This is a genomic window from Streptococcus sp. HMSC10E12, assembly GCF_001807855.1.
In the GTDB taxonomy this organism is placed as follows: Bacteria; Bacillota; Bacilli; order Lactobacillales; family Streptococcaceae; genus Streptococcus; species Streptococcus salivarius.
In genome coordinates this window covers 57,672-115,342 of record NZ_KV791075.1, presented here as the reverse complement: position 1 = coordinate 115,342, position 57,671 = coordinate 57,672, and the positions used below count along the sequence as shown (strand labels likewise).

General features: G+C 40.5%; 59 protein-coding genes and 1 other RNA gene (1 of these 60 only partly in view). 12 read left to right on the top strand and 48 right to left on the bottom strand.

The window, feature by feature from the left end; translation table 11 throughout:
• The 10 genes from yidD to HMPREF3112_RS00495 form a co-directional block, all read right to left on the bottom strand.
• On the bottom strand, positions 1-70 hold the beginning of the coding sequence (yidD, locus tag HMPREF3112_RS00540; RefSeq protein WP_013990033.1) for a membrane protein insertion efficiency factor YidD. It extends 179 nt beyond the left edge of the window; only the first 70 of its 249 coding nucleotides appear in the window; it begins with the start codon at positions 68-70; its stop codon lies off the left edge, out of view.
• The gene (locus HMPREF3112_RS00535) at positions 70-795 is read right to left on the bottom strand and encodes a pseudouridine synthase (RefSeq protein WP_002883686.1); all 726 of its coding nucleotides are present in this window, start codon (positions 793-795) and stop codon (positions 70-72) included. The genes yidD and HMPREF3112_RS00535 overlap by 1 nt, the downstream gene beginning before the upstream one ends.
• 91 nt (positions 796-886) lie before the next feature.
• The gene (scpB, locus tag HMPREF3112_RS00530; protein ID WP_002886533.1) at positions 887-1,468 is read right to left on the bottom strand and encodes an SMC-Scp complex subunit ScpB; all 582 of its coding nucleotides are present in this window, start codon (positions 1,466-1,468) and stop codon (positions 887-889) included.
• Complete coding sequence (locus tag HMPREF3112_RS00525; protein WP_003092139.1) at positions 1,461-2,174, bottom strand: segregation/condensation protein A; 714 nt, start codon at positions 2,172-2,174, stop codon at positions 1,461-1,463. The genes scpB and HMPREF3112_RS00525 overlap by 8 nt, the downstream gene beginning before the upstream one ends.
• On the bottom strand, positions 2,174-2,935 hold the full coding sequence (gene xerD, locus HMPREF3112_RS00520; protein WP_048673896.1) for a site-specific tyrosine recombinase XerD: 762 nt from the start codon (positions 2,933-2,935) through the stop codon (positions 2,174-2,176). Before xerD ends, HMPREF3112_RS00525 begins: the two co-directional genes overlap by 1 nt.
• Positions 2,889-3,371 (bottom strand): cyclic-di-AMP-binding protein CbpB, encoded by a 483-nt coding sequence (gene cbpB, locus HMPREF3112_RS00515; RefSeq protein ID WP_002883680.1) that lies wholly within the window; start codon positions 3,369-3,371, stop codon positions 2,889-2,891. Before cbpB ends, xerD begins: the two co-directional genes overlap by 47 nt.
• Entirely contained in the window at positions 3,368-3,889 is a 522-nt protein-coding gene (locus tag HMPREF3112_RS00510; RefSeq protein WP_002883595.1) for a metallophosphoesterase, read from the bottom strand. Before HMPREF3112_RS00510 ends, cbpB begins: the two co-directional genes overlap by 4 nt.
• Entirely contained in the window at positions 3,871-4,845 is a 975-nt protein-coding gene (locus HMPREF3112_RS00505) for a nucleoside-triphosphate diphosphatase (protein ID WP_014633870.1), read from the bottom strand. The genes HMPREF3112_RS00510 and HMPREF3112_RS00505 overlap by 19 nt, the downstream gene beginning before the upstream one ends.
• Complete coding sequence (gene racE / locus HMPREF3112_RS00500) at positions 4,838-5,653, bottom strand: glutamate racemase (RefSeq protein ID WP_002883619.1); 816 nt, start codon at positions 5,651-5,653, stop codon at positions 4,838-4,840. The genes HMPREF3112_RS00505 and racE overlap by 8 nt, the downstream gene beginning before the upstream one ends.
• Positions 5,654-5,716: 63 nt before the next feature.
• Positions 5,717-5,968 (bottom strand): YneF family protein, encoded by a 252-nt coding sequence (locus tag HMPREF3112_RS00495; protein WP_002883695.1) that lies wholly within the window; start codon positions 5,966-5,968, stop codon positions 5,717-5,719.
• Between the two features lie 245 nt (positions 5,969-6,213).
• Between HMPREF3112_RS00495 and HMPREF3112_RS00490 the strand changes: the two genes are divergently transcribed.
• Positions 6,214-6,756 (top strand): TetR/AcrR family transcriptional regulator, encoded by a 543-nt coding sequence (locus HMPREF3112_RS00490; protein ID WP_048673898.1) that lies wholly within the window; start codon positions 6,214-6,216, stop codon positions 6,754-6,756.
• Between the two features lie 32 nt (positions 6,757-6,788).
• Here the strand turns inward: HMPREF3112_RS00490 and HMPREF3112_RS00485 are convergent, their stop codons facing one another.
• Positions 6,789-8,042: a diaminopimelate decarboxylase gene (locus HMPREF3112_RS00485; protein ID WP_037610660.1), complete on the bottom strand. Its 1,254-nt coding sequence runs from the start codon at positions 8,040-8,042 to the stop codon at positions 6,789-6,791.
• A gap of 136 nt (positions 8,043-8,178) precedes the next feature.
• Here HMPREF3112_RS00485 and HMPREF3112_RS00480 point away from each other — a divergent pair, with 136 nt between their 5' ends.
• The gene (locus tag HMPREF3112_RS00480) at positions 8,179-9,315 is read left to right on the top strand and encodes a DUF5105 domain-containing protein (RefSeq protein ID WP_048673901.1); all 1,137 of its coding nucleotides are present in this window, start codon (positions 8,179-8,181) and stop codon (positions 9,313-9,315) included.
• A 36-nt stretch (positions 9,316-9,351) separates the two neighbouring features.
• On the opposite strand, the gene HMPREF3112_RS00475 is transcribed toward HMPREF3112_RS00480, so the two are convergent.
• From HMPREF3112_RS00475 to HMPREF3112_RS00465, 3 genes are all read right to left on the bottom strand, one after another.
• On the bottom strand, positions 9,352-10,041 hold the full coding sequence (locus HMPREF3112_RS00475) for a Bax inhibitor-1/YccA family protein (protein ID WP_038675272.1): 690 nt from the start codon (positions 10,039-10,041) through the stop codon (positions 9,352-9,354).
• 23 nt (positions 10,042-10,064) lie between these two features.
• Positions 10,065-10,568, bottom strand: coding sequence for an HD domain-containing protein (locus HMPREF3112_RS00470; RefSeq protein ID WP_002883682.1), 504 nt, complete (start codon positions 10,566-10,568; stop codon positions 10,065-10,067).
• Between the two features lie 101 nt (positions 10,569-10,669).
• Positions 10,670-11,407, bottom strand: a complete 738-nt coding sequence (locus HMPREF3112_RS00465; RefSeq protein ID WP_038675270.1) for a TrmH family RNA methyltransferase — start codon at positions 11,405-11,407, stop codon at positions 10,670-10,672.
• Between the two features lie 102 nt (positions 11,408-11,509).
• Here HMPREF3112_RS00465 and HMPREF3112_RS00460 point away from each other — a divergent pair, with 102 nt between their 5' ends.
• Together HMPREF3112_RS00460 and yidC are read left to right on the top strand one after the other, a co-directional pair.
• Entirely contained in the window at positions 11,510-11,788 is a 279-nt protein-coding gene (locus HMPREF3112_RS00460; RefSeq protein WP_002886522.1) for an acylphosphatase, read from the top strand.
• An 86-nt stretch (positions 11,789-11,874) separates the two neighbouring features.
• On the top strand, positions 11,875-12,792 hold the full coding sequence (gene yidC, locus HMPREF3112_RS00455; RefSeq protein ID WP_002886520.1) for a membrane protein insertase YidC: 918 nt from the start codon (positions 11,875-11,877) through the stop codon (positions 12,790-12,792).
• 167 nt (positions 12,793-12,959) lie between these two features.
• Here the strand turns inward: yidC and greA are convergent, their stop codons facing one another.
• From greA to HMPREF3112_RS00400, 11 genes are all read right to left on the bottom strand, one after another.
• Entirely contained in the window at positions 12,960-13,442 is a 483-nt protein-coding gene (gene greA / locus HMPREF3112_RS00450) for a transcription elongation factor GreA (protein ID WP_002883697.1), read from the bottom strand.
• A gap of 84 nt (positions 13,443-13,526) precedes the next feature.
• The gene (mltG, locus tag HMPREF3112_RS00445; RefSeq protein WP_048673903.1) at positions 13,527-15,503 is read right to left on the bottom strand and encodes an endolytic transglycosylase MltG; all 1,977 of its coding nucleotides are present in this window, start codon (positions 15,501-15,503) and stop codon (positions 13,527-13,529) included.
• A 96-nt stretch (positions 15,504-15,599) separates the two neighbouring features.
• The gene (locus HMPREF3112_RS00440; protein ID WP_048673905.1) at positions 15,600-16,094 is read right to left on the bottom strand and encodes a GNAT family N-acetyltransferase; all 495 of its coding nucleotides are present in this window, start codon (positions 16,092-16,094) and stop codon (positions 15,600-15,602) included.
• A 59-nt stretch (positions 16,095-16,153) separates the two neighbouring features.
• On the bottom strand, positions 16,154-17,482 hold the full coding sequence (murC, locus tag HMPREF3112_RS00435; protein ID WP_048673907.1) for a UDP-N-acetylmuramate--L-alanine ligase: 1,329 nt from the start codon (positions 17,480-17,482) through the stop codon (positions 16,154-16,156).
• Positions 17,483-17,508: 26 nt separating this feature from the next.
• Positions 17,509-18,225 carry a divisome accessory protein ZapJ gene (locus HMPREF3112_RS00430; RefSeq protein WP_070437446.1) on the bottom strand — a complete coding sequence of 239 codons (717 nt, stop codon included), beginning with the start codon at positions 18,223-18,225 and terminating at the stop codon, positions 17,509-17,511.
• Positions 18,226-18,380: 155 nt separating this feature from the next.
• On the bottom strand, positions 18,381-21,476 hold the full coding sequence (locus HMPREF3112_RS00425; protein WP_070437443.1) for a pilus expression-regulating Snf2 family helicase: 3,096 nt from the start codon (positions 21,474-21,476) through the stop codon (positions 18,381-18,383).
• Between the two features lie 115 nt (positions 21,477-21,591).
• On the bottom strand, positions 21,592-23,598 hold the full coding sequence (locus tag HMPREF3112_RS00420; protein ID WP_048673910.1) for a cell division site-positioning protein MapZ family protein: 2,007 nt from the start codon (positions 23,596-23,598) through the stop codon (positions 21,592-21,594).
• 2 nt (positions 23,599-23,600) lie between these two features.
• The gene (locus HMPREF3112_RS00415; protein ID WP_048673998.1) at positions 23,601-24,767 is read right to left on the bottom strand and encodes a THUMP domain-containing class I SAM-dependent RNA methyltransferase; all 1,167 of its coding nucleotides are present in this window, start codon (positions 24,765-24,767) and stop codon (positions 23,601-23,603) included.
• Between the two features lie 152 nt (positions 24,768-24,919).
• Positions 24,920-25,287, bottom strand: an RNA gene (gene rnpB, locus HMPREF3112_RS00410) — RNase P RNA component class B.
• Between the two features lie 14 nt (positions 25,288-25,301).
• Entirely contained in the window at positions 25,302-25,634 is a 333-nt protein-coding gene (gene gpsB / locus HMPREF3112_RS00405; RefSeq protein ID WP_037600233.1) for a cell division regulator GpsB, read from the bottom strand.
• A 108-nt stretch (positions 25,635-25,742) separates the two neighbouring features.
• Complete coding sequence (locus HMPREF3112_RS00400) at positions 25,743-26,258, bottom strand: SLOG family protein (RefSeq protein WP_048673912.1); 516 nt, start codon at positions 26,256-26,258, stop codon at positions 25,743-25,745.
• Positions 26,259-26,334: 76 nt separating this feature from the next.
• Here HMPREF3112_RS00400 and recU point away from each other — a divergent pair, with 76 nt between their 5' ends.
• Together recU and pbp1a are read left to right on the top strand one after the other, a co-directional pair.
• On the top strand, positions 26,335-26,931 hold the full coding sequence (gene recU / locus HMPREF3112_RS00395; RefSeq protein WP_048673914.1) for a Holliday junction resolvase RecU: 597 nt from the start codon (positions 26,335-26,337) through the stop codon (positions 26,929-26,931).
• Positions 26,931-29,225, top strand: coding sequence for a penicillin-binding protein PBP1A (pbp1a, locus tag HMPREF3112_RS00390; protein WP_048673916.1), 2,295 nt, complete (start codon positions 26,931-26,933; stop codon positions 29,223-29,225). Before recU ends, pbp1a begins: the two co-directional genes overlap by 1 nt.
• A gap of 103 nt (positions 29,226-29,328) precedes the next feature.
• Here the strand turns inward: pbp1a and pepC are convergent, their stop codons facing one another.
• The 14 genes from pepC to leuS form a co-directional block, all read right to left on the bottom strand.
• Complete coding sequence (gene pepC / locus HMPREF3112_RS00385; protein ID WP_048673918.1) at positions 29,329-30,666, bottom strand: aminopeptidase C; 1,338 nt, start codon at positions 30,664-30,666, stop codon at positions 29,329-29,331.
• A gap of 101 nt (positions 30,667-30,767) precedes the next feature.
• Positions 30,768-31,211: a DUF805 domain-containing protein gene (locus HMPREF3112_RS00380; protein WP_070437440.1), complete on the bottom strand. Its 444-nt coding sequence runs from the start codon at positions 31,209-31,211 to the stop codon at positions 30,768-30,770.
• A 15-nt stretch (positions 31,212-31,226) separates the two neighbouring features.
• Positions 31,227-32,048: an ammonia-dependent NAD(+) synthetase gene (nadE, locus tag HMPREF3112_RS00375; protein ID WP_048673922.1), complete on the bottom strand. Its 822-nt coding sequence runs from the start codon at positions 32,046-32,048 to the stop codon at positions 31,227-31,229.
• Between the two features lie 11 nt (positions 32,049-32,059).
• Positions 32,060-33,514: a nicotinate phosphoribosyltransferase gene (locus HMPREF3112_RS00370; RefSeq protein WP_048673924.1), complete on the bottom strand. Its 1,455-nt coding sequence runs from the start codon at positions 33,512-33,514 to the stop codon at positions 32,060-32,062.
• 184 nt (positions 33,515-33,698) lie between these two features.
• The gene (locus tag HMPREF3112_RS00365) at positions 33,699-35,000 is read right to left on the bottom strand and encodes an ABC transporter permease (RefSeq protein ID WP_082160343.1); all 1,302 of its coding nucleotides are present in this window, start codon (positions 34,998-35,000) and stop codon (positions 33,699-33,701) included.
• Entirely contained in the window at positions 34,969-35,652 is a 684-nt protein-coding gene (locus tag HMPREF3112_RS00360) for an ABC transporter ATP-binding protein (RefSeq protein ID WP_048673926.1), read from the bottom strand. The genes HMPREF3112_RS00365 and HMPREF3112_RS00360 overlap by 32 nt, the downstream gene beginning before the upstream one ends.
• A gap of 211 nt (positions 35,653-35,863) precedes the next feature.
• The gene (locus HMPREF3112_RS00355; RefSeq protein WP_048673928.1) at positions 35,864-36,574 is read right to left on the bottom strand and encodes a MerR family transcriptional regulator; all 711 of its coding nucleotides are present in this window, start codon (positions 36,572-36,574) and stop codon (positions 35,864-35,866) included.
• A 90-nt stretch (positions 36,575-36,664) separates the two neighbouring features.
• On the bottom strand, positions 36,665-37,090 hold the full coding sequence (locus HMPREF3112_RS00350) for a DUF3021 domain-containing protein (protein ID WP_048673929.1): 426 nt from the start codon (positions 37,088-37,090) through the stop codon (positions 36,665-36,667).
• 9 nt (positions 37,091-37,099) lie between these two features.
• Complete coding sequence (locus tag HMPREF3112_RS00345; protein WP_002886486.1) at positions 37,100-37,555, bottom strand: LytTR family DNA-binding domain-containing protein; 456 nt, start codon at positions 37,553-37,555, stop codon at positions 37,100-37,102.
• Positions 37,556-37,573: 18 nt separating this feature from the next.
• Entirely contained in the window at positions 37,574-38,416 is an 843-nt protein-coding gene (locus tag HMPREF3112_RS00340; protein ID WP_070437437.1) for an ABC transporter permease, read from the bottom strand.
• The gene (locus tag HMPREF3112_RS00335; protein WP_070437434.1) at positions 38,416-39,282 is read right to left on the bottom strand and encodes an ABC transporter ATP-binding protein; all 867 of its coding nucleotides are present in this window, start codon (positions 39,280-39,282) and stop codon (positions 38,416-38,418) included. Before HMPREF3112_RS00335 ends, HMPREF3112_RS00340 begins: the two co-directional genes overlap by 1 nt.
• 237 nt (positions 39,283-39,519) lie before the next feature.
• Positions 39,520-40,749, bottom strand: a complete 1,230-nt coding sequence (locus tag HMPREF3112_RS11360) for an acyl-CoA thioesterase/BAAT N-terminal domain-containing protein (RefSeq protein ID WP_064525500.1) — start codon at positions 40,747-40,749, stop codon at positions 39,520-39,522.
• Between the two features lie 58 nt (positions 40,750-40,807).
• Entirely contained in the window at positions 40,808-41,263 is a 456-nt protein-coding gene (locus HMPREF3112_RS11495; RefSeq protein WP_064525498.1) for a MarR family transcriptional regulator, read from the bottom strand.
• Positions 41,264-41,361: 98 nt separating this feature from the next.
• A complete protein-coding gene (gene leuS, locus HMPREF3112_RS00320) occupies positions 41,362-43,863 on the bottom strand; it encodes a leucine--tRNA ligase (RefSeq protein WP_049553851.1) in 2,502 nt (833 codons plus the stop codon).
• A gap of 193 nt (positions 43,864-44,056) precedes the next feature.
• Here leuS and HMPREF3112_RS00315 point away from each other — a divergent pair, with 193 nt between their 5' ends.
• Positions 44,057-44,824 (top strand): DeoR/GlpR family DNA-binding transcription regulator, encoded by a 768-nt coding sequence (locus tag HMPREF3112_RS00315; protein WP_070437431.1) that lies wholly within the window; start codon positions 44,057-44,059, stop codon positions 44,822-44,824.
• A complete protein-coding gene (locus HMPREF3112_RS00310; RefSeq protein ID WP_048673939.1) occupies positions 44,817-45,626 on the top strand; it encodes a Cof-type HAD-IIB family hydrolase in 810 nt (269 codons plus the stop codon). The genes HMPREF3112_RS00315 and HMPREF3112_RS00310 overlap by 8 nt, the downstream gene beginning before the upstream one ends.
• Before the next feature lie 131 nt (positions 45,627-45,757).
• Here the strand turns inward: HMPREF3112_RS00310 and HMPREF3112_RS11895 are convergent, their stop codons facing one another.
• From HMPREF3112_RS11895 to pbp2a, 5 genes are all read right to left on the bottom strand, one after another.
• The gene (locus HMPREF3112_RS11895; RefSeq protein ID WP_048673942.1) at positions 45,758-46,246 is read right to left on the bottom strand and encodes a phosphatase PAP2 family protein; all 489 of its coding nucleotides are present in this window, start codon (positions 46,244-46,246) and stop codon (positions 45,758-45,760) included.
• 130 nt (positions 46,247-46,376) lie between these two features.
• Positions 46,377-46,916, bottom strand: coding sequence for a transcription termination/antitermination protein NusG (gene nusG / locus HMPREF3112_RS00300; protein ID WP_002883644.1), 540 nt, complete (start codon positions 46,914-46,916; stop codon positions 46,377-46,379).
• Between the two features lie 200 nt (positions 46,917-47,116).
• Positions 47,117-47,293, bottom strand: coding sequence for a preprotein translocase subunit SecE (secE, locus tag HMPREF3112_RS00295; protein WP_002883656.1), 177 nt, complete (start codon positions 47,291-47,293; stop codon positions 47,117-47,119).
• Positions 47,294-47,301: 8 nt separating this feature from the next.
• Complete coding sequence (gene rpmG, locus HMPREF3112_RS10835) at positions 47,302-47,454, bottom strand: 50S ribosomal protein L33 (protein ID WP_002886472.1); 153 nt, start codon at positions 47,452-47,454, stop codon at positions 47,302-47,304.
• 48 nt (positions 47,455-47,502) lie between these two features.
• The gene (pbp2a, locus tag HMPREF3112_RS00290; RefSeq protein WP_070437428.1) at positions 47,503-49,830 is read right to left on the bottom strand and encodes a penicillin-binding protein PBP2A; all 2,328 of its coding nucleotides are present in this window, start codon (positions 49,828-49,830) and stop codon (positions 47,503-47,505) included.
• Between the two features lie 65 nt (positions 49,831-49,895).
• On the opposite strand from pbp2a, the gene HMPREF3112_RS00285 reads away from it, so the two are divergent.
• From HMPREF3112_RS00285 to HMPREF3112_RS00275, 4 genes are all read left to right on the top strand, one after another.
• Positions 49,896-50,765, top strand: a complete 870-nt coding sequence (locus HMPREF3112_RS00285; protein WP_048673946.1) for an RluA family pseudouridine synthase — start codon at positions 49,896-49,898, stop codon at positions 50,763-50,765.
• Positions 50,766-50,947: 182 nt separating this feature from the next.
• Entirely contained in the window at positions 50,948-51,280 is a 333-nt protein-coding gene (locus tag HMPREF3112_RS00280) for a TM2 domain-containing protein (protein ID WP_021143504.1), read from the top strand.
• On the top strand, positions 51,280-51,585 hold the full coding sequence (locus tag HMPREF3112_RS10830; protein ID WP_081051368.1) for a DUF2752 domain-containing protein: 306 nt from the start codon (positions 51,280-51,282) through the stop codon (positions 51,583-51,585). Before HMPREF3112_RS00280 ends, HMPREF3112_RS10830 begins: the two co-directional genes overlap by 1 nt.
• 101 nt (positions 51,586-51,686) lie before the next feature.
• Positions 51,687-52,391, top strand: a complete 705-nt coding sequence (locus tag HMPREF3112_RS00275; RefSeq protein WP_048673948.1) for a superinfection immunity protein — start codon at positions 51,687-51,689, stop codon at positions 52,389-52,391.
• Positions 52,392-52,475: 84 nt separating this feature from the next.
• Here HMPREF3112_RS00275 and groL read toward each other — a convergent pair whose 3' ends face one another.
• From groL to HMPREF3112_RS00255, 4 genes are all read right to left on the bottom strand, one after another.
• Positions 52,476-54,095, bottom strand: a complete 1,620-nt coding sequence (gene groL / locus HMPREF3112_RS00270; protein WP_002883626.1) for a chaperonin GroEL — start codon at positions 54,093-54,095, stop codon at positions 52,476-52,478.
• A gap of 44 nt (positions 54,096-54,139) precedes the next feature.
• Positions 54,140-54,427 (bottom strand): co-chaperone GroES, encoded by a 288-nt coding sequence (gene groES, locus HMPREF3112_RS00265; RefSeq protein WP_002883604.1) that lies wholly within the window; start codon positions 54,425-54,427, stop codon positions 54,140-54,142.
• Positions 54,428-54,593: 166 nt separating this feature from the next.
• On the bottom strand, positions 54,594-55,397 hold the full coding sequence (locus HMPREF3112_RS00260) for an ABC transporter ATP-binding protein (RefSeq protein WP_002883592.1): 804 nt from the start codon (positions 55,395-55,397) through the stop codon (positions 54,594-54,596).
• Positions 55,397-57,337 carry an ABC transporter substrate binding protein gene (locus tag HMPREF3112_RS00255; protein WP_002883690.1) on the bottom strand — a complete coding sequence of 647 codons (1,941 nt, stop codon included), beginning with the start codon at positions 57,335-57,337 and terminating at the stop codon, positions 55,397-55,399. Before HMPREF3112_RS00255 ends, HMPREF3112_RS00260 begins: the two co-directional genes overlap by 1 nt.
• Positions 57,338-57,671: the final 334 nt, after the last annotated feature.

Here is a 57,671-nt window from a genome sequence, read left to right as displayed (position 1 = left end):
AAGACGGTGGAAATAGGGGAGAAATCCATCTCTGATAAGCCCTGACCAAGGCAATCAGAAATCTTTTCATTATTTGACCTTATTGACAGCAGCGTTATGAAGCTGGCTGATTTCTTTCTTATTTAGACGGCGTGATTCACCTGGACGAAGCCCTGTCAAATCAAGGGTTCCAAAACGGGTACGAGACAACTTATCAACGAGCAAGCCCACTGATTCAAACATTTTCTTAACCTGGTGGTTACGCCCTTCATGAATTGTCAATTCAACAACTGAACGGTTCTTTTCATGGTCTACTTTGATAATATTGTAACGTGCTGGCTTGGTTTTCTTGCCATCAATGACCACACCACGAGTTAATGGACGGAGGTTCTCCTTGGTCGCAATACCCTTGACACGCGCCAAATAAACCTTGTCAATCTCATTACGTGGGTGAATCATTTTATCGGTAAAGTCACCATCATTAGTCAAAATAAGAAGACCAGTCGTATCCCAGTCAAGACGACCAACAGGATAGATACGTTCCTTAACGTGGGGCATGAGGTCAATCACCGTCTTACGATTTTTCTCATCAGATACCGAAGAAATAACCCCTCGTGGTTTATTAAGAAGATAATAGACCTTCTCTTCATTATAAATTGGGCTACCATTTACCTCAACAATGTCACCATTTTTGACAATGGTTGCCAATTCCGTAACGGTCTTACCATTTAGGGTCACACGACCTTCTTTAATCAGTTCCTCAGCCTTACGACGGCTGGCCACACCAGCGTGGGCAATATATTTATTAATTCGCATTCTTTTTCTACAGCTTAAGCTGTATCCTTTCTACCTAGCATCTCTGCTATGTTTCTTTATTTTTAATGATTAGTTTCAACAAGGTTGACTCTTAATTGTCCAAGTCCTCAAGCTCTTCTGAAGCATCTTCCCTAAAGAGACTCGTTTCCTGCTCTTCAAGCTCTAGTTGATCAATGGCCACAAGTTCGTCTAAACTGTTAATCCCCATATAGTCTAGGAAATAATCAGTAGTCGCATATAGGTTAGGACGACCGACAGCATCTTTTTTACCAGCTTCTTGAATGAGATCAAAGGCTTGAAGTTTAGCAATAGCACCACTAGAATTAACACCTCTAATGTCATCGACTTCAGCACGTGTAATAGGCTGTTTATAAGCAACTATAGAGAGAACCTCGAGACTCGCTCGGGATAGACTTTGGTTGATTGGCGTTTTAGAATAATCACGAAGGAGACTTGCAAAATCTGGCTTAGTCACCAGCTTATAGGTATTTGACGATTCCAATAAACAAAGAGCTGAATCCTCATCTGCCTCGTACTTGGCTTGCAATTTCTCCAAAGACTGAGTCAGACCCGTCACTGGCATTTCTAAGAGCTGCGCCATAGTACGTAGACTAAGACCATCTTCACCTGCCACAAAAAGTAAAGCTTCTAATCGTGCTAAGTGACTACTCATTCGTCCATTCCTTTCTTAGTGTGATTGTTCCAAAAATTGTTTCCTGTTGTACTGATATGCGATGTACCTTAATCAATTCAAGAGTTGCCAAAAAGAGGGTGATTACTTGATTCATATCTTTAGCATCGGTGAAAAGTTCATCTAAATGTAGCTCATTTTTTGAGCCGAATGCTTCCTCAATAATCAGCATCATGTCTTCAATCTTATAATCGTCACGCGCAATGGTCGTGTGATTGCGACGAATTTCTTCCTGCTTTTCAGCCATGATTTTTGAAAAAGCCAAGAAAATGTCTTGAATGGTCTTATCCTGATTCAGCGTCACATCTTCATAAACCAATTCAACTTTTGGTTTTGAAAAATACTGAGCTCGTACCTCATGCTGCTTAGCCAACTCTTGACTAGCTGCTTTGAAGCGTGCATATTCTTCCAATTGACTCAAGAGCTCTAGTTCTGGATCATCTGCTTCAGGCTCAGCTTCCACCACTGTGGGCAGAAGCTTACGACTCTTAATCAGCATGAGCTGACTGGCCATAAGCATATATTCCCCAGCAACTTCAAGCTTCATGGCTTGCAAGGTTGCCAAATAAGCCAAGTATTGCTCGATAACCTCAACAATGGGAACATCGTAAATGTCTACCTCATACTTAGAAACCAGATGGAGCAACAAATCCAGTGGCCCCTCAAAATCTTTTAACTTAATATCCATTAGGTTTTATAGTATTTCTCCAAGGTCACTGGACTTTTTAGTCCCAGTAAACGAGCAAGTTCAAAGGCGCCCGTTCCCTTTTCAATCTGTCTAAGAATAAATTGCTGACGCAAGACTTGAGCGGTTACATTCGATAAGCCACAGTCACTAACATAAGTCTGGATTTGCTTATACAGCCATTGTCGAGTATAGACCTTACCCAAAAGCAAGCCCTGGCTGTTCGCATCTTTAATAGCCAACAAATACTGCTTCACATCTGCTTCAAGTCTGAGAACACGCTTAGTGCTTCCCTTGGCCACAGTTACAACACCAAAATCCAAGTCAATATCGGACCAGTCCAACTCCAAAATCTCTGAAGGTAAGAGCCCCAACTCTAGAATCAGCAGACAAGACAGCTTACCAACCCCTTCACGCCCCTCATAAAGCGATGAAAAATCCAGTATTCGCAACTTATCCTCCTGAGAAGGTATTGTAACCGTCTCTGATAATTTGAAAAATTTCTCTAATTCACCCTTTTGATAGAGGTATAGCAAAAATTGATTGACCGCAGAGCGCTTACGCTTTTGTACAGATGGCTTCCATTCCTTCAGTTGGTTTTCATAGAGCTTAAGACTGGTTTGATCAATTTGTCCTGAAATCGACGTTGCAAACTGCTTAAGATCATAAGCATAAGCTTGCTTTGAACTCTCCGAAATGACCTTAGTAGCCAGAAAATCAGTGATCTGAGTTGTCAGTTGTTTTTGGAATGATGATATAGTCATGTGTAAAGTCATGTAAGAGGCTATTAACCGCCTTTAGAATCGATTTTCGTGTGATAATTCCTTTGAAAATGCCTTGGCTGTCAACCACAGGAAGGAAAGGATTATTAACTAGCTTATGCATTACCTCATTTAGATTGGCATTATCTTCCACTGTTTCCACGACATCTGATGTCATCGGTCCGATATCACGGTTAACCATCTCCCACTCTTGCAAGTTATGTTCATCTTGATATCGCTTAATATCCGTCAAAGATATGGTCCCAAGATAATGCTTATCCTTAGTCAAAACGGGAACGCGCGAATAACCATTGCTTGTCAAAAGCAAGACCACATGATCAGCGTTGTGACTATCAATAAAAATAGCAACCTGATCTGATGGAATTAAATAATTATCTAAATGAGCCAACAAAAAATCTTCAAATTCTTTAGCAATCATCGTTCAAATTCCTGTGTAAGTTCTGAATAAAGTTCATGGTCACGTGTGTAATATTCTACACGAATTTTTGCACTGTTTATAATCACCTTAGCGTAAAGTTTCTCATGGATAGGACCTCGTGGCTGTGAAACAGATCCTGGGTTGATAAACACTGTCTTACCATTTCGCCAAGCTGCTGCCGCATGCAAGTGGCCATAGAGACAAATATCTGCATCCTCTTGTTGCGCCCAAAGATCCAACTTGTCCCAGGTAAAATTAATGCCATAAAGATGACCATGTGTTTGTGCAATAATCACATCACCAAGTTTAACGACCAAACGTTCTGGATAACCTGAATCATAATCACAGTTACCACGAACCACATGGATACCTTCCCAAACAGGATCACTTGATTCTAACTCAGAATCTCCATTGTGGAAAATAGCATCTACCTTCCCTTGATAACGATTTTTTATATCTACTACAATATCACGTTCTCCATGGGAGTCGCTCATTACGATTATTGTTTGTTCTGCCATGCTGGGAAGACCTCCATAAGTTTCTTAACAGCTTGTCCACGGTGAGATTGTTCATTTTTCTCTTCTGCAGAAAGCTCTGCTGCCGTTTTCCCCGTATTACCAACTAAAAAGAGTGGATCATAACCAAAACCATTGTCACCTTTAGGTTCTCGGCCAATATAACCCTTCCAGTCGGCATCAACAACCAAACTATCACGTCCAGGGGCCGCAACAACTAGGGTTGTATGGAAGTTCGCAGTACGTTTGCTATCATCAAGCACCATAGCCAGCTCGTGCAATAATTTAGCATTATTTTCAGCATCCGTAGCATCAGGACCTGCAAAGCGTGCAGACCAAACTCCTGGTAAACCTCCAAGAACATCTACCTGCAAACCAGAGTCATCTGAAAGGACCATTTTACCAGTTAATTCAGAAATGGTTTCCGCCTTCAAGCGTGCATTTTCTTCAAAGGTCATACCCGTTTCAGCAACTTCAGGAAGGTCTGGATAATCATTAAGATTCTCTACCTTAATGCCTAGTTTTCCAAATAGTTTACGAAATTCCTTGGTTTTTCCTTCATTGCGTGTCGCAATCAATAGGACATCACCAAAGTCTGATTTGTTATCAGAACCAAAGAAATCACTCAAGGCGACACCCTCTCTAGGCACATGCACATAGACAAGCTTATCTCCTTCACTAACTACCAAAGCCCCTTGATGTTGCGTAACAGCTAGGTCACGACCAGTTTCCTCTTTCAAGCAATCCAAAATAAAGGATACTAAGCGAAGGTCTGAAGAATGTTTAGCAATATGTAACTGAAGGCCACTAACAGCCAAAACGTTAGTCAAGGCTTGGAAAAAGTCAACAAATTGTTCATAGGCCTCATCACCACCAAAACAAGTCAAGTGATTGTAGCTTCCAAAACTAGCCAAATACCAGTCTTGTTCGTCTTTATATTCAAAAATTGATTTAGTCATTTTCTAACTCCTTGTCCAAATCGACATGTTGGACAGCAACTTCTTCACCCAGCCATTGTTCTGCGATTTCTTTAAAACCAAGCACACTAGCCGTGGTGTAATATTCTTCCGTCTTGTCTTCGACTTCACGGCTACGATTAATCTCAAAATAATTGAGCAAAACAGAAACATCACGAACTGTTTCCGCCCCGCTATCAATTAGCTTGACACTTGGCCCCATAACATTTTGGATGATAGGACGTAAAAGTGGGTAATGGGTGCAACCCAAAACCAAGGTATCTACCTTACCGACTAAAGGTGCCATACTTTCATAAACAATCTTTTTAGCCACACTTGAGTTAATTTCATTGGATTCAACAATAGGGGCAAAGCGAGGACAAGATAAACTCAAGACATTCATTTGTGGTGCCAAATGCTTAATTTTTTGTTCATAGATGTTAGAGGCAATCGTCATTGGAGTCCCAATGACACCAATATGACCCGATTGGCTAGACTTAATAGCCGCACTAGAACCAGGCAAAACCACACCTAGCACTGGGATATCCAAGGCTCCTTTGATTTCCTCCCAAACTACTGCTGTTGCCGTATTACAGGCAATAACAATCATCTTTACATCTTTGGTCAGAAGGAATTTAACCAACTGCCAGGTATACTGTCTGATTTGTTCTGCCGGTCTAGGACCATACGGTGCCCTAGCAGAGTCTCCAATATAAACAATAGACTCGTGAGGCAACTGACGTTTAAGTTCACGTACCACTGTCAGTCCTCCGACACCAGAATCTAAAAATCCTATAGGTCGATTATCCATCTTGCCTCCTTATCCCCTAGGTTACATGTAAAAAGCTGAGATTCACGTCCCAGCTCCCCACCATTATTTTTTCTTTTTCTTGCTATCTGCAAGTGCTTGTTTTTGTTGTTTGATAATTTGGTTATATGTTTGACGCACTTTTGCTTCATTTGGTTTTTGACCCGCAGCTGACATCATGGTACGAACAGCGTCCACATTCAAACGAGGATTTTCAGCCAATTCTTTCTCCATTTGTTTGCGGGCAAAGTAAGCGCCTCCATAAAAACCACCCAAAAGGGCTACAAAAACAAGAATAATCCAAAGGACGGTGTTCATAAATTCATTTCTCCTATAACGTTGATTTACCTTATATTATAGCAAAAATGGCCCCTACTGACAAATAAGACGTTGATTCTTAAAAACGTCTAGAAAAATAGTTTTTTCGTTTAAAATACCGATAAAATGAGACTTTCAGTATTTTTCACTTACAACTGTAAAGGACTTGTAAGATTTCTAGAAAAAAAATAGGTTATTATATAAGTTGTGGAATTATTATTATGTTTATATAAAGGGGTTTATTTATGCTCAAGGAAGCAACTATTTCCGAACGAAAAATTGTCAACGCATTTATTGAACTCTTAGAGGAGAGTTCACTCGAACAAATCAGCATCACAGATATCATCAAGAAGGCAAATCTCAGCAGACCGACCTTCTACTACTACTATTCAAATAAGGAAGATTTGGTTGAAACAACCTTCTCAAAGATTTTAGATAAAATCTCAAGTATTCTTCAGGAAGACATGACCTACCAAGAAGGTGTTGTCACTGAAATGCTACGATATCTTAAGGAAAATCAAAAACTCTGTCTCACCTTGATGACACACATTCCAAACATCAATGAGATGATTCGTGAATTCATTATCGAGACTATCCTTAACTCTGATATTGAAAATGTTACAGAACTCATGGAACAAAGCTATCATATCCCTGCCAAATATTCATTGGAAGTTTATGTTAGCACCATTGTTACCATTTTAACACTATGGCTCAAAGAAGACTGTATCGAATCCCCTGAGGAGTTAGCCGATATCATTCTTGAAGCTGTCATCATTAAAGTAAAATAAGCTAGAGCCTTTAAGGCCTAGCTTATTTTTTGTTAAATATCAAAATCAAAACCATCAAGAGTGGCAAAGTAATCATTCATCGTCTCTGCACGACGAATCATACGAGCTGTGCCATCTTCTTGGTAGAGAATTTCTGCAGAACGAAGACGTCCATTATAGTTGTAACCCATTGAGAAACCATGAGCACCTGTGTCGTGGATAACCAATGTATCTCCAATACGAGCTTCTGGCAATTCACGGTTCTTAGCAAACTTATCATTATTTTCACAAAGTGAACCTGTCACATCAACTACTTGAATGTCACCATCTGGATTAGTCATATTCGTTATGTGGTGGTAGGCATCGTACATAGCTGGACGAAGCAAGTTAACCGCAGAAGCATCTACACCAACATAGCGACGATAAGTGTCCTTAATATGAAGAACCTTAGTCACGACAAGGCCATGAGGTGCTGTCATGAAACGCCCAAGTTCAGTGTAAATACTAATGTGTCCAAGACCATTCGGAACAAGGATTTCATCAAATTTAGCATGAACGCCTTCACCGATAACGGCAATATCATTTTGTTTATTGGCTGGTGTGTAGTCCACTCCAACACCACCTGATAAGTTGATAAAGTCAAGACTAACACCAAGTTCATTCTTGATTTCTACCGCCAATTCAAACAGTTGAGCAGCCAAGGTTGGGTAATACTCATTCGTTACTGTATTTGACGCTAAGAAAGCATGCAAACCGAATGATTTCACTCCTTTTTCTTTAAGGTAGGCATAGCCTTTGAAGAGCTGTTCCTTAGTCATCCCAAATTTTGATTCTTCAGGATGATCCATGATATCAGTACCGAGAGAGAAGACGCCCCCTGGGTTAAAGCGCAAAGAAAGGGTTTCAGGAAGTCCTGCAGCCTCTTCCAAGAAAAAGATATCTTCGTAAGCATCAAGGTTAATTGTCGCATTAATATCACGAGCGTAAACAAACTCTTCTGCACGTGTATCATTAGACGTAAAGCTAATGGCACTACTATCAAAACCAATTTTCTTACTCATGACAAGCTCTGTATCGGTCGCACAATCGACACCACACCCTTCTTCCTTCAAGATTTTGAGGATTGCTGGATTAGGTGTAGCTTTTACAGCAAAGAATTCTTTAAAACCTGGATTCCACGAAAAGGCTGCGTTAACTGCACGCGCTGTTTCACGAATACCTTTTTCATCGTAAATATGGAAAGGTGTTGGAAATTCTCCAGTGATTTGTTCAAGTTTATCAGCCGTAATAAAAGGTGTTTTTGTCATTTGATTCTCCATTTTTTACAATAGTAATCCTATTATAGCATAAGAAAAGGCTTGAAACCCAATTTTCTAATAATCTCAAGGCATATTTCATGATACAATAGACCTATAACCTAAATAAAATAATGGGGGATTATTTATGAAAAAATATCTTTACTCTGGGGCTCTTGCTCTAGCAGCCATCTTAACGCTCTCAGCATGTGCCAAACCAAAACTTGATGCCAAGCTTTCTGTTAACGATATTGTCTATATGTCAGGAAGCGACCTCAAGCTCAAGGATGACCAAACCCTAGTCGAAGTTTCATTCAAACTCGAGAATACTTCGGAAGATATGGAAAATGAGCTCAAAACATCTGCTAAACAATTCTACCTCAAAGATAAAGATGGTAAAAAAGTCACAGCAAGCAAGCTCGATAAGGGCGACCTACCTACTCTCTTCAATAAAAATAAGAACGTAGAGGACGCTACAGATGACTTTGGGAAGCTTGAAGCTGACGACTACAAGACTGTCTCCCTCTTTTTCGAAGTTAACAACGACGAAAGCTATAAACTCTATTTTGAATCAAAAGATGAGAAAACAGAGGGACAAACAGTTTCTACTAACCTAAAAGATTTCGATGGTAAAACAACTACCAATGTTAAAAAGGCTATTGACGCTTATTTCAACGCAGTTCTTCTAGGTGGTGAAAGCAAAGACTACAGTAAATTTGTTTCTAACGACTTGGATAAAGCCAAGGGTGAACTTAACCAATATTTCTCAGATAGCCTTCAATACAGCTATGATGATACTGATCATATCAAACCAACCGGTGATGAAATTCCAAAAGTTTTTGGTTGGGTCCAAACTGCTAACCGTGAACGCGGTAGCTACACTGTTGATAACATTATCGTCGCTAAAGATAAAGCAGAGTTTAACGTCAGCATGTCAACTATCAGTATGAAAGCTGCAGACGATGCCTATGGTGCTAATCACCCAAATCTCACAGATGACCTTAAAAACTACCTACAAAGCAATGGTGCTAACGCTGGAAATGTCGACCAACTAACAAGACAATACTACATGGAAACTTACCTACCGAATTCAATCAAAGAAGTAAGCCCATCAGCACCAAAGACAGAAGGAACAAATATTTTTGATAATTACTCAGTCGAGCTTACTAAAAAAGACGACAAGTGGGCCTTCCCAGATAAAGATAGCTATGTCGGAAAATGGGAGTACTATCCACTCTTCTACGCTTACACAGGTCAGCAAGGGACAATTACAAAAAACTATTAGACATTAAAAAAATCAGCCATCTGGCTGATTTTTTTACTAATTACGTCTAGCAAAGAGTCGCAAGATATTCAAGAATAAGTTAATGAAATCCAAGTAAAGACTAAGTGCCATAGAAACTGCCCATCCATCTGTGACTTGACCATTGGCACCGTAGTAAACCTTTTTAATCAACTGGTTATCGTAGGCAATTAAACCAGAGAAAATAAGAATTGATACAATACTAATCACAAAACTCATCATGCTACTTGCAAAGAAAATATTAATCAAGCTAGCCACAATAATCCCAATCAAGGCTGCCATAAGGAACTTAGCCATGCCTGATAGATCTCGCTTAATGCTAACTCCGATAAGGGCCATGATAAAGAAAACAATGGCAGTGCTAAGGAAGGCTTGAAAAACTATGGCTTGCGTGTATTGAACGATGATAAAACTAAGTGTAAATCCATTCAAAGCGGAATAAACCAAAAATAAAGGTAGGGCTGCAGGTGTATTTCTTCGTGCAGCACCGCTAGCCAAAAAGACCAAACCAAACTCTAAAAAGAGGGCTGCCATGTAAACCCAAGAATGATTCATGAGAATATTGACAAAAACATGTGAGAGAGGAAAGAGCATCAGATAAGAAATGACTGCTGAAAGTCCCACTCCTATACCGACAAGGCCATAAATCTTTCCGAAAAAGCGGCTTAAGCCCGCATCACTAGTCGTATAAATTGCATTTGATTCCATAGTTATCTCCTAAAAATAATGAATTATTGGTGGTGGCTTTGTAGGGTCTTACGACGGAAAAACTTACGATTTTTAATTCGGTTTCGTAAGGGTGTCGCCGCTTCTTTAACCGCCCAATACTTATCCACCATCGTAACAATATAAGATTCCTTATACTTCGGCGGTGCAATCGTTGCTCCCCACATATGCTTGAGGATAATATCCTCTTCTTTTTTGTTTAGATTAACAAGCTTTCTGGCATTACGAACAGCAATACGTGGGTGTACCCAAGCATGACTCTTATTAAATTTAGTTACTCGCCAATCATAATAGAAAAAATCATGTAAGAGACCGCCTCGAGCAGTACTCTTGGCATCCCAGCCAAATTTTTTAGCAATCTTATAGCTGGTGTAACTAACATTAACCGAGTGTTCTAAACGTGTCGAATGATGGTGCTGTACAATCCCATCCAATTTTTGAAAACGTGGGTGTGAAATCAAATGTCCCACAACTTCCATGAATTCTTTATCATCTTCTGGTCGTTTCATAATAATACCTCATTAATGTTTCTAATGCTTCTTCATTATACCACTAGTGCTTAAAATTACTTTAAAAGTCAGTTGTTTTCTCCTAAAATCATCCTTGAGACCTAGAGACTAAACATGAGAATTCCTGCTGCAACAGCAACATTCAGACTCTCCGCCTGACCTGGCATGCTAATATGTACGAGTTGATCAGCAGACTCAGCCATATCCTGACTAATTCCCTGACCTTCATTTCCCATCACTAAGGCAAAATTGCCATCTGTCTTAACTGCTTTATAGTCAACAGAAATATCTGAGAGAGTCGTTGCCAAAACAGGTACCCCTTGCTTTTTGCAAGCCTCAACCATGTCAAGAATAGGTCCACGATAGATTGGAAGATGGAAATGACTTCCCTGCATAGAACGCAAGGTCTTCTGATTATAAATATCAGCTGATTTATCTGACAAAAAGACTCCGTCATAACCTGCGGCATCCGCTGTGCGAATCATTGTTCCTACATTGCCAGGATCCTGAACATCCTCCAAGAGAAGATACTTCCCTGAGAGAGATTCTGGCAAGGCTTGAGATTGTTTAGCAACTTCTGCCACAATCCCTTGGGGGGTCTGGGTTTCACAGAGCTCCTTGAGCACCTCTGGACTAACCAACTTCACCTTAACCATATTAGCCACACGATTAGCCATTTCCTCAAGCACGAAAACTTGAAGAATATCGGCACCACTTGCCTTTGCTTCCTCAAAAAGATGCCATCCTTCTAAAAGATAGCTAGTTTTACGGTGCTTGCGCTGCAATAATTTTCTAGCAGATTTAATGCTAGCATTTTGCTTTGATTGAATGATTTCCATACACTCATTATAGCAGAAATTCCTTGATAAATCTTGGACTTGACCGACTTTATAGCAAGGATTATACTAAAGGAAAGAGCTTTCAAAAGGAGGTCGTGGACCATGCAAAAAGTAAGATTATTAGTCTCAGGAAGAGTCCAAGGTGTTGGTTTTCGTTATTCAACCTATGCTCTAGCACTAGATATTGGAGATATATACGGTCGGGTTTGGAATAATGACGACGGAACTGTTGAAATCCTAGCTCAGTCAGAAAATCCTGCTAAGTTAGCTAAATTTATTCAAGAAGTTCGAAAAGGACCTTCAAAATGGTCTAAAGTAACCTATGTCGATGTGACCATGGCAAACTTCTCAAATTACAGCGATTTTCGGATGGCTAATTAAGAGGAAGCCACCGTTTTTAGCTTGTTCTCTTTCTTAAAAAAAGGTAAAATAGACAAGTATAACTAAAAAACAAAAGGAATGATATTGTGAATAAAAATCAAAAACGTCTAGCCCTGATGGGGCTTGCTGCCAGCATGCTACTCTTCCTATCAGGATGTGTGAGCCTTGATAAGTCTGGTAATCCTACTGGTTGGGTCTGGAACCTCCTTGGTCGCCCTATGAGCCACGTCATCACCTACTTCGCAGATAATCTTGGTCTCGGCTTTGGTCTTGGTATTATCTTTGTTACCATCATTGTTCGTTTGATTATCTTGCCACTTGGTCTTCACCAATCTCGTAGCGCAGCCTACCAATCAGCAAAACGTGAATACCTTGCGCCTATCTTGGAACCAATCAACGAACGTTTGCGTAACGCTGAAACTCAAGAAGAAAAAATGGCTGCCCAGTCTGAACTCATGCAAGCTCAGCGTGAAAACGGTCTAAGCTTGATGGGTGGTGTCGGCTGTCTTCCTCTATTAATTCAGTTCCCATTCTTCTCAGCACTCTACTACGCAGCACGTTACACTCCTGGTGTACTTCAAGATAACTTCCTCTGGTTTAACCTTGGTCACCGTGACTTCCCATTGATTATCATCATTGCAGCTCTTTACTACTTCCAATCTTGGTTGTCTATTCAACAAGTTCCTGAAGAGCAACGTAAACAAATGGCAGCGACGATGTACAGTATGCCGATCATGATGATTTTCTTTGGTATTAGCTCACCTGCAGCCGTAATCCTCTACTGGTTCGTTGGTGGTATCTTCTCTATTATCCAACAGTTGATTACCAACTACATCATCAAACCTCGCTTGAAAGAAAAAGTGGCTGAAGAGTTCAAAAAGAACCCTCCAAAAGCACCTCGTACAACACCAATCAAGCGTAAAGATGTAACACCAAAAAATACTCAAGCAATTGCAAGTAAACCAAAGAAAAACCGTAACGCCGGTAAGCAAAATCGTAAATAAGCTACAAAGCACTCTTGGTATTTGCCAAGAGTGCTTTTCTTATAGATTAATTCAGACCAGCCTAACTCCTAATAGCGCCGGTAACCAAAAAGGGAGTGAGACAGAACAACTGTTTTGTCTCACTCCCACTAGTTTCAAATATTGGACACCTTAATGCCAACAGTCACTTAGGCTGTTTTTTCTACACTAAGGATTTCTACAGAGTAGCTACCTGCTGGTGATTCGATAGCGACTTTGTCGCCAACTTTCTTACCAATCAAGGCTTGAGCAATTGGGCTTTCATTTGAAATCTTACCTGAAAAGATGTCAGCACCGGCTGCACCAACGATATGATAAGTATCTTTGTCGTTTGTACCAACTTCTTGAACAACAACAGTTTTACCAATTGCAACCTCGTCATTAGCAACAGCATCACTATCAACGATTTCTGCATAACGAATTTTTGTTTCAAGAATCTGAATTTGTCCTTCAACAAAGGCTTGCTCGTCTTTGGCTGCTTCATACTCAGAGTTTTCTGAAAGGTCACCATAAGAACGTGCAATCTTAATACGTTCTACAACTTCTGGACGACGGACGAGTTTGTACTCCTCCAATTCCGCTTCAAGTTGTTCTTTCTCTGCTTGTGTCATTACATATGTTTTTTCTGCCATTTTTTTCTCTTTTCTATTTTTTGAGCCGTTGGCTGTATCGTTAGAATCACTATTCGTTTGCTTGATTTTAACTAGCCAATCAGACTATTTATCTTTTAGTTTGCTGTTAATGTAAGTTTCAACGTTATGCTGATGCTCTTCATAGCTTTCAGCAAAATAGACATTACCAGTGGTTACATCTGCCACAAAGTACATGTACTTGGTAGATGATGGATTGATAACCGCTTCAATCGCAGACAGACTAGGACTGTCCACAGGACCTGGCATCAACCCCTTATGAACATAATCATTATAAGGGGAGTCAATGTTTGTGTCAATAGTTGCATCTTCTTTCAAGGTCGTTTCCTGACCAAGTTTTCCAAGAGCATAAAGAACTGCGATATTACTTTGTAGAGCCATGTCTGAGTTTAGACGATTATAGAAGACGCTCGCAATATTTTTACGGTCGTCATCTGTAGCCCCTTCTTTTTCAACAAGAGAAGCTAGGGTCAAAATCTCATTAACATTGTGTCCACTAGATGAAATCGTCGCATAGTAAGGTGATAGGTAGGTATCCATCGTTGACAACATTTCCTCTGCCAAAGACTCCACCGTCGTATCATCATGAATGTTATAAGTCGCTGGGAACAGATAACCCTCTAGGACATACTTAGCATCCGTAGAATTCGGAAGGTTTGCCAACAAGGTTGGGTACTTCGCTTTCATCTTAGTAATGAAAGCATCATCCTTCATCAATTTCAAGAAATCTTTCGCCTTAAGTCCAGTTGATGTTTTTTTGCCTTTTTTAGCTGACGAATTAACCTCAACTGCCTTGGCAATTTGATCGATGGTATATCCTTCTTTGACTAAGACCGTACCAAGAGATGGCTCCTGAGGTTTATCACTACCTTTTTTCTGAAGTGCCTCAATAATTTCATCCATGGTCATGCTAGCCTGAAGGTTGTAGTAACCACTTTTCAGATTTGAGATGTTTTTAAACTTGGTATAGTAATTAAAGACCTTACCAGACTTAATAACACCAGCTGATTCCAAGAGTTGGCCGATATAACTGCTACCTGAATTTTCAGGGATTTCAACACTAACAAACTTAGTTGAATTAACATCTTTTGCGCCAACAGCATCACTAACATAGCGATAACCAAAGAATGTAGCTACTGACAAGATAAGTAGCAAGAAGATGATAATGTTTCTTGCAATTTTACCAGCACGACGGTTATTTTTATTGCGTTTGTGATTTCGGTTAGAACGTGAAATCGGCTCTTCGTCGACAATGTCAGCCTGTTTACCATCTTTTGGCGAAGACTTTTTCTTCTTCACTTTCTTACCTTTCTTTTTCTTAGGCTTTCCAGAGGGTTCTAGAGAAATACTCTCATCATCCTCATTACCATCAGCTACTAGCTCTGATTGAACCTTTTCTTGCGACGCTTGGTCACTTGTTGCATGATGTTCCTGCAAGAATGCTTCGTTTTGACGTTCTGAGGTCAATTTGGCCTCCAATTCTTTAGGGTCTGTATAAATAGCTTCGTTAGACTTAGCTTCAATGAGCTCCTTAGCCACATCTGCAGGAATATACTCCTCTTCAGATGCTTCATTAAGGCTAGTTTCCCAAACTGGACGTTTAAAACGGCGTTTCGACGTTTCAGTCTCCTGAGGAATATTTACCTTTGTCTCCTCCTCAATTGGCTCTTTAGGAATAGACGCTAGGTTTGAATGAGCATCAGATACTAAAGACTCCGCTTGAGAATCTGAAAACAAGCCAAGACTATCTTGTTGAGAATCTCGGGCTGTCTCAGAAGTCATAGATTTAGCAAAGGCACTGTGAGAAACAGAATGTGAACTAAAATCTTGGTTACTTACTTTATTAGACGCTGAATAACTACGAGTTGTAGCGCTCTCAGCTGACGTTGAAAGTGGTGTCTCGGGCATAGTTGCACTTTTATTATGCTCCTCCTCACGAAGAGAACGGAGCCGTGTCGCTTCTTGTAAGTCTCGGAGAATCTGATCTTTGAAGCTTAGGCTATCTTCAGAAGCTTCCGAGTGTTCATTAAACTTGTCCGTCAAGGCATACCTCCTCTATAGTAACAAACGCCATTATATCTTAAAAAGTCAGTTAATGCAAATCAATTGGTCCTTTGTTACAGTAACGTAACACTGAAATCAATGGGTTTCTGGGTTCTCCCAGACCATATTATACCAAGAGCTTCCACCATGATTTGATTCAGATTCTCCCTCATCAGTGAAACCATTCATCTCATAGTAAGCAATCAAGTAATCATGACAAGTCAAACTAATACCTTGGCGTTTTTGGGCGATAGCCAGATCCTTAAGCGCTGCAATCAAGGCTGTCCCAATCCCTTGCCCTTTAAAATCTTTGGAGATAGACAAACTAGTAACTGCAATAAAGCCTCCTTGACTAGCATTAGGAACCACCTTATGGAACAAGTCATCTGTAAGATAACGTTCCGCAATCACAGGCCCTTCAATGTAGCCAGCTACAACGCCATCAATTTCAGCAATGAGAAAGGTATCACAAATCGTCTTTAAACGCTCCGCAATAGCCTCTGGAGTTGCAGCCTCTTCAGGTGAAAAATTATCTTGTTCGATACGGACAACATCAGCCCAATCATCCTCTCGGGCATGTCGAATAAGCATATTAAATTCCTTTCTATTAAGAGAAAGAGCTGAGCGAAATCGCTACAGCCCTTAATATATTACATGTGTGTTTGCAAGCTTGCTAGGAGCTCTTCAAACGAGCGTTCGTAAAGTTGGATGTCCCCAGCTCCCATAAAGACATAAACAGCATTGTCATGGTCAAGGAGAGGTGAGACATTTTCAACTGTAACCACTTTGGCCGGTTTATTGATCTTAGCAGAAAGATCTTCAACCTTAACATCACCATGGTCAACTTCACGCGCTGAACCATAAATTTGCGCCAAATAAACAGCATCTGCTTCGTTCAAAGCTTCAGCAAATTCATCAAGAAGAGCAATAGTACGTGTGAAGGTATGTGGTTGGAAAATAGCAACAATCTCTTTAGATGGGTACTTTTGGCGTGCTGCATCAAGCGTTGCAATAATTTCAGTTGGATGGTGAGCAAAGTCATCGATGACAACAGTACCACTGATAATTTTTTCTGTGAAACGACGTTTAACACCTGAGAAAGTTTTAAGGTGTTCTGCAACCAAATCCATGTCGAAACCAGCTACATAGAGGGTCCCAATAACCGCAGTTGCATTCAAGATATTGTGACGACCATAGGCTGGCACATGGAATTCTCCAAGAATTTGTCCATCGTGTTTTACCTTGAAATTAGACCCTGTCGTTGTACGAACAATGTCTGTTGCCATAAAGTCATCATTTTCTTCGAAACCGTAGTAATAGATTGGCGCATTGGCTGTAATCTTACGAAGGTGTGGATCCTCACCGTAAACAAAGAGTCCTTTTTGCACTTGCTTAGCATAATCATCAAAGGCAGAGAACACATCATCGATACTTGTAAAGTAATCAGGATGGTCAAAGTCAATGTTAGTGATGATTGAGTATGCTGGGTGATATGGCATGAAATGACGTTCATATTCATCAGACTCAAAGACAAAGTATTGTGCATTAGCAGAACCTCGACCAGTTCCGTCACCGATAAGGTATGACGTGTCTGTGATATTTTTCATAACATGTGACAAGAGACCTGTTGTAGAAGTCTTACCATGTGCACCTGCCACACCAAAGCTAGTGAATTGATCCATGAAGTGACCCAAGAACTCGTGATAACGCTTAAAGCTGTAGCCATTTTTAATCGCATAAGCAACTTCAACGTTGTTGTCTTCACGAAAGGCATTTCCAGCAATCAATTCAACATCTTCTGTGATGTTTTTTTCATCGAAAGGAAGGATAGGAATACCTGCTTGCTCAAGACCACGTTGTGTGAAGTAATATTTTTCCACATCTGAACCTTGAACCTTGTGTCCCATTTGGTGGAGCATCAAAGCCAAAGCTGACATACCAGATCCTTTAATTCCAATAAAATGATAAGTTTTTGACATAGTTTCTCCTTACAATCGCACTGCGATTAGTTTGCGTCTTCTAAATGCGTCAAATTTAATTCTTGAGCAACTCGGTGTTCACGGTAAGTTTGACGTTCTGGGTAATTATAAACCTGGCTACGTTTCAAGAAGTCATAGCTATTTTTCTTGACCTTCTTACGAGATGGGTTACTAGGCTGTTGATAGGTTGGAGCCACTTCTGCCAAGATGTAAGAATCCTGTTGCAGACGATTTGCCAAGTGATGGATTTTTGAGTGTTTCCCGTTAGGTGCTAAAGTTCGCTTGATAGCACTTACAGGAGCTCCCAAGATAGATGCTGTCACTGGCCCTTTATCCGTTGTTACAGCAGCTGGCTCAACAGTAGCCTCAAAGCTTGGCTTAGCTTCTACCTTAGGCTTAGCAGTTAGTTGACGGCTATTAGTATGTTTGGTTTGTTGAACTTCTTGGCGGAGGAATTTTTGGCGTTTCTCACGGACATCACGCTTAGCCTTTTCACGGGCTTCCTCTGCATAAGTCATGCCAGCTTCTTGAGTCTCCACTCGTTTTGAAGCCTGCTTACGATTGCTAGGCTTAGCTGACAAGAAATCATAGTTCGGTAACAAATCATTGTAGTCCTTATCTTGGTAAGGGCCACGGATATTTGTGATTAAATCTTCATTTTCGTATAGGCGCATAGAGACCGGTTCTTGCAAGCAAGGTTCCCCGTCTGGAATCAGCGGAAATTGTCGTCTTTGGCGATGCATAAAAGACTTCCTTTCATTTTCGAGATGATGCGTATCTTAATATAAATAATCGGGAATGGGGAGATACGTCTTGCAATATCCTATTATAGCCTAATTCAAAAGATTTGCCTAGTAGCATTTTTATATTTTAGTATTCCAATATTAAATATAACAAATTAAGATATTGCAATACCAAGAATTTCTTTAATATCCTCTACTGTCATGCTGGCACGGCTTTCATTGCCATCCAATACTGTTGTGACGAGGTTTTTCTTACCTTCTTGAAGCTCAAGAATTTTCTCTTCAATAGTCCCTCTTGTAATCAAACGGTAAACTTCGACATTTTGTTCCTGACCTATACGGTGAGCACGACTAATAGCCTGCATTTCTACCGCTGGATTCCACCAAAGGTCAATCAGAATTACCGTATCAGCACCAGTTAGATTCAGTCCCACTCCTCCTGCTTTCAGAGAAATCAAAAAGGCATCTCGACTTCCTTGATTGAAGGCTCTGGTCATCTCTTGACGACTATCAGATGGCGTTGACCCTGTTAGCTTATATGAGGAAATCCCTAATTCTTGTAAGAGCCCCTCTGTAATATCTAACATTCCACGAAATTGTGAGAAGATAAGGACACGATGGTCTGATTCCTTAATTTGGCTAAGCAACTCTCTAAGGCTATCTAATTTTCCGCTATCTCCCGCATAGTCCATAAAGAGAGCTGGGGTATCACAGATTTGTCGTAAGCGGGTAATTCCTGACAAGATTTCCACCTTACGACGGTTGATTTCCTGATCACTTGCTGAAATTAATCCTTGTTGCATCTGTTGTAATTGTGCTAAATAGATAGCCTTTTGAGCATCTGACAATTCACTTTGGTGAGTGATTTCAATCAAATCTGGGAGATCAGGAAGGACCTCTTCTTTTTTACGTCTTAGAATAAAGGGAGAAATATACCTAGCCACTTCCTTAGGTGTTAACTTAAGGAAAGTTTTTTTAGCTGGTAAAAGTCCTGGTAGAATAATCTGGAAAATAGACCAAATCTCCAACAAATGATTTTCAATAGGCGTTCCAGATAGTGCTAAGCAATGTGGAACAGAAAAATCACGTAGATATTGGGCAATCTTTGTCTGTGTATTCTTCATGACCTGAGCCTCATCAAGAATGAGATAGTCATATTTGCCAGCCTTGTAAGCATCAAAATCCTGACGGAAGGAAGCATAGCTTGTAATAATAATCTGGTGGTCTTCGGCAATGATGTCATCACGTTTTGGCTTGAGTCCATAAGAAACCGCTACATCTAACTGAGGGGCAAACTTTTTAAACTCATCCTGCCAATTGTAAATCAGACTTGATGGTGACAAAACCAAAACTCGTTGTCCTTCTTCTAAATGTGCAGAGAGGTAGGCAATAGTTTGCAAGGTTTTCCCCAACCCCATATCGTCGGCCAAGATACCGCCAAAACCATAGTGATGCAACATCGATAGCCACTGAACACCTTTTTCCTGGTAGGGACGAAGGCCAGCTTCTACCTTATAGGTTGGCAAATCAAAGGTCTCTGGCTTACTCAAATGTTGCGTTAAGAGTTGGAAATCTTTTGAAAAACGAACAGAATCACTTTCTGAAAGAGCATCCATCAATTGATAGGCAGTTAATTGATTGAGTTCTAGGTGACCTTTTCCTGAGTAACGAGCTCTCAGAGTTTTGAGACTCTCACTAATACGATACGTCGCTTCGTCAAAAACAATCAACTGACCACTACGATTGATAAAATAGGGCGAGCTTTCCATCAAGGCTGCTAAAGCATGATCCACATCTTCGTCGTCAAGACTTGAAAAATCAAAGGAAATATCTAATAAATTCCCCTGACGCTCTACCTGAACCTGTGGACTCTGTTCAACCCGTAAGTCACGCAACTCCTGCCCAATCAGAACCGTCCCTGTATTTTCAAATTCTGCTAGAGTATTCGTAAAGAAATCATAGAGCTCTTGACTGCTACTTAATCGTTTAGATGACTGAAAATCAGGGGTGAATTCATGCTTAGCCATCAAACGGAAAACAGCCTGCTCATGACGATAGTTACTCGTAAATCCTAAATGACTCAACTCTTGTCGATTATGGACTAGTAAACCATCAAAATCAAAGGCTAATGTAAGTATAACCTCACTGTCACCTTTCAGATCAAAGTGAAATCTCGGTGTGAAATTCTTGATATTAAAGGCTTTAGGAGCTTTAACTGGTCCCATAGTCCTAAAATCAAAAAGACTAGCAGCCAAGATAGCTTGTTCATCAAGATTAAAGCTGACATGCTTATTCAAATCGCTTCCAATTGGAAGAGAGCGTAAACCAACCAAAAGTTTTTGTTGTTTTCGATTCAAGCGATAAAAAACACCTTGATAAAAGAGAATACGATTATTAAAAAAGGCCTGACTATTCTTCTCAGCAACAGTCAATTCAATCATCTTAGGCTCGACAGAAATATCAAACGAGAAGAGATGGGCATCAGCAGTCAAATCCTCAACCAAAAGTCGGTGATATTCGGTTCCTTCCCATTCAAACCTAAAGCCATCCAAATCTTGCATCCGTCTCAAACCTTCCTCAAAAAAACCGTAGGGGAGACAAAGATGACGTGCATTATTCGGTAAAATAAAGTCTAAATTAGTCTTGGCTTCATCTGGAATCATCCGTCCTAAGAAGTCTAAAAATGCCTGTGAAGTCTGGTCAAATTGAATAAGCGATAGGGGTTCATAATAGTTCTTACCTATCTGATAATAACCCTCAGCCTCTACAAGTTTGAGAAAGGCAGGAATATCTCGAATAACATAAGAACGTTCATCTGGTAAGCGACGTAAACGTATACTCCACCAAATCTCTGAACCAAAGGTAGATTCCTCTCCCTCTACCATCAAGCTATATCTAACGGTATCATCCTCATTTAGGGAAAGGCCTTCTAAAAATAAACCACCAAAAGAGTGTCCTCGCTCTTGTCCCTGAGAGGACTCTTGTTCCTCTTCCAATTCTGCCAATAGACGCTGGCCTTCTTTATCGTTTTTTAGATAATACTCAATAGCTGCCAAATGGGGACAATAGCCTTTTTGAGCGAAATAATCACAGTCACACGTGATTTCAGAATCATTGAGTGCATAAATTAAATGATGTTGGTCAACTGTTGTATCCAACTGAGTTTCTGAGACCTGATGAATGGTAATGAGATCCTTTTCAAAAAGTTCAATACCCTCATTACGGACTCTACCCGGCATCAATTTTGCCATAGTATTCACCCCTATCTTATCCCTCTATTATAGCACAAAATCCTTATAAACTAGGCCTTCACCAAGATAAAACAAAAAACACTCCCGAAGGAGTGTCAAGGAGTGTCGCAGATTATTATTCGTAATCAAGTTTATCTGAGTGACCTGAACCATTACCAACATAGTAACCTGTCTTACAGTTAATACTGAAGAGGTAGGTTCCATCTGGAAGGTACAAGTTGTAGTAACCATTACCATTGATGATGTTGACTGGCTCAAGGATGAAGTTATCTCCTGAGAAGTAACCACGTGAGTGTGATGTTTCGATAATCTTTTCAAGAACACCATCAGCCCATGTCCAAGCTGGGTTACTTGTATCTGCTACTACGTTTGCATTATAAGGCACACGTGAGCGATCACGTTGAAGGATTGATGGGTTATAATTTGTGATTCCGCGTGTTACAACTGTTGAAGCTGCAGCTGAGCCACCAGTAGTTCCTCCAGTCGCACCAGTTGAACCTGCTGAACCTGCTGAGTTAGCTGCTCCATTTTGCGCTCCAGAAGTATTGGCTGCGGCCGCACCATCACCATTAGAAGCTGCTCCAGATGTGTTATCACCTGAAGGTGCAGCAGGACTAGCAGTATTGGCGCTGGCAGCAGCTGTCGCTGCAGATGTTGCGCTCGCAGCCTTAGCTTTTTCTTCAAGCTGAGTCTTACCACCCTTAATAGCTTCTTGGACAGTGCTGTCGAGACTCGCATTTCCAGTTGTTGTTACACTTTCTGGAAGATTATTAAAGTTGGCATCTGATTTAACAGCGATAGAGGCATTATAGCTACCATCTACCAGAGCATCTGACTCAAACTGACTGTTAATCTTTTGTACAGCTTCAATCTGTTTCTTCAAGTTATCATATTTTTTCTTAGCTGCATCATAATACTTGGTTTTCTCCAATTTCTTGAGCAGTTTTTCCAAATCTGATAACTTACCAAATTGATCATTAGCGAGTTTTGTTTGCTCGTCATCTGTGAAGAAATTCTTATACATTTCTTCAAAGGCCTTATTATCAGCAGCTGACGTATCCTTGCTTGATGATGATGTCACTGCTGAAGAAGCTGTGCTTGTTGTTTTCGCCGATTGGCTATGTGTTCCTTTATAAAGAGCATAGCTACCACCGATAATAGCTAAAGCAAGAACTGCTAGAGCACCGATAACAACACCTTTACGACGGTAAACTGGAATGTCACCATCAAAGGCACTCTTATGCGATGGTGAAATAGACTCTGAAGAGATTCTGTCTTCTGCAGATGGGCGATTAACTGCCATAGACACTTTTGGTGTTGTCTTTTCTTCATCAGCTTTTGCTCCAGTTACCCCTGCTACTGTTGATGCAATAGCTGCCAAATCAATAGTGTCTGAAATAGTAGCATCATCCAACAAAGGTTTTGAAGCTTGTGGCTCAGTATCGTCAATATTGGCAACAGCAGGATTTTGTGGTTCTGGATCATCAATGTTAGCAATCAAAGGATTGTTATCATCAATATTATCTACCAATGCATCGTTATAGGCTGGCGTTGGCTGATTAGTTGAAGTAGCTGAATCTGCAAGTGCATCACCAAGGTCAAATTTTTCTGTTTCTGACGTGATGAAACGATCAGCATTCGTTGACGTAATGATAACTTCAGAACTTTGACTTTCTGGTTCTGCAATAACCTCAGGTTCAACAGGAGCATTTGGCAACTGCTTGTCAATATGAGATTGAGTTTCATCAACCTTGTTATCTGTAGCACCAAAACCAAATGTGACCGGTGTTACTTCTTCAGTAGCTGTTGTTGAGTTGATTGACTCATTAGCCATTGATTGACCAATCAAACCTGAATCCGCAAACTCCTGACGTTGCTTTTGAATAAAAGCATCCAAAGGTGATGTGTCGCCATCAGCTTCAATTTTCTTTGAAAATTTTTGTGAGGCAACTTCTTCGCGATGTTGCTTGATATACTTATCCAAAATGCTATCTGTTTCTGTTACACCAGCATTAATCTCAGCTTCTTTACGGACAGCCTCACCGACTGTCATTTCCTTGGCATCTTGGAAATCTAGCTCTTGGCTACCTTCATAGCCATTTTGTGTTTTATCTTCTGACACGTTTAATTTACCTTTCTAGCCTCAGAACGGCGAACACGCTCACCAAAATATTGATACAAATCAACACGGAGTGTCCCGTTATAAAGCTTACGTTTTTTATCGGCTTTCATACCGTATTTGCTTTCAAATTGTTCATCGCTGGTCAAGATAAACTTGCTCCAAGTTTTAAGTGGCGCAAAAGTTTGACCCATTTCATTATACAAGATATCCACAGCCTTGTCATCCAACAAACGCTCACCATAAGGAGGGTTTGAAATAATGACACCATTGATTTTATCTGTTTTCAGGTCCTGTAAACGCATTTGTTTCAATTTAATAACATCTTCAAGACCTGCCTCACGAGCATTGGCTTTTGCAATCTCAACCATACGGCCATCAATATCACAACCCATAATATCTAATTCAATATCATAATTCGCCTTGCTATCTGCTTCATCACGTACCGACTGTACTAAATCTTTATCCACCCAATTCCATGCTTCAAAGGCAAAATCACGATTAAATCCTGGCGCAATATTCATACCAATCATTGCAGCCTCAATACAGAAGGTCCCTGAACCACAAGTTGGATCAATCAACGGTTTATCCGGATACCAGTTACTAAGTTCAAGGATAGCAGCCGCCATATTTTCCTTAATAGGTGCCCCACCTTTATCAGTACGATAGCCACGCTTAAAGAGACTAGCACCTGTGGTATCAATCAAAACTGTAGCCTTATCCTTTAAAATAGAAACTTCAATCTTAAATTCTGCTCCTGTTTCTTGAAGAGGCACTCCTTCTGGACGGTGGAAATACTTCTGCAATTTCTTAACGACAGCTTTTTTGGAAATCGCCTGAACAGATGGCTCATTATGAAGCTTTGATTTAACACATTTAGCTTTAGAAATTGGAAACTTTGCACCTAGCGGAAGATAATTTTCCCAGTCTAAGGCAAAAACTCCCTGAAAGAGTTCCTCAAAGGTACGTGCTGGAAATTCACCCACTACAATCTTGATACGGTCTGCTGCTCTCAACCAAAGGTTAGTTTCAGCTATTGCACGAACATCGCCTTGGAAACGCACCTTACCATTTTCAACCTGAGTGTCATAACCTAACTCACGCAATTCACGTCCAACCACAGCCTCAAGACCCGCCGCTGCAGTTGCTACTAATGTAAATGTTTCTTTCATTGTCATCCTTTTATCTCATTGTTACGAGTACAAACTTTTTTAACTGATGGCTTATTTTTCCACTCTTTTCTTTAGAAGATATAGTTGTAAAAGAGAGAATTCTTGCTAAAAGAAGGCTGAGACATGTGTCCCAGCCTCACCTATATGCAATTTTCTATAAGCCATGTTTTGTTCCAGAAGTGACTAGGTACCACTTCCTTCGATAATCATCTGTCTACTGCAAAGCAGTCAGGATGGTCCGTTCGTTTCCAGCCATCCCATGCCCCTACCAAAGTTTGGGTTGCTAGCTTGAGGGGTTTACCGCGTTCCACTTTTTAGGTTTCCCTAAAAACTCCGTCACTGTGGCACTTTCAGAGCTACTAAAACCTATCCGAAGACTTAGCCAGTTCACTCGCCGTAACTTGAAAATCAAGTCCCTAGGCTTATTAATTCACCTAGCACAAACACTACTGGCATCACAGCCAGTGCTAGCATGGACTTTCCTCATGGAAGACAAGCAACCATGCGATTATCCAAAAATTGCACAAACCAGTTTTATTCGACGATTTGTTTTCCAAAGACCTCTTTTTCCAAACGACTGACACGTTTTAAGATATCATAGTTTGAAGCCGAAGCAACATTGGCATTCGCACGTGATGGCTCACTTGTCGCACTTGCGTATGCTGGGCGACTTGCAGGAGCTGATGAAGCTTTAGCCTTAAGTTTTGCATTTTCTTCTTGCAATTCCTTAACTAGAGCAATATAGACACCGTAATCTTTGATTACATCATCTAAAAACTCATCAACTTCTTTTTTATCGTAGCCACGCATGCTTGTTTTAAATTCTTGTTCGTAGATTTTCTTGGGCGTTAAATTAATCTTAGCCATTTTTATTCTCCAATACTTGTCTTATCTAACTTACTAATACTTTACTGTCTAATATTTTTATGATACAGAAAAAAATATAAAAATGCAAGTTTAAAACTCAATTATATCCTATTCCGACATGACCTCATTGAGGTCATCAAAAGTCAGTCGAAATACGGGATAATCCCTTGCTTCTATCATCATACCGTAAAAATATTTCAGATTTGTTTCATTTTCAGGTTCATAAAATAAATAAGCCTGATCTGTATTGTCAATGAGAAACTGATTAAATTGTTTAAACTGTGCTGGAGATTGGTAAGCGGGAAAGCTATACTTGACAAAATCAACCTGCTTAAAAGCTGCTAGTTTTGTTTGATTCGCTTCATTCCAATTCTGACCATGCGTTTCAAAAGGGAAGAGGGTCGCTAACTTCAAAGGATAGTCTTTTTGAAGTTCTTTGGCTACTTCTAGTGCCCAAAATTCAAAACCGAGGTTCCCAGTAAAAATCATCCAATCCACACCATCATCCAAGAAACGCATCAAATCACGTTTGATTGCTTTCTTGATAATGGTTACTTTAGGGTCCTTGTCTTTAAAAATACCGAGTTCAAAGCTCTTATAGCCAGTTACCAGTAGTGATGTCATTTGTTGTTTTCCTCATTCATTTTATGGTATAATAAAATAGTCTTTATGCATATCTTATAAAGAAGAAGGGAAAGAAATGGTAAACTATCCCCATCAGGTATCTCGTAAGATAGCACAAGTACGTCCTAAAAAATCAAATAGAGTTGACTTTGCCAATCGGGGGATGAGCTTTGAAACTGCTATTAACGCGACTAATGATTACTATTTGTCGCGTGGTTTAGCCGTTATTCATAAAAAACCTACCCCTGTTCAAATTGTCAAAGTCGATTATCCCAAACGCTCACGGGCAAAGATTGTAGAAGCTTACTTTAGACAAGCTTCTACTACCGACTACTCCGGCGTTTACAAAGGATACTACATTGATTTTGAAGCCAAAGAGACACGACAAAAGACATCCATGCCTATGAAAAACTTTCATGCGCATCAAATTGAGCACATGTCTCAGGTCATCAGTCAAGATGGGATCTGCTTCGTGCTACTTCACTTCTCGACGCTTAAGGAAACCTACCTTCTGCCTGCCAAAGACTTAATCGCTTTTTATCAGATTGATAAAGGGACGAAATCAATGCCTCTTGATTATATCAAAAAAAGAGGCTATGCAATTGCAGAAGCAGCTTATCCTCAAGTTCCTTACTTAGAAATCATTGAAAAATTATTAGGTGGTAACACATAATGGCTAAATTTAATTTCAGCAACTTTAAAGAATCACTTAACGGTTTGACTAAACGTGCTAAAAACATCAAGGTCAAGCGCTCAGATTCTTCTCGCTATAGCAAAGGAAAACGCTCTGCCGCTTCAGACCAAAGTTTGGGCTGGCGTATTGCAAAATACGGATTTATTGGACTGCTCACTTTCTTTGTAGTCTGTGTCATCGCTGGTGGTAGCCTCTTTGCCTACTATGTTAGCAGTGTTCCTAAACTTACCGAGAACAAACTGCAATCAACAAACTCAAGTAAGATTTACGACGCTAATGGTAGTCTTATTGCCGACTTGGGAGCTGAGAAACGTGAGAGTGCATCAACAGATGAAATTCCAACAACTCTAGTTAATGCCATCACCTCTATCGAGGATAAACGTTTCTTCACTCACCGTGGGATTGACGTCTACCGTATCATGGGGGCAGCTGTTAACAACCTTCGTCGTAGCAGCACCCAAGGGGGGTCTACGCTCGACCAACAGTTGATTAAGTTGGCTTACTTCTCAACTAACACTTCTGACCAAACCCTTAAACGTAAGTCACAAGAAATCTGGTTGTCACTCCAAATGGAGCGTCAATTCACTAAACAAGAAATCTTGACCTTCTACATTAATAAGGTTTATATGGGTAATGGTTACTACGGTATGAAGACGGCAGCTAAATCTTACTTTGGTAAGGACTTGAGCGACCTCTCTGTTGCCCAAGCAGCTCTTCTTGCTGGTATTCCACAAGCACCAACACAATATGACCCTTATGCTAATCCAGATGCTGCCAAAGAACGTCGTAACACTGTTCTTGACGAAATGTATGAAGACAAGAATATTTCTAAAGAAGAGTACGAGCAAGCTAAAGCAACTGATGTATCAGATGGCCTTCTTCCACTTACGAAGAAAGCTAGCTATGAGCCATACTTAGATAACTACATCAAACAAGTTATTGAGCAGGTAGCTACTGATGCCAATGCTGATATCTACTCAGCAGGTCTCGACGTCTACACTAACCTTAATCCAGATATTCAAAAATATATCTGGAACGTCTATAATACTGATGACTATATCTACTATCCAAATGATAGTTTCCAAGTTGCTTCTACTATTATTGATGTTACTAACGGTCGTGTTGTTGCTCAATTGGGATCACGTCACCAAGACGAAAATATTGCCCTCGCTACTAACCAAGCTGTTCAAACAGACCGTGACTGGGGTTCTACAATGAAACCAATCACTGACTATGCTCCTGCTATTGAAAAAGGTGTTTATACAAACACTGGTACGACTGTTTACGATAATCCTTACAATTTCCCAGGTTCCTCAACGCCAGTTTACAACTGGGACCGTAAGTACTTTGGAAGTATCTCATTGACTTATGCGCTTCAACAATCACGTAACGTAACAGCCGTTAAAGCTCTTCAAGCTGTTGGGTTGGACTATGCCCAGTCCTTCTTGAAAGATTTAGGTATTGAGTATCCAGAAATGTTCTACTCCAATGCCATCTCATCTTCAACATCATCAGCAGATCCTAAGTATGGTGCATCAAGTGAGAAAATGGCCGCAGCCTATGCAGCCTTTGCAAATGGTGGTACTTACTATAAACCTTCTTACATTAAATCAATCAAATTTGAAGACGGTTCAACAAAATCATTTGATTCTAAAGGTGTTGAAGCCATGTCACCACAAACAGCTTACATGATGTCAAGCATGTTGAAACAAGTAATGACAGGTGGTACAGCGACTGAAGCCTATGTCCCTGGTACGTTCAACGCTGCTAAGACCGGTACATCTAACTATGGTGACGATGAATACTACAAGGTACAAAAAGAAAGTGGCGTCTACGCTTACCTTATGGTTCCAGATGAAACTTTCGTTGGTTACAATACCAAGTATTCTATGGCGATTTGGACAGGTTATAAAAATCGTAAAACACCACTTCATGATTCAGACCTTGATATCGCTAAACAAATCTATGGTGTAACAAGTAGCTACCTTAACCAGATGTATGGTGCGGGTTCTGAAGATTTCGATATGCCTAGCGGTGTTTATAATAATGGTAGCTATGTCTTCCTTACTGGTTCTTCAACATCAAATGTTTACACAGGATCACTTGGAACATCTAGCTCATCATCAAGTTTAGACTCAAGCCAAAGCAGTGACTCATCAAGTTCACAAGATAGTCAACAGTACGGTCCTGATGCTTCAACAAATCCATCGACATCGGCCTCTTCTAATGGCTCTGAACATTCAAATTCAAACACTGCTACAGCAGAAGAATAAGAAATAAAAAGGGTTATCTGATTGGATAACTCTTTTTTTACCGATAGATTTTAAAGAAACTATAAAAAACACTGGAAAATTTCCAGTGTTTTCATGTATTATCTTATTTTGAAGCAAGGGCTCCCATTGGATCCCAAGGAGCAAGTACTTGTGGCTCTGCTTCATAGGCTGCTAATTCTTCAGCTGTAAGGAAGTCTTTGCGGACAACGATTTGATAAGTGTATTCATCCATCCAGGCATCAGAAGCGACAAAGTAACCTTTTTGACCGACCTTGTCTCCCCAAGAGTTTTCAACCTTCCATTTAACAGGTCTGCCATCGGCATCCAAATCAACCCCAGTCAATACCATGGCATGAGTCATGAGAGATTCGCTGTAGTCCAAACGTCCTGCCTTGTCTTGAGTCAAGTTAATATCCATGCTAGCTGTAAAATCGTAAACATTAGTTGCAAGAATACCTTTTTGGCGGTCTGAAACTTGACCAACATCTGAACCAAACCAAACAGTCTCTCCAGCCTTCATCTGTGCAATGGCAAGCTCTTTGAAACGATCCATTGGGAGGTTAATATAACGCACACTTGGCGCACCTACAACATTACCCAACATCTCAACAGTATAAGATTTTCCGTAAGGTTTATCAGCTGTTGGAGCGTTGATAACTGACACATAATCACTAAGTTTAAGAGCCACATATTTTTCAAAGAAAGCTTGTGGTGTGATATTTTTCTCAGATTGATAGTTGTCATCTTTATCTCGGTAGGCAAAATCAAACTGACGTGGTGGTAAACCAAGAGTCATGGCAAGATAATTGAAAATTTCTTGAAGAAGTTCTTCCTTCTTGGCCTGAACAGCAGCTTGATCAGCACCTCCAGCAATCAAATCACGCAAGATTTGAGCATCTTGACGAAGAAGCTTATTGAGGTATTGATTAAGCTCACGACTATTGCTTGAAGCTACAGATTCTGGATAAACCGATTTTGGTACAACACCGTATTTTTCAAAAAGTGATACGACCATATCCCATTGTCCACCATCTTGTTGAGGGGTATCCAAAAGGAATTTAACCTTACGACTGCCAATCTCTTGATCTGCTGTAGCAATGATTTGTTCCAAGAACCAGTTCGATTTTTCATACTTGTCCCAGAAGAAAGTGTGAGCTTGAGAAAGTTCGAAACTTTCCAATTTAAAGTCTGAGATTAATTTGTGACGGAAAGTATTTAGTGCCGCAAACATCCAGCAACGTCCTGAAGCTTTTTGGTTAGACACCTCATCTTTAGTTAAATCGATTGAGAAAACATGGTCATTCTCAACTTCTGATTGACGTGTTTCGATGGATTTGAGCAAGCCATTGTGAGTTACAGCATTCTCAATAGCACTGTACTTGGCATTGGCCTCATAGTCTGCAAATAGTTTATCTGTGAAATCTGTTGATAGTGAAGTCATAAGATTCCTCCTTTTAAGCCTTATTCCTTTCTATTTTATCACTAATTTCTGAAAATTCAATTTAAAAATAACCCTAGGTAAAACCTAGGGTTATGACAATCTTATTCCACTTTATCAAACTGCGTTTCAGGTGTTGGTTTCGTTGGCTGACACGACATGATAAGGAGGACAATGCTTCCAATCAATGAGAAGATAGCCAAGATTGGTACAAGCCCTATATAACTTAGAAGTACCCAAGCCGGATGAAATCCTGCATCTCTCAAACGACGTATTTGTAGAGACAATTGAGGGATAAGTTCAATTAAGCTAAAAAGCATTAGTGGCCAAGCGTAGGTGATAATTATTTTTTGCAGTTCAGTCGGATTATTCAACAAAGCTGGGTCACTAAGATCAACATTACTGAAGAAAGGAATAAGAACACAAAAAACAGTAAGAATAGTAATAATAATGACATTAACCAAGTAAGCCCACCAGTAGTCTGGACGAGTTGAACGGCCTCTAAAGTCAAAGGCACGCTTCCAAAAATCAATATAAGCTTTAATCATAACTCATTTCTCCTCTTATTTCCAAAAATCATCAAAAATGGTGATCGGCAAGTGACGTTTGTGTTGACCTTTACGCCACCAAGACTCAATCGTTTCCTGAGCTTTGGCTGAGACTTCCTTGCCTTCAAGGTAGTCATCAATTTCACGATAGGTCACTCCAAGTGCCACTTCATCAGCGATTCCTGGTTTGTCCTCTTCCAAGTCAGCTGTTGGCACTTTTTCATAAAGGGCCTTGTCCGCACCAAGTTCTGCAAGAAGGGCTGCACCTTGACGTTTGTTTAGACGAAAGAGTGGCAAGATATCAGCACCACCATCACCAAATTTTGTGAAGAAGCCTGTAAGGTTTTCAGCGGCATGGTCTGTCCCAATAACTGCCCCACTATTTTCACCAGCAACCGCATATTGGGTAATCATACGTTGGCGGGCCTTGATATTTCCCTTATTGAAGTCAGAAACGGTGACACCTGCCTTGGCAAGTTCAGCAACCTGACCATCAACAGCTTCTTTGATATTAACCGCAAGACTCACATCCGGCTTGATAAAAGTAAGAGCACGTTGGGCATCATCTTCATCTGCTTGGACACCGTACGGTAAACGAATGGCGATAAACTGATAGTCTTTTCCTGTCTCTGCACGGAGCTCTTCAACTGCAAGTTGTGCCAGTCGGCCAGCCAATGTAGAATCTTGACCTCCTGAAATCCCCAAAACATATGTTTTAAGGAATGGATGTTTGAGCATATAGGCCTTCAAAAAATCAATGGATTTTCGAATCTCTTCCTTTGGATCAATGCTAGGTTTAACACCTAGTTGAGCAATAATAGTTTCTTGCAAAGTCATAATTTCTCCTTTTACTCTGACAAGTCATGGGCTTTCTTACGGACATTATCAATCAAGGTCATCTTGTTATCCCAGACATCTTTAGCCAAGTCAACTGGATAATCTTGAGGGTTAAGCACACGCTTGTACTCATTCCAAAGTTCGTCCAATTCCTTAGTCGCATAAGCCTTGATTTCATCAAGACTTGGTAAGTCATAGATCAGTTGCCCCTTGTCGTAGATTGGGACCAAGAGTGGCACTGCATCAAAATCACGAACAGTCTTATTGATGTAGGTATATGTTGGGTGGAACATATTAATTTCATCTAAAGCATTAACATCCGTATCTGCGAAAGTGATATAGTCACCTTCTGATTTGCCCTTAGCACGACTCGTAATACGCCACACTTGTTTCTTACCTGGTGTCGAAACCTTCTCAGCATTATTGGACAATTTGATAGTATCATGCATGACTCCCTGATCATCTTCCATTGAGACAATCTTGTAGACAGCCCCTAAGGCCGGTTGGTCATAGGCAGTGATGAGCTTAGTACCTACTCCCCAAACATCAATCTTGGCCTTCTGCATCTTCAAGTTAAGGATAGTATTTTCATCAAGGTCGTTTGAAGCGTAAATCTTAGCATCAGGGAAACCAGCTGCATCCAGTTGCTTACGGACCTGCTTCGATAGATAAGCCAAGTCACCTGAATCAAGACGAACACCCAAGAAATTAATCTTATCACCTAGCTCTTTAGCAACACGGATAGCATTCGGAACACCAATCTTAAGGGTGTCATAGGTATCTACAAGGAATACACAGTCCTTATGAGTAGATGCATAGGCTTTAAAAGCGTCATAATCATTGCCATAGGCTTGAACAAGAGCATGGGCATGAGTACCAGAAACTGGGATTCCAAAAATCTTGCCAGCACGTACATTTGACGTTGCATCAGCACCACCAATCACGGCTGCACGTGTTCCCCAGATTGCTGCATCCATCTCTTGTGCACGACGTGTCCCAAATTCCAACAGAGGAGCATCCTCAATGACAGAACGAATACGAGCTGCCTTTGTCGCAATAAGAATTTGGTAATTGAGGATATTTAGCAAGGCAGTCTCTATAAGCTGACACTGGGCCAAGGGACCTTCCACTTGGAAAATCGGTTCATTAGCAAATACCAAATCACCCTCAAGGGCCGAATTGATAGTCAACTCGAATTTTAGGTTGGCTAGATAGTCCAGAAAATCCTCAGGATAACCTAAATCTTTTAGATAAGCAATATCAGTTTCTGAGAAGGTCAGATTTTCAAGATAGTTGACAATACGCTCCAGACCTGCGAATACAGCAAAGCCATTTTTAAACGGAAGTTGACGGAAATAAACTTCAAAAACGGCCTTTTTATTGTGAATACCTTGGTTAAAGTAAACCTGCATCATATTGATTTGATACAAGTCAGTGTGCAAGGTTAAACTATCATCTTTATACATGGAACTCCTCCAATCGAATAGGTACTTCTTTTTTTGTTATTAATAGCCTGTATATGCTGACTATTATAGCATTTTTGAGCAATTGTCTCCACTTTTCAGAAAGTTAATTATTGTTTGGATTTTCAGATTTTTCTAATGCTTGTTTTGACAAAAAAGAGTAGCCTGAGGAGACTACTCTTTATTTCTATTCATACCTTAGAGACTCGACAGGGTCCATTTTACTGATTTTACGGGCTGGAAGGTAGGCTGACACATAGCCCATCAAGAGTGAGAAACCAAACATGATGAGAATTGATGTCAGATTTAGGTCAAACACCTTGCTGACACTTGGGTAGAGATGTGAAACAATCATGTTGGCCAAGCTTCCAATTCCCTGCGATGCAAGGAGAGCAAGAGCTAGTGAGATACCCGTAATCCAGAGGGCCTCATAAACAAAGATAGCTTTCACGTCACGATTAAGGTAACCGACGGCCTTCATAACACCAATCTCTTTTGAGCGTTGCATGATGTTAATATAGATGATAATTCCAATCATGACAGCTGAAACTAGGATAGCTTGTGACGAAAGGATAATCAAGAGTGCTTGGATCACACGGATGAATTTAATAATGACATCTAGGATGGCCTGCTGTGAAAGAACCAGATACTTCTTGTTTTTCTGCAATTTTTTAGTGACTTCCTTAGTCTTGGCTGGATCCTTGAGCTCCAAAAGCATGTAAGAGACTGTTTTGGTAAAGCCATTTTCTTTAAGCAATTCTTCCAATTGTTTGGCTGGCATATAGCTATTGCTCTCTTCAGCATCCTCGCTGTCATCAACAATACGGACAATCTTAGTCTTGATATCTGCTACTTTAGTTCCATCAGCAGTATTTTCAACAATCTGAGCTGAAATTTCTTTACCGATAAAGTCTTTAGCCTTGAGCTTCTTCCCTGTTTCTTGGTTGTAGCGTTTGACAAAACTCATCGGAAAGGTTAAGCCATTTTCATCTTCAGATTTAAAAGGTTTCCCAGCTGAAATTTTATCCTTATCATTGCGAGATGTAGAGATTTTTGTGTTCTTGTAAAGACTGATAACCTGAGAATAGTTAGGAAGGTCCTTACTGAAATCCATGGTCTTGCCATCAAGGGTAAGACTTGCCATGTTCATTCCAAAGGGACTCTCCAAATACTTAATGTCATCACTCTTAATCTGATTACGAATAAACTTCTCATCATCCGCATTTAGAACCCCTCTGGCTGCTGATTTAGCACTAAGACTGATCTGAATTTGGGATGGAATGTTGCCACCATCGGTACTGTCATTAATCATACCAACAATAGCATTTCCCAAACCAAAGGAAATCAAGACACCGATAAAACCAATGGAAGTTGCCGTCGCAATCAAAAGATTACGCCACTTACGTTCCATAAAGTTGTTCAATGACAATTTGAGTTTATTCTTGAGGGTCAACCCCTTATTTTTCGATTGTTTCAACGACTTCACCATCCTTCATTTTAATGACAACATCCGCATAATCCGCCACTTCAGGGTTATGGGTTACAATAATCACAGTTTTACCTGCCTCAGCTAGCTCTTTAAAAATTTCGAGAACATTTTCCTGAGACTGAGAATCAAGAGAACCTGTCGGTTCATCAGCCACAATCATTTCCGGATTATTGACTAGGGCACGGGCAATGGCCACACGTTGTTTTTGCCCACCAGAAAGCTGCTTAACATTTTTCTTGATAAAGTCTCCGATTCCAAGACGGCTAAGCTCCCTTTCCGCAATCTCGGCCATCTCTTTATCAGTCATATTTTTAACGTAAAGAGGCATCTTGACATTTTCAAGGACTGATTGATGAGAGATAAGATTGAAATTTTGAAAGACAAAGCCAATGTGAGCCTTTCTAAAATAGGTCAAGTCACGCTCTGAAAAATCTCGCATGTTTTGATTTTTGAAATAAAGATTTCCTTGATACTGACTATCCAAGCCACTAATAATACTAAGCAGACTGGTCTTACCACAGCCAGATGGACCGTAGATAGCAGTGATCTTTCCTGGTGCAATCTCAAGCGTAACATTATTCAAAGCGCGCTCTTGATTCGTACCGTCGAGATTATAGTACTTTGAGATGTGGTCGATGGTTAAAATGGACATGATTTCCTCCGTAAATTTGATTTAGATTAGAATTCGATTAACTTTCCTCCACTTATCTGCAAGAAAATTTCAAGCAAAATAGCAGAAACACTTAACTAATCGCCTTCTAAAACGATATATTAATTATAAGCATTAAATGATTATAAAAATAGTGACATAAATGTCACTATGGCATGAAAAAAGCCAAAGTCCCTAAGACTTTGGCTTTAGTTTATTGACAATAAATACGAATAGCTTCTGCGAGAAAAGTGGCAGTCCCTGCTCCTCCAACTTTATCAATAAAACTAGAAAAGCGATTATCTGTTTGATACATCTGACCTAGACCAGCTAATACCGTTTGGTCACATGGATAAAAATGCTGACTAATATAATCTTGTAACGCCTTTACTTGCTCCTGAACACTATCATCACCAGGTTTATACTCCTTGAGCTGTCCAAAGGTAGACATGATTGCAGTCATCTCCTTTGTAACTTCAGGGAAGGACTCCTCTTCCTTAGCCGCAAAAGCTTGATAAGCTTCTGTCTGACCCCATCTAGCCTGAGCTTCTTCCTGAAAGGCTTTCACAGCTTTTTGATCAAATGCTTCAAATGACATTTCTTCTTCCTCCATTTGTAAGGCCTTGGCATGAGCTATGACGGCTTCCAACCGGGACTTTTTCAGCTCTAAGAGCTTAATCTGATCCCTAAGCGCTTGAACTTTGTCATAACCTGGTTGACCTACGATTTCCTTAATTTTTTTGAGAGGAAAGTCTAACTCACGGTAAAGCAATATTTCCTGCAAACGGACAACCGCATCGCGATTATAGTAACGGTAACCATTTTCAGCCACAACTGACGGTTTCAGCAAATCAATTTCGTCATAATAATGAAGGGTGCGCACACTGACACCTGATAGTTGGCTCACTTCTTTTACAGATTTCATTAGAACTCCTCTCTGATTAAGAGTATAGGCTATGACGTGGCGTGAGGGTCAAGGGGAAAAAGAGTTTTTTTTGAAGTTTACTATAATTTCTTACTTTTCTTTATTTTTCTGGTTTCGACGATGTATTAGGGCTTGATTAATACGTTGTGTTCTCATATGCATTTGCCAAATAAGATAGAGCCAGATAATACTATAAACAAAAATGAAGACAATCCAGATAGCAGGGTTCGTTAAAGCCTCATACCAGCCTGATATTAAACAAGTCCCTATCAGTACAATCGCCGTCAACAAGAAATGCAAGATTATTCGAAGCCTATACGATATGCGGTCAAGCTCTTCCAAAATCCACGAGAGCATTCCCATCAAACCGCTCATCATAAAGAGGGCTAAAATATTTCCTACATTAACTTTGGGATAGATAAGCTGGGGAAATAATTGACCAAGTAAAAGGAATGCAAGGTAAAAGAACGATCCCGTTCTCACGCCGGATACAAAATAAGCAATTAAACGTTTCATTGGTTCCTCCTAGACCCCTAAATAATCCATCAAAGATTTGACATATTTTCGGCTGACACTAGACTTAACTCCACCTGTCATTTTAGCCATCATATTGCCAGAAAAACTATCCGATAGTGATTCCAAATGATCTATATTCATAACAGCATGACGTGATATCTGTAAAAAACTTCGACGATTGATGCGATGCTGAAAGTTTGTCAGTGTCTCTCTCATCGTATAGGTATTGTTTACAGTATAAATCGTCAACACATTCTTATCAATCTCAGCTAGGATAATGTCATCAATTTTTACCATAACCAAATGATCATCCGTTTTAATAGGAATCACCACTTGATTTACAACTGAAAATTGTTCGAGATAATCCATTACCTCTCGTGCTTGATCAGACAATCGCTCTGCTTGGATGACCACACAGGGATCCTTTGCCGAAATATCCGATTTTTCTTCAAAACGAAGTTTCATTCCTATTCCAACTCTCACTTATTTTTTCTGACTAGTTCTTTTCACTAAAATAATCCAAAGAATACTTGCTAGAAGAATACCTCCTAACACTATAAGGTAAGTATTTTCCTTTGTCAACAAACCCTGCCACTTGAGTTGAATACCCATTTTTTCTTGAAACTCTTGAAGAAGATTATCGTGACCTTTAAAGGTCTCACTTAATGTTTCTTTCATGAGTACTTGTCGATAAAGTGCAGCAATATAAGTTGCTGGGGTACATTTCATTAGTAGTTGTGCAAAATCAGGTAGAACGCCCAAAGGTACATAAGTTCCTACCAAAAAACCAGAAGCTGTACCCACTATGGTCGCAAACTTCCCAAGACTATCTACGGATTGGAAAAAGTAAACAAAAATGGCATTCACTAAGCTAGAAAGCAGGCTACTAAGCAGCATAATGAGGAGAAGTTCGGGTAGTATGGATAATTTTGGCACTTCTCTAAAATAGCCACACATCAGCACATACATAAGGACCTGCATGGCAAAAGAGATGATGATTGCACTCGCTAGATACGAAAATGGTAACCGCCATTTCCCATGATTCGATAAATAAAGATCCTTATCTACTTGATGTTCACGGTCCTTTACCAACTGAGTCAGGGCAGCCAGACTCGTCGTAATCCCTGTCACAGCTAGCGTCCCACTCATTAACCAATTATTTAATAAAGGACCACTATTGGGGAGTTCAGCCCAAGCATCTGTTAGATTTTTTTGAAGAAAAATAATATAGAGAATAAAGGAAATCAAGGCTCCCAACAAGGAGAAGAAAACTCCTGAACGATTCCTGAAGTACAATAAAAAATTTCGCTTTAGTAAGGCTAGCATTAACGAACCTCCCTTCCTGTAAGTGCAATAAAGGCATCATCCATGGTCCCTGGACGAAACTCAAAATGGGCTATTCTATCTCTAACTTGTGCCAGGTAATCAATGGCTTCCCTTTCACTCTTGGGTTGAAAAATATACTCCAATTGACTTTGTTGCTCTACTGACATTCCCGAAGATTTGAGACTTTCTATCTGCTGCATCTCCTTGAAACGAATCTTCAAGATGTTTTTTGCATACTGGCTCTTAATATCTAATGCCGATCCCTGAGCAATCACTTCCCCATGGTCTACAATATAAATTTGATCAGCTTCATCTGCTTCGTCAAGATAATGCGTGGTCAATACAACGGTCATTCCCTCTTCTCTCTGCAATTGATAGAGCAAATCCCAAATAGACTTCCGAGTTTGGATATCTAAACCTGTCGTTGGCTCATCTAAGAACAGAATATCTGGTTGTGAGAGTAGAGCACGCGCAATGTCAACCCGACGCTTTTGGCCACCTGAAAGCGTCCCGTATCTCTGTTTTTGGAAAGCTGATAGGCCTAGCCGACCAATGAGATCAGATACACGATCGGGTTTTAAGCCTTTATACTGTTTCGCACGAATGGTCAGATTTTCCCTAACCGTCAGCATCTCATCTAAAACACTGGTTTGGAAGACCACTCCAATTTTAGTACCGGGTTCATAAATAATGTCGCCTTGCGTTGACTGTTGCAAACCAATCAACATGGAAATTGTCGTCGATTTGCCAGCCCCGTTCGGACCTAGAATCGCATTGAACGTCCCTCTTTTAAATTGTAAGTGAATATTATCCACGGCAAGATGATTTCCGTAACGTTTGCTTATGTTTTTAGCTTGTAAAATCATGTTCTCTCTCCTTTTTGACAATATCAGTCTAGCAAAAAAGCCGTTATAAAAACGACTTTTGGGGATAAACGGTCAAAATGAGGGTCCAAGTGGCGAGATGGAAGAGATAAACTGTATCTTCTGAAAAATCAAGTATTACAATAAAAAGCCAACTTCCATATTTAATTGCCGATAAAAAATAACACAAAAAGTAGGAATGAACTATCTTTTAATTTTATCCTCATAAAGTTTCTAGTATCACTTCTTTAAATGCCTATCAAAAAAATGAATCGTTGCCAACCAAGAATCCTCACTCTCTTTCATCAATAATCGCCAATCCCTTCGGTAACGATGATTTGGTTGATAAGCCACTGTCAACATGTGACCTGTTTCATGGTATTTTTTAAATGTAATGTGGTGGCCTTTATAATGTGAAACAATATCATCAATTGCTGATGAGGCATCCCATATTTCATCAACAATACTTCCGAGCAATAAAATTGGCGAAGAGAGTCTACTAATATCTATCCTAGCAGACCAATCTTTAGGGAAGGATTTTTTTAAAAGTTTGCTGAACAGATAATCTCTAAGTTGAAACTTTTGATAGGTAAGTTCTTTTTGCAAATGCGTCCAAGAAGAAGTATGAGAGTTCCATTTCCCTCTTATCCCTTCATACACCACATCAGAGGGGGAATTTAGTACCAAACATTGAACGTCATTATAAATGCTCTCCTCAGCTAAAACTAACTCTGCTCCTTTAGACCGTCCATAGATTCCAATTCTTTCACTATCTACTTGAGGATGCTGACGTAGATAATCCTTTGCTTCCACAAGGCACTCTAAAGGAATACGTTCCAAATGTTTTGGTAACCCCTCTAAACCAAAGTAGGCAACTGCTAGGCAAATATAACCTCTAGAAGATAAAAGCTGAGCTATGTTCTGTGCCTTTTCAATCCGTCCTTCACTACCGCTCACAATAATCAATGCTGGTGTTTTTATTGCCTTTTTATCATAGAAGAGTCTCCCTTGAAAATGTTTCCCATAAATATCTTTATGACTAATTTGCGAACTCATGTAATGTCTTGTGAAAGTTCTCTCTGCAATGACAGTATTTCCTTGCATAATTTTGATTTCCACAAAAAACCGATCTAGTAAAGGAATTTTAGAAAGAGAGGTTGGGAGCTTCTTTTTCTTATTGGTCAAGGGCTTTGCATTAGAAAATAGTCCCATTGTTGAAATGCCTTCATAAGAGCCAGAACAAGATGGAGTTTGTGAAATATCAATAATACCATTCTTATCTGATACAAAAATCCCTGTTGATCTCCATAAACCATCATGAGCTAAAAGCATGGGAGCATTGATACAATAATAATCGGATAGAAACATTTCGACTCGATATGTTTCCCTTGGTTTTAAGCCATCGATGACAATACTAAAAGATTCGTCTGCTAACTCAGACTCTGAGATCAGTTCAATTTGTATAGTCATATCTTCCTCTTTTTTTGTTAACATAATTAACAATATGGTTTTAAAATTACCGTGACTGTTACCACGGTAACTCTTGCCATACCTGTTCAACATCATCCATCAGTTTCATAACCATTTGAAGGTCCTCTTCACTATAGTTTCTTAAAACTGAAAAAATGGTTTTTTCAATATATTCTTGCTGCTCTTTATGAATGTTAAAAACGTCAACCCCTTTTTTGGATAATATCAGATATTTATTTTTTTCATTATCTGGTGCAAATTCAAAAGAAACGAGGTCTTTCTTGATTAAACGTCTAACACTCTGAGTAATAGCACTCCTAGATACTTCAAGTAACTCAGATAATGTCACTAGATTCACAGGCTGATTGCGGCCTATTAGATCAATCAAATGGACTTCATTAATAGTGATTGATTTATCAATACTGTTCCGATGTTGATCCTTTTTCAACTGTTCAAAGGCTAAAACAAAACTGTTAAAACGATTATTAAACTTATGCAGTTCTTTCTTATTCATAGTGTCCCTCTTTTTGTTAATAACATTAACAAAACTACTATTTCTTGTCAAGCTGAACCTAAAAAATCCTCCAGAGCTAAGCTCCAAAGGATTTATTTTTATTTTACAACAATATTAACGAGTTTATTAGGTACCGCAATCACTTTCACGATTTCCTTGCCATCAATCTCTGCTTTGACTTTTTCATTAGCAAGAGCAACTTCTTGCAACTCTTCGCGTGAAAGGTCTTTCGCAACCATGAGTTTGGCACGGACTTTACCTTTGATTTGAACGACGATTTCGATTTCGTCTTCAACCAACTTGCTTTCATCCCATGTTGGCCAAGCTACATAAGAGATAGACTCACCTGTTTCTGCAACTGTTTGCCAGAGTTCTTCTGCCAAGTGAGGCGCAAATGGAGCGATCAATTGGATAAATCCTTTGGCGTAATCCACATAGAGTTTATCTTCCTTGTTAGCAGCATTAACAAAGACCATGAGTTGGGCAATAGCTGTGTTGAATTTCATAGACTCGATTTGCTCAGTGACAGATTTAACAGTTTCGTTATAAACCTTGTCTAGAGCGCCATTGTTTTCCGCAACAATCTCTTTACTTGTAATCAAACGGTAAACACGGTCTAGGAATTTACGGCTTCCTTCCAATCCTTCTTCAGACCAAGCGATTGAGGCATCAAGTGGTCCCATGAACATTTCATAGACACGAAGGGTATCAGCACCGTATTGTTCCACCACATCGTCTGGGTTGACAACGTTCTTGAGGGATTTAGACATCTTGGCTGGTGCTTGCTCCAATTCTTCTCCTGTTTCCACATGGAAGAAGGAACCGTCACGTTTTTCAACTTTATCAGTCGCCACGAGAGCACCACGGTGGTCACGGTAGCTAGTTCCCAAGATCATTCCTTGGTTGAAGAGTTTTTGGAATGGCTCTTTAGTCGGTACAACACCAAGGTCATAGAGGAATTTATGCCAGAAACGAGCGTAAAGCAAGTGGAGCACGGCGTGTTCTGCACCACCCACATAGATATCTACTGGCAACCATTGTTTGAGGAGATCCTCGTCAGCCAATTTCTCTGTGTTGTGTGGATCGATATAGCGGAGGTAGTACCAGCTTGAACCTGCCCATTGTGGCATAGTATTAGTCTCACGACGACCTTTGACACCATCCTCACGAGTCACTTCAAGCCAGTCTGTCAAGTTAGCCAATGGGCTTTCACCAGTACCTGAAGGGCGAATGTCCTTGGTTACTGGCAAGACAAGTGGGAGTTCACTTTCTGGAACAGCTGTTGAAGTACCATCTTCCCAATGAATAATTGGGATTGGTTCACCCCAGTAACGTTGACGGCTAAAGAGCCAGTCACGAAGACGGTAAGTGATTTTTTCTTGACCAAAGCCTTTTTCTTCCAACCAAGCCACGATTTTAGCAATCGCTTCCTCTTTGTTGAGACCGTTCAAGAAGTCAGAGTTGACGTGAAGGCCATCTTCTGTGTAAGCAGCCTCTTCAACGTTTCCACCTTCCAAGACTTCTACGATTGGAAGGTCAAACTGTTTTGCAAATTCCCAGTCACGCTCATCGTGGGCAGGTACGGCCATAACAGCACCTGTTCCGTAGCTGGCAAGAACATAGTCCGCAATCCAGATTGGGATTTCTTTCCCATTGACAGGGTTGACGGCATAAGCACCAGTCCAAACCCCTGTTTTTTCCTTGGCAAGGTCTGTACGAGCCAAGTCTGATTTAAGACTGGCTTGGTGTTTGTAGTCAGCTACAGCTTCTGCTTGTTCAGGTGTTGTGATGGCATCTACCAAGTCATGCTCAGGAGCCAAAACAGTGAAGGTCGCACCAAAAAGAGTATCTGGACGTGTCGTAAAGACTGTGAATTCCTTGTCTGTTCCTTTTACTTTGAAAGTTACGTTAGCACCAGTTGATTTACCAATCCAGTTGCGTTGCATATCCTTGATAGACTCTGGCCAGTCAAGGTCATCCAAGTCATTGAGCAAGCGCTCAGCATAGGCAGTGATTTTGAGCATCCATTGGCGCATTGGTTTGCGGACAACTGGATAGCCACCACGCTCAGATGTTCCATCTGGAAGAACTTCTTCGTTGGCGATAGCTGTTCCCAATTCTTCAACCCAGTTTACTGGCACTTCAGCTTCATAAGCCAAACCTTTTTCGTAAAGCTTAGTGAAAATCCATTGCGTCCACTTGTAGTAGTTTGGATCTGTAGTATTGACTTCACGGTCCCAGTCGTAAGAGAAGCCAAGCGCATTGATTTGACGTTTGAAGTTGGCAATGTTTTCCGCTGTGAATTCTGCTGGGTCATTACCAGTATCCATAGCGTATTGCTCTGCAGGCAAACCAAAGGCATCCCATCCCATTGGGTGAAGGACGTTGTAGCCTTGCGCACGTTTGAAACGGCTAAGGATATCTGTTGCCGTATAACCTTCTGGGTGTCCTACGTGAAGACCCGCTCCAGATGGGTAAGGGAACATGTCAAGCGCATAAAACTTAGGTTTTGAGGCATCTGTTCCTGTCTTAAAAGTGTGATTGTCAGCCCAGTATTTTTGCCACTTAGGCTCGATTTCTTTATGATTGTAAAAACTCATGGTTTCTCTCCAATATTCGTAATGCTTCTATTATAGCATTTTTGAAGGATTTTTAAAGATGATAAGGGAACTTTAAGAGGCAAATTCACCTTAATCTATTTTGCACTTTTTTCATTCTTTTTAAGTTTTTTTGCGCTTTTATGTAACAAAAAAGCAAAAAGATGCTATACTAGTATCAGAAAGAAGGTGACTCATGTATCAGGAACAACGATTAGAGAAAATATTAACGCTTTTGGAGGAGCGCGGAAACCTATCTGTTAAGGAAATGGTTGACGCATTAGGTGTTTCCAAAGACACTGTCAGAAGAGATTTCGACTGCCTCAGCCAGAGGAATCTGGCTCAGCGTACCCATGGTGGCATTCTCCCAGTAAAAAATACCACTGTTCTTGGCTTCCAGGAACGTCAGAAAGGACTCACTGAAGACAAGAAAAAAATGGCAGACCTAGCGCTTAGCTTGGTCAAAGACCAATCTCTCCTCTTCTTCGATGTCTCTACCCTGATGCTTGAAGTTTCACAAAAATTGACTAAGAGCGTCACTGTCTACTCCCACTCTTTGGACAATGCCTTGATCCTAAGCGGTAAAGAAGGCGTCGACTTTCATCTCTTGGGAGGAAGATTTTACAGCAAAAACCGCTTCTACTATTCGCTTCACGAAGCCCAGCTCTTGCAACATCTACAGTTTGACTTAGCCTTCTTCGGAGCGGCTAGTCTCAGTCAAGGAGTGGTCAGCTATGAAGATGAAGAGGACCTTGCTGTCAAACAACTGGCCATGCAAGCTGCTCGAACCAAGATACTTATTGCTGAATCTGATAAATATGAAAAGCATTCTAAATATATCTTGGGCAAGATTGAAGACTTTGACTACTGGATTACAGATAAGAAACCTGATCCTGATTTGGTCGAGACTCTTAAAGATAAAGTAATGATTTTATACGATGGAAAGGATAACGATTATGAGTAATATTCGTTTGATTATCAGTGACATTGATGGCACTATTCTCACTAGTAACCACCAGGTGGACGAGCAACTGATTGAGGTAATGCCAGAGCTTGAAAAGGCAAATATTCCCTTTGTTTTAGCTTCTGCCCGTTCGCCACTAGGGATGCAACCAATTGCTCATAAACTAGGACTTCATGACAATCCTATCGCCTGCTACAACGGTGCCTTAGTACTTGAGGGTGATCGTACTATCATCCAGCACCCTGTGGATAAAGCTGAGATTCAAGACCTTCTTAGCTACTTATCCACAGATTATCCAAGTGTCTCTGTGAATATCTACTCTGGCAAGGACTGGATCACCAACGAACTAGACAAATGGTCTCAGCTGGAAGGAAGTATCACGGGTGAATCTCCTATCATTAAGGAACTACAAGACACGGTCTCAGACTCAGAACCACCTATCCACAAGCTATTGTTGATTGATGAGGCTGAAGTTATCCAGGATCTACACCAAAAACTCCTAAGTATGGATTTTCCACATACAGCCTTCTACTTATCCAAAGATAACTACTTAGAAGTCACTGCCAAACATGTTTCTAAAGAACACGCTCTCCTTGAGGTTGCCAAATATTATGACCTTCCTCTTGAACAAGTCATGACTATCGGAGATAACTTCAACGATAGTCCTATGCTAGCTCTAGCTGGCCTAGGAATTGCTATGGGCAATGCACCTGAAGAGGTTAAGGAAACTGCAAACTTAGTAACGGCTTCAAATGATGAGCATGGAGTCGCTCAAGCTATTAGAGAACATGTCCTAAACTAAGCTAATATCTAATGGTGGGAACAGCCTTTAATTGCCAACTCGAATTTTAGAACAAAAGGAAAGGTGCCCTAGAGGTGCCTTTCCTTTTTTAACGAAAAAAGCCTTCCTCTCTCGAAGAAGACCCAAATTTTCTAAAGATAAAGAAGGAGACCTACAAGAATCCCAATGGCATAGCCTGCCATAACATCACTAGGATAGTGAACACCACCTAGCACGCGCAAAAAAGCTAGAGCCCCCGCCAGAAAAAGCATAGCCCCACCTAGCCATGGGTTAAGCATCAGTGCCAACATAGCAATGACAGTCGCTGAGAAAACATGCCGACTGGGAAAGGACTTACCCAGACTGTCCTTCTTAATAAGGGGTTGAATAGCCCAGGTCTGGTATGGACGCGGTCGATTGTAGAGGCTACGACCAAGAGAAAGAAGGAAAAAGCCTCCCCCCATAATAAGCACCGTCGTAGAGAGAACAAACCAACCATTCCTTAGCCAAACCCAAATAAGAAATATAGGAAAAAGCAGGTAAAAAGTCCTAGTTATAAGCCTGTTCAACCCTTCTAAAACCTTAGCGTAAGAACGCAAAGGACCGCTAATCCTATCGTAAAATCGTTTGTAATTCATCATCATCCGTTAGAAAAAAAGGGAGTGACACAGAACTAAATTTCAAAAATCTAGCTTCTAGCCTCTCCCCTCAAGTTTAATGAGATAGTCTTCCAAGGTTGAAGTCTCTTAGCCCAACCTCTTTTTATCTATCTTAAAGTTCAGCGATTTGGTAAAGTTCAAGTTCAGCAGCTGTTTCAGAACCAAACATGTTAATCATGATTTTAACCTTGTTGTTTTCAATTTCTACAACACGGCCTTCTTGACCCATAAAGGCACCATCGATGATTTGAACCACGTCACCAACCTTGATATTAGTATCAAAGACATCAACGGTTTGACCCATTGAAATCAAGATTTGACGGATTTCTTCTTCCAAAAGTGGTGTTGGTTTAGAACGGTTACCGTGAGAACCAACGAAACCAGTAACGTTCGGAGTATTACGGACAACGAACCAGGCTTCGTCTGTCATTACCATCTCAACAAGAACGTAACCAGGGAAGCGGTTTTCTTCCACTTCTTTAACTTTACCGTTTTTCTCAACATTGACCGTTTGAGTTGGGATTTCAACACGCAAGATATTTTCAAGCATGTTATAAGTTTGGGCACGTTGCAAAAGGTTTTCTTTAACTTTGTTTTCGTATCCTGAATAGGTTTGAAGGACGAACCAGCCCTTGTCGAATGAATCTAGCATTTTAGGATTCCTTTCTTTTTTCTAAATGACATTTAAACACCTTCGGCTAGCTATCTTCTAGCTTCGAGTGTTAAATGTCAATGAATGTCTATGGTTTAATTCAAAGCGTAATAAAAAAGCCTGGTGGCCCTCGTTCTCGCTTTTATCTGCATTTATTATAACAAAAAAGAGCAGGCATTCCCACTCTTTTTGTGTTTTCTTTAGAAAAAGTTAATCAGTGCTGACATAGCGCGACTCAACAATTCATCAAACGCATAGATGATGACAGTGAAGAACGCAGTATACTCAAGAACTGAAATAAAATCATGCCAGCGTTGTTTACGGTCTGGCCAAGTCGTGTCTTTCAAGACTTTGAAAATACTTCCAGTTTGTCTCACGGTGTCTCCTATCTTGTTTCCTTATGCAAGGTGTATTTTTTACAATGTTTACAAAATTTGTTAACTTCTAGTCGTGTTGGTTTGGGAGTGCTACTCACATTAATTGAGTAGTTTCGGCTCCCGCATTCAGCACACGCTAGGCTTGCTTTTTTCTGTGCCATAACGCCTCCGTTCCTTTTATCTTACCACTTTTAAATGCAATTGACAAGCTATCTGAATAGACCTGAGAAGGAGTCTGTAATCTTATCCCAAAGGCTGCTTGCCTGATCTTTAACGTCATTCACAACGTCTGATGCCTTGTCTGTCCATGACTTGTTACTGCTATTGCGCGAGTCATTTGGATCTGCCGTATAGTCTAGTGTTTGACCATCAGCTGCATAGGCATTTTCAACGGTAAACTCAGTTCCTGGTGTATTTGGCAAAACATCCGCAGCGATGTAGCTGAAGATTGTCGAAGCTGTTCCCGAGCTAGCTCCTGTTAGGTAGTGACTCTCATCAGTCTTATCAAAACCAATCCAAGTCGTCATAACCACATCAGGAGTATAACCAATCACCCACTGGTCACTAGTCAAATCCTTGTTAAATTCAGCCTGAACAGTACCTGTCTTACCTGCCATCGTGTAACCTGTGTAGTTGGCATTCACAGCAGAACCATTTGAGAAGGTACCAAGCATCATGCTGGTCATCTGGTTAGCTACTGACTGGCTAATAACACGTTTAGACTTCTTACTATGGGTAGCAATAATGTCACCACTGGCATTTTCAATTTTAGTGATGAAATAAGCTGTGTTCATCTCACCACCATTAGCAAAGGTTGCATAAGCCTGAGCCATTTGAAGAGGACTAGCTGTCACACCACCACCAAGTGAAATTCCCAGCTCTTCTGGAACATTGTCAAAGTTGAGACCGAATTTTTGACCATAACTGATCCCTTTTTGAATACCGATTTGATTAAAGAGGTAAACTGCTGGGATATTGTAGGAGTTGGCCAAAGCTTGATACATGGGCACATCCTCTGTCTCAACACCACCGTAGTTGGTTGGGGTATAGCCATTATAGTCGATTGGTTTATTCGGAAGGTCCTTATTGATGCTCCATCCTGAAGCCAGAGCTGGGGCATAGACCACTAAAGGTTTGATGGTTGATCCAGGACTACGTTTACCTTGGGTTGCATAGTTAAAGTTACGGAAGGTTGTATCACTGGTACCACCTACACGACCTACCAGACCACGGACAGCTCCAGTTGTTGGATCAAGTGCCACACTAGCTGACTGAGCTGTACTACCATCACTTTCTGATGTAGGGAAGAGATAGGTATTTTCGTAGGTTTGCTGCATGTTAGCTTGTGAGTTGGCATCCATCTCTGTGTAGATTTTGTAGCCATTTTTAACGATTTCATCCTCACTCAAGCCATAAGTTTTTGTAGCTTCTTCAATGACGGCATCGAAGTAAGACGGATACTTGTAGTCATCGCCAGTCCCTTGATAGGTATCATCCAGGCGACTAGCCATATCAACTCCTGCCGCACTGTCGGCGTCTGCCTGACTCAACTTCTTGTCATCAACCATGTTGGCGAGGACAGTGTTTCTACGGTTGGTCGCATTTTTGATATTATCAATTGGGTTGTAAATTTCAGGTCCCTTAAGCATACCAGCGAGGGTCGCTGCTTCATCAACGGTTAGATTGGCAGCACTTGTCCCGAAGTATTTTTGACTAGCATCTTCAACACCCCAAACCCCATTTCCGAAGTAGGCATTATTGAGGTACATGGTAAGGATTTCTTGCTTGCTGTATTTCTTGGTTAATTCCAAAGAGAGGAAGAATTCCTTGGCCTTACGAGTGACTGTCTGTTCTTGTGTCAAGAAGGCATTTTTAGCCAACTGTTGGGTAATGGTCGAGCCACCACCAAAGCGTCCCATAGATACAATGGCCAAGAGAAATCGCTTGACGTTAACCCCGCTATTTTCATAGAAGGTACGGTCCTCAGTTGCTATAACAGCATTCTCTAGGCTATCACTAATGGCATCCAGCTCCACATAGGTCCCTTTTTGCCCTGACAAAGAACCAGCTTGATTGCCTTCTTTGTCATAGATAACCGTAGTTGCTTTCAAGGCATCTTGAAGATCTGAAACATTGGTCGTCTTGGCAATATAGAAAAGGTAGGAACCTACTGTCAGAACCAGCACAGCTACCATGATAAAGAGAATTTTACCAATATGATAGCGACGCCAGAAACGACGAATAGGATTTCTTGGTGAAAGTGTAAACTTGCTCAAGAACGCCTGAAACTTACCTAAGGGTTTGGTGGTATCAATAGGTTTCTTTTGCTTAGAACGTTGATAACGTGACGTCTCTTGACTTTCCTGAGACATATCTAGGTCTTCAACAGCTTGTTCAACCTCATCAGGTTTCTTAGCAAAGAGTCCCTTTATCTTATTTTGTAAATTCTTCGATTTTTCAGCAGGCTGGGAATCCTTACCCTTTCCGCTATTTTCTTCTTTAAAAAGTTTGTTTTTTAGATTATCAAAAAATGTCATAACCCTATTATACCAAGTTTTTACAGATTCTGTCCTCTTTTAAACGTTCATGATATAATGAAACCATGACTTTACACGTAGAAATTATCAATCCCTATCCTGCAACAACTGTCAAAGACTTGCTCGAAACTAAGCTCCTCATTCCTCGTAAGATTCGTCATTTCCTACGCACGAAAAAGCACGTCCTCATCAATGGAGAGACTATTAATTGGCAGAGTCCTGTTGAAAAAGGTGATAAGATTAGCCTGACCTTTGATACAGAGGACTACCCTGAAAAAATTATCCCTATGGGAAATGCCAGCCTAGTAGAGCCTCTCTATGAGGATCAGCATCTCATCGTGGTCAATAAACCTGAAGGAATGAAAACACATGGTAATGAACCCACAGAAATTGCTCTACTTAACCATGTTTCGGCCTATTGTGGGCAAACCTGTTACGTCGTTCATCGACTAGACATGGAAACTAGTGGGGCTGTACTCTTCGCAAAAAATCCGTTTATCCTGCCAATTCTCAATAGACTCTTGGAAGATAAGAATATTCAGCGTCAATACTGGGCATTAGCTGAAGGTAAATTCCAAACCAAGGAGACTGTGTACAATGACAAGATTGGACGCGACCGCCATGATCGTAGAAAACGGGTGGTTGATCCTAGAAAAGGGCAGGTTGCCTATACAACCGTCACACGCCTCAAAACCTTTAAAGGAGCTAGTCTGGTCAATTGCCAACTAAAAACCGGCCGGACCCACCAAATTCGTGTGCATCTGGCCCACCATGGGCATGCCATTCTGGGAGATCCTCTTTATAGTCACCGAACCGCATCTCGACTCATGCTCCACGCCCACACTCTTAGTTTCACCCATCCCTTAACACTCGAAAAAATCACTGTTAAGGCGAGTTCAGACAGTTTTGAAAAAGGGTTGAGAAATCACAAATAATAGAAGTAGGCTCATTCTCAAGCATAGTGCGAAAGGATTATCCTAATGATCCTCTAGTTATGACACAGTGGAAGCTTGCAAATAAGTTGCTTTTATTGACTTCAAAAGCCTTGACCACCTTGAATCTCCCTGGACATTATGTTAAGCTTTACATATCATATAAATTAGAGGAGTATTTAATTATGAATCCAGCAGATCAATGGTTAGCTATCAATGCCAAGTATTTCCCAACAGAACAAGTGCAGTACATCCGCCAACGCCTTGAGGCACTTCCTGAACAACAGCTTTCAATGCTTTACTCAATCAGCTTCCAAGATCCTACAATGATGCTTATTATCTCACTTTTCGGTGGTTCTCTTGGAATTGACCGTTTTATCTTAGGACACGTTGGCTTAGGTGTTGGTAAACTATTGACATGCGGTGGCTGTGGTATCTGGACTATCGTCGACTGGTTCCTTATCATGGATGCTACTCGCCAATCAAACGCTCAAAAACTCTTTGCAGTTATTGGCTAATGAAAAACTATTTCACACGCTTGTGGGCCTACCACCAGCGTTTTTTTAGATTATATCTCTTAGTTTTAGTGGCAGTTTATGGAGTCTACCTTTTGCATCTGCCAACACCACTCAGTTTAATCCTAAGACCATTTGGACTTAAGGGTTGGAGCGCAGGCCTAACACGCGCTAGTGTTAGGCTCTTACACCTAGATTGGCAAGGAGCCTGGAACTATAATCCACTGATATATCCTCTAGTGGTCTATATCCTAACCTATTTCTTTCTCTTTCCCATCTTTAGTGATAAGAAGATTATTAGGAAATAAAGCAAACACTCTTATTCGATTCCCATTGCCGTCCCCTTACACTATTGCTATAATTGTAATTATCAACATTTTTATAATCAAGTTATCTGGAGGTTATACACATGAAACAACAAGATTGGATTGATTTTTTCCAAGCAGTTAATGGTCGTAATCCAAGTATTCAAGAAATGGCTGAAGCAGCTCAGAAAGGCGAGTTTGTCCGAGAAACTCCCAAACCAACTGTCGAAATAACAAAAACTGTCCCACAAAAAGACACTGTAGAAACTGCCGAAAATGATGTTGACAATTATGATGTTGCTGAAGAACCACTAGCTGATACCAACTTAGAGGAACTACAGGATTTACCAAATACTAGCCCCGCGTCAAGTCAGACTAATGCTACCTTCCAACATCCAAATCATAACTTTAACGAGACTTGGACGCAACACGAAAGTAAGTCTCAAACAAACCTCATCATGATAGCCATCGCTTCTATCCCAGTTATCCTCTGGGCTCTTGCAATGATACTCTTTGGAATTGCCAGTGATGAGCTTAGTGGCGGCTTGCTCACGGCTTTTCTCTCCATCATCATTTCTTTACCCTTGGTAGTACTTCAAATATTACCAGCTCTTCTAAATAAAACCGATAAAAAATGGCCAATCTTTATCCTATCCTTTCTTCTAGGCTGGACATTCATCGGTTGGATCATCCTTCTTGCTGTTTCTATCAATACGAATAAGGAAGCAGAACGCATTAGACAACAACAAATGATGATGCAAATGGCAGGTCAACAAGGAAGTTCTGATACATTTAACCCTTTTCAGTAATTAACAACAAATAATTGAAAAAAAGAAAACCCAGAAAAAGTTTCTCGACTTTCCCTAGGTTTTTTCTTTTGCTTTTTTAAACTCTTAGTAGCCCATCATTCCTGGATCCATAGCTGGTGCTGCTGGAGTTTCTGGTTCAGGTTTATTGGCAACGACTGCTTCAGTTGTCAAGATAAGACTAGCTACAGAAGCAGCATTTTGGAGGGCAGAACGTGTGACCTTAACAGGGTCGATAATTCCTGCTTCAACCATATCTACCCATTCACCGTTAGCAGCGTTAAAGCCTGTACCAACTGGGCTGTTCTTCAATTTATCGATGATAACTGAACCTTCATAACCAGCGTTATAAGCAATTTGACGAACTGGTTCTTCCAAGGCACGGAGGACAATGTTACGTCCTGTAGCGTCGTCACCTTCAAGATCAAGTTCAGCAACCTTAGCAATGACGTTAACAAGGGCTGTACCACCACCTGCTACGATACCTTCTTCAACAGCGGCACGAGTAGCGTTAAGGGCATCTTCGATACGAAGTTTCATTTCTTTAAGGGCTGTTTCAGTGGCCGCACCAACCTTAACAACTGCAACCCCACCTGACAATTTAGCCAAACGTTCTTGAAGTTTTTCACGGTCAAATTCAGATGTTGTTGTTTCCAATTGAGACTTGATGAGGTTAACACGGTTAGCAATCGCTTCTGTGCTTCCTGCACCTTCAACGATAACTGTACTATCTTTATCCACAGTTACTTTAGAGGCTTGACCAAGTGCTGCCATAGTTGCATCCTTAAGCTCAAGACCAAGATCTTCAGTAATGACAGTTGCTCCTGTCAATACGGCAATGTCTTCCAACATCGCTTTACGACGGTCACCAAAGCCAGGTGCCTTAACAGCAACGACATTGAAAGTTCCACGAATCTTGTTAAGAACAAGTGTAGGAAGAGCTTCACCATCCACATCATCAGCAATGATCAAGAGTGGACGACTTGTCTTAAGCACTTCTTCCAAGAGTGGAAGGACATCTTGGATATTTGAAATTTTCTTGTCAGTCACAAGGATAAATGGATTATCAAGGTCAGCGACCATTTTTTCATTATCAGTAACCATGTACTGAGAAAGATAACCACGGTCAAACTGCATACCTTCAACCACTTCGAGTTCTGTCTCCATACCACGAGACTCTTCAATAGTGATAACACCATCATTACCCACACGTTCCATAGCTTCTGAAATGTATTCACCAACTTTTTCAGAACGTGATGAAACCGCTGCGACTTGGGCAATAGCTTCTTTATTAGCAACTGGTTGTGCAATGGCTTTAAGCTCTTCCACGGCTGTAGCTACAGCTGCTTCAATCCCACGACGGATACCGATTGGATTAGCACCAGCCGTTACATTTTTGAGACCTTCACGAACAATAGCTTGTGTCAAAACAGTGGCTGTAGTTGTTCCGTCACCAGCAATATCGTTCGTTTTTGAAGCGACTTCGCTGACAAGCTTAGCACCCATATTTTCAAAGTGATCTTCGAGTTCAATTTCTTTAGCAATTGTCACACCATCATTAGTGATAAGAGGTGAGCCAAAAGCTTTTTCCAAAACCACGTTACGACCTTTAGGACCAAGCGTTACCTTAACTGTATCAGCCAAAGTATCAACACCACGGACCATTGCTGCGCGTGCATCTGATGAAAATTTAATATCTTTTGCCATAGTTACTCCTTCTTTATCTTACTTTATATCTGATTAGCATAGACCTAAGCTAGGACTGCTAAAATGTCTGCTTCACGGATAATTGAAACGGAATCATCTCCGTCTTTAACATTGACACCTGCACCATTTTCAACAAGAACTTTATCGCCTGCTGCAACACTAGGTGCAATCAATTCACCAGTAAGAGTACGGATTCCTTCACCTACTGCCAAAACCTCAGCAGTCTTTGTAGCTTCATGACTGGCCCCTGCCAATACAAAGCCACTAGCTGTTTTTTCTTCTGTTTCTTCAAAACGGACAACGATACGATCACCCAATGGTTTCAATGCCATACCAATTACCTCCAAATGTTATTTATTATTAGTAACGTGTGAAACGTTATTTTTAGCACTCATAAACCACGAGTGCTAATCCATATATTTATTTTAGCACTTGGTCAAAAATAGTCAAGAAAAAACTACCCAAAATCTGAACTTTGGATAGTTTCTTTTTTGTTTGTTAACCGAGTACCAAGGCATCGTCATTGAGGACTTGTCCACTATTTTTGTGGAAGAGGTCCATAAGTTCTGCAACAGTGAGATTTTTCTTTTCTTCACCTCGCACATCGACGACGATTTTACCGTGATAGAGCATAACCAGACGGTTCCCATATTCGATAGCATGTTCCATATTATGGGTAATCATAAGGGTTGTCAATTCTTGTTCTTCAACGATCTTACGTGTCAAATTCATGACCATATCACTTGTCTTAGGATCTAGGGCTGCTGTATGTTCATCCAAAAGCAAGATTTTGGGACGCACCAAGGTTGCCATAGCAAGTGTCAAGGCCTGACGTTGTCCACCTGACAAGAAATTAGCATCAGTCTTCATACGATTCTCAAGACCAAGACCAAGATCTACCAAGGCTTCCTTGAAGACTTGACGTTCGCTTTCAGTGATAGACTTTTTAAAAAAGCTACGTTTCTTACCACGACGATAGGCAATCGCCATATTTTCTTCGATAGAAAGGTTTGTCGCTGTCCCCATTCGAGGATCTTGGAAAACACGGCTAATGTCTTTAGAGCGCTCATCTACAGATGCTTTCTTAATAGATTGCCCCTCCAACAAGATATCCCCCTCATCAATGCTAAGAACACCAGCAATTGAATTCATCAAGGTTGATTTACCAGCACCATTTCCCCCAATAACAGAGATAAAATCTCCCTGTTCAATGTCGAGATCCAAACCACGAAGGACGTGATTTTCATTGACCGTGCCTTTTTCAAAGGTTTTATGAATCTGTTGTAAACTAAGTAAAGCCATTACTTGTCACCTCCTGGAGTCAAGGATTTGTTAGGTCTGATTTTCAATTTTTGTCGTACTTCTGGCACATAAAGGATGATAGCAAGCAAGATGGCTGAAGCCAATTTCAACATTTGAGCATCAACGTTCATGGCAAGGATAATAACCAAGACCAAACGGTAGAGAACAGCTCCTACGACAATTGACCAGAGGCGTTTGCCAAGTGGTAGATACTTGACGATAACTTCGGCTAAGATGATTGCAGCCAAGCCATTTACGATTGTACCAGTACCCATATTCATATCCGCATAGCCATTGTTTTGAGCTAGGAGGGCACCTGATAGGGCAATCAAACCATTGGAAATCATGTAGCCAAGAATCTTCATACGGTCAACCTTGATACCATTGGCTTCACCCATGGCAAGGTTATCACCTGTTGCACGAAGAGCAAGTCCAACCTGTGTATTAAGGAGAACAACCAACATAAGTACTACCAGACTAACAAAAATCAGTCCTAATAGAATCACACCATTCAGCTTAGATAGACCAAGATCCATAACCATAGTCACCAGCGTGTTGTGTCCTGAAAGAGAGACATTGGCACTTCCAAGAACCAAAAGGTTAACTGAATAGAGCCCTGTTAAGGTAATAATCCCCGTTAAGAGTGCTGGTATCTTCATTTTCGTATGCATAAAGCCAGACACAGCTCCAGCAAGCATACCAGCTACAAAACCACCTAGAGTCGCAAAGATTGGGTTAATCCCACGGATAATCATGATAGTTGTCGTAGCAGCACCAAGTGGGAAGGCCCCCTCAGCTGTCAAATCAGCAAGGTCCAAAATACGGAAGGTAATGAAGACCCCGATAGCCATAATAGCCCAGAGAAGCCCCTGAGAAATGGCTGTTAGCACCACATTTGAAAATCCTTTTTTAGAAGACTTATTGACCTTAAGCTTAATGACACCCTTATCTTTTTTAGCAATTGGTTTGTCATCTTGTGTTGATGCTTTAGATTCCTCGTCACTAATGCTAGAAACATCAATACCAAGTTCTTTAGCCATGTCATGGTTAACCACAACATTTAGGGTTTTAGGATACTCGGCATCGACATCCTTGACCTTCTCACCTCGGAGAACACGGCCTGCCAACTTACCTGTTTGACGTCCAAGCGCTTCATAGTTGGTTCCGTAAGTGAATAGGACACCTTTTTCTACACTACCAGCGTCACTACCAACAACTGGAACCTTAGTCTCTTTAGAAAGATCTACCAAGGTATTAATAGCACTAACAATGGTATTATCAGTTGGGATGAAAATCACTTCGGTTTGACTCATCAAGCTCTTGGCTGTGTCTTGGATATCATTGGTTGATGAAATTCCTTTGATAACCGTTTCAATACCAGCTTCCTTGAAGTATTTCTTGGCTTCTTCAACCTGAACTTCTGAGTTACGCTCGCTGGTCGTGTACATAATCCCAACTTTTTTAGTGTTTGGAAGGACCTTTTTCAACAACTCGACTTGTTTGTTGATTGGTGACATGTCGCTTGTCCCTGTCACATTTCCTCCAACATTGTCCATAGACTTAACCAATTTAGCTGAAACTGGATCTGTAACAGCTGTAAAGAGAATTGGCTTGTCCTTTGTCAAACTACTCAAAGACTGGGCTGCTGGGGTTGCGATAGCTAACATGACATCATTATCTTCAATAAGCGACTGAGAAATCGTCTGCAAGTTAGACTGATCTCCTTGTGCATTCTGATAATCGATTTTGATGTTCTTACCGTCGACATAACCTTCCTCTTTGAGTTCTTCAATGAACCCTTTACGTGTCGCTGACAAGGAAGGATGTTCCACATATTGGAGCACACCGACGTGAACCAAATCTTTATTAGAAGCATTGGAACATGCTACCAAGAGGACAGCTGTAATAACAGCCATCATACTGACCAAGAATTTCTTCATCTTGTATACCTCTATTTTTTATTCTATCTATTTCCAATTTTCTGTCATCTTTTTTCCGAGATGATAGAGTCAAAAGAAAATTAAAAATAGACCACGGTATGAAAAAAACCAGTTAGGACAGGCCCAACTGGTTTTATGCATCTTGACTAGCACAGGCTAGCTTATGTCACCGGTTAGACCTATTCATCTAATCGGCTAATCCATCACAAAATGCTTTAGCTTCATAGATACAAACTGACTGACGCTTGTATCCTGAAACACAAACGTCCTATCTAAAGAAACTAAAGTAATAAAAAGCTTTAAGATTTCCCAAATGGGTCGCTTTGTTAAGCAT

Coding starts and splice junctions, on each gene's coding strand:
- HMPREF3112_RS00535 (WP_002883686.1), bottom strand. CDS start 795: ATGCGAATTAATAAATATATTGCCCACGCTGGTGTGGCCAGCCGTCGT.
- scpB (WP_002886533.1), bottom strand. CDS start 1,468: ATGAGTAGTCACTTAGCACGATTAGAAGCTTTACTTTTTGTGGCAGGT.
- HMPREF3112_RS00525 (WP_003092139.1), bottom strand. CDS start 2,174: ATGGATATTAAGTTAAAAGATTTTGAGGGGCCACTGGATTTGTTGCTC.
- xerD (WP_048673896.1), bottom strand. CDS start 2,935: ATGACTATATCATCATTCCAAAAACAACTGACAACTCAGATCACTGAT.
- cbpB (WP_002883680.1), bottom strand. CDS start 3,371: ATGATTGCTAAAGAATTTGAAGATTTTTTGTTGGCTCATTTAGATAAT.
- HMPREF3112_RS00510 (WP_002883595.1), bottom strand. CDS start 3,889: ATGGCAGAACAAACAATAATCGTAATGAGCGACTCCCATGGAGAACGT.
- HMPREF3112_RS00505 (WP_014633870.1), bottom strand. CDS start 4,845: ATGACTAAATCAATTTTTGAATATAAAGACGAACAAGACTGGTATTTG.
- racE (WP_002883619.1), bottom strand. CDS start 5,653: ATGGATAATCGACCTATAGGATTTTTAGATTCTGGTGTCGGAGGACTG.
- HMPREF3112_RS00495 (WP_002883695.1), bottom strand. CDS start 5,968: ATGAACACCGTCCTTTGGATTATTCTTGTTTTTGTAGCCCTTTTGGGT.
- HMPREF3112_RS00490 (WP_048673898.1), top strand. CDS start 6,214: ATGCTCAAGGAAGCAACTATTTCCGAACGAAAAATTGTCAACGCATTT.
- HMPREF3112_RS00485 (WP_037610660.1), bottom strand. CDS start 8,042: ATGACAAAAACACCTTTTATTACGGCTGATAAACTTGAACAAATCACT.
- HMPREF3112_RS00480 (WP_048673901.1), top strand. CDS start 8,179: ATGAAAAAATATCTTTACTCTGGGGCTCTTGCTCTAGCAGCCATCTTA.
- HMPREF3112_RS00475 (WP_038675272.1), bottom strand. CDS start 10,041: ATGGAATCAAATGCAATTTATACGACTAGTGATGCGGGCTTAAGCCGC.
- HMPREF3112_RS00470 (WP_002883682.1), bottom strand. CDS start 10,568: ATGAAACGACCAGAAGATGATAAAGAATTCATGGAAGTTGTGGGACAT.
- HMPREF3112_RS00465 (WP_038675270.1), bottom strand. CDS start 11,407: ATGGAAATCATTCAATCAAAGCAAAATGCTAGCATTAAATCTGCTAGA.
- HMPREF3112_RS00460 (WP_002886522.1), top strand. CDS start 11,510: ATGCAAAAAGTAAGATTATTAGTCTCAGGAAGAGTCCAAGGTGTTGGT.
- greA (WP_002883697.1), bottom strand. CDS start 13,442: ATGGCAGAAAAAACATATGTAATGACACAAGCAGAGAAAGAACAACTT.
- HMPREF3112_RS00440 (WP_048673905.1), bottom strand. CDS start 16,094: ATGCTTATTCGACATGCCCGAGAGGATGATTGGGCTGATGTTGTCCGT.
- murC (WP_048673907.1), bottom strand. CDS start 17,482: ATGTCAAAAACTTATCATTTTATTGGAATTAAAGGATCTGGTATGTCA.
- HMPREF3112_RS00430 (WP_070437446.1), bottom strand. CDS start 18,225: ATGCATCGCCAAAGACGACAATTTCCGCTGATTCCAGACGGGGAACCT.
- HMPREF3112_RS00425 (WP_070437443.1), bottom strand. CDS start 21,476: ATGGCAAAATTGATGCCGGGTAGAGTCCGTAATGAGGGTATTGAACTT.
- HMPREF3112_RS00415 (WP_048673998.1), bottom strand. CDS start 24,767: ATGAAAGAAACATTTACATTAGTAGCAACTGCAGCGGCGGGTCTTGAG.
- gpsB (WP_037600233.1), bottom strand. CDS start 25,634: ATGGCTAAGATTAATTTAACGCCCAAGAAAATCTACGAACAAGAATTT.
- HMPREF3112_RS00400 (WP_048673912.1), bottom strand. CDS start 26,258: ATGACATCACTACTGGTAACTGGCTATAAGAGCTTTGAACTCGGTATT.
- recU (WP_048673914.1), top strand. CDS start 26,335: ATGGTAAACTATCCCCATCAGGTATCTCGTAAGATAGCACAAGTACGT.
- pbp1a (WP_048673916.1), top strand. CDS start 26,931: ATGGCTAAATTTAATTTCAGCAACTTTAAAGAATCACTTAACGGTTTG.
- pepC (WP_048673918.1), bottom strand. CDS start 30,666: ATGACTTCACTATCAACAGATTTCACAGATAAACTATTTGCAGACTAT.
- HMPREF3112_RS00380 (WP_070437440.1), bottom strand. CDS start 31,211: ATGATTAAAGCTTATATTGATTTTTGGAAGCGTGCCTTTGACTTTAGA.
- nadE (WP_048673922.1), bottom strand. CDS start 32,048: ATGACTTTGCAAGAAACTATTATTGCTCAACTAGGTGTTAAACCTAGC.
- HMPREF3112_RS00370 (WP_048673924.1), bottom strand. CDS start 33,514: ATGTATAAAGATGATAGTTTAACCTTGCACACTGACTTGTATCAAATC.
- HMPREF3112_RS00365 (WP_082160343.1), bottom strand. CDS start 35,000: ATGGTGAAGTCGTTGAAACAATCGAAAAATAAGGGGTTGACCCTCAAG.
- HMPREF3112_RS00360 (WP_048673926.1), bottom strand. CDS start 35,652: ATGTCCATTTTAACCATCGACCACATCTCAAAGTACTATAATCTCGAC.
- HMPREF3112_RS00355 (WP_048673928.1), bottom strand. CDS start 36,574: ATGAAATCTGTAAAAGAAGTGAGCCAACTATCAGGTGTCAGTGTGCGC.
- HMPREF3112_RS00350 (WP_048673929.1), bottom strand. CDS start 37,090: ATGAAACGTTTAATTGCTTATTTTGTATCCGGCGTGAGAACGGGATCG.
- HMPREF3112_RS00345 (WP_002886486.1), bottom strand. CDS start 37,555: ATGAAACTTCGTTTTGAAGAAAAATCGGATATTTCGGCAAAGGATCCC.
- HMPREF3112_RS00340 (WP_070437437.1), bottom strand. CDS start 38,416: ATGCTAGCCTTACTAAAGCGAAATTTTTTATTGTACTTCAGGAATCGT.
- HMPREF3112_RS00335 (WP_070437434.1), bottom strand. CDS start 39,282: ATGATTTTACAAGCTAAAAACATAAGCAAACGTTACGGAAATCATCTT.
- HMPREF3112_RS11360 (WP_064525500.1), bottom strand. CDS start 40,749: ATGACTATACAAATTGAACTGATCTCAGAGTCTGAGTTAGCAGACGAA.
- HMPREF3112_RS11495 (WP_064525498.1), bottom strand. CDS start 41,263: ATGAATAAGAAAGAACTGCATAAGTTTAATAATCGTTTTAACAGTTTT.
- leuS (WP_049553851.1), bottom strand. CDS start 43,863: ATGAGTTTTTACAATCATAAAGAAATCGAGCCTAAGTGGCAAAAATAC.
- HMPREF3112_RS00315 (WP_070437431.1), top strand. CDS start 44,057: ATGTATCAGGAACAACGATTAGAGAAAATATTAACGCTTTTGGAGGAG.
- HMPREF3112_RS00310 (WP_048673939.1), top strand. CDS start 44,817: ATGAGTAATATTCGTTTGATTATCAGTGACATTGATGGCACTATTCTC.
- HMPREF3112_RS11895 (WP_048673942.1), bottom strand. CDS start 46,246: ATGATGAATTACAAACGATTTTACGATAGGATTAGCGGTCCTTTGCGT.
- nusG (WP_002883644.1), bottom strand. CDS start 46,916: ATGCTAGATTCATTCGACAAGGGCTGGTTCGTCCTTCAAACCTATTCA.
- rpmG (WP_002886472.1), bottom strand. CDS start 47,454: ATGGCACAGAAAAAAGCAAGCCTAGCGTGTGCTGAATGCGGGAGCCGA.
- pbp2a (WP_070437428.1), bottom strand. CDS start 49,830: ATGACATTTTTTGATAATCTAAAAAACAAACTTTTTAAAGAAGAAAAT.
- HMPREF3112_RS00285 (WP_048673946.1), top strand. CDS start 49,896: ATGACTTTACACGTAGAAATTATCAATCCCTATCCTGCAACAACTGTC.
- HMPREF3112_RS00280 (WP_021143504.1), top strand. CDS start 50,948: ATGAATCCAGCAGATCAATGGTTAGCTATCAATGCCAAGTATTTCCCA.
- HMPREF3112_RS10830 (WP_081051368.1), top strand. CDS start 51,280: ATGAAAAACTATTTCACACGCTTGTGGGCCTACCACCAGCGTTTTTTT.
- HMPREF3112_RS00275 (WP_048673948.1), top strand. CDS start 51,687: ATGAAACAACAAGATTGGATTGATTTTTTCCAAGCAGTTAATGGTCGT.
- groL (WP_002883626.1), bottom strand. CDS start 54,095: ATGGCAAAAGATATTAAATTTTCATCAGATGCACGCGCAGCAATGGTC.
- groES (WP_002883604.1), bottom strand. CDS start 54,427: ATGGCATTGAAACCATTGGGTGATCGTATCGTTGTCCGTTTTGAAGAA.
- HMPREF3112_RS00260 (WP_002883592.1), bottom strand. CDS start 55,397: ATGGCTTTACTTAGTTTACAACAGATTCATAAAACCTTTGAAAAAGGC.
- HMPREF3112_RS00255 (WP_002883690.1), bottom strand. CDS start 57,337: ATGAAGAAATTCTTGGTCAGTATGATGGCTGTTATTACAGCTGTCCTC.